24 protein-coding genes (1 of these 24 running past the window's edge) are annotated in these 57,671 nt (G+C 60.7%); 15 read left to right on the top strand and 9 right to left on the bottom strand.

The window, feature by feature from the left end; all coding sequences use genetic code 11:
- The 3 genes in view from K5D32_RS16425 to K5D32_RS16415 are tightly spaced (at most 17 nt apart) and all read left to right on the top strand, a layout consistent with a single transcriptional unit that may run on beyond the window.
- Positions 1–1,849, top strand: partial view of an alpha-2-macroglobulin gene (locus K5D32_RS16425; protein ID WP_221601072.1) — the 3' portion only. It extends 2,726 nt beyond the left edge of the window; only the last 1,849 of its 4,575 coding nucleotides appear in the window; the start codon falls outside the window, past its left edge; the stop codon is at positions 1,847–1,849.
- A 1-nt stretch (position 1,850) separates the two neighbouring features.
- Positions 1,851–3,470, top strand: coding sequence for a DUF2300 domain-containing protein (locus K5D32_RS16420; protein ID WP_221601070.1), 1,620 nt, complete (start codon positions 1,851–1,853; stop codon positions 3,468–3,470).
- 17 nt (positions 3,471–3,487) lie between these two features.
- Positions 3,488–3,883, top strand: coding sequence for a hypothetical protein (locus K5D32_RS16415; protein WP_221601069.1), 396 nt, complete (start codon positions 3,488–3,490; stop codon positions 3,881–3,883).
- A 9-nt stretch (positions 3,884–3,892) separates the two neighbouring features.
- Here the strand turns inward: K5D32_RS16415 and K5D32_RS16410 are convergent, their stop codons facing one another.
- Both K5D32_RS16410 and K5D32_RS16405 read right to left on the bottom strand, forming a co-directional pair.
- Positions 3,893–5,269: a DUF3999 domain-containing protein gene (locus tag K5D32_RS16410; RefSeq protein WP_221601067.1), complete on the bottom strand. Its 1,377-nt coding sequence runs from the start codon at positions 5,267–5,269 to the stop codon at positions 3,893–3,895.
- A 2-nt stretch (positions 5,270–5,271) separates the two neighbouring features.
- On the bottom strand, positions 5,272–8,022 hold the full coding sequence (locus tag K5D32_RS16405; RefSeq protein WP_409372873.1) for a DUF2339 domain-containing protein: 2,751 nt from the start codon (positions 8,020–8,022) through the stop codon (positions 5,272–5,274).
- 287 nt (positions 8,023–8,309) lie between these two features.
- On the opposite strand from K5D32_RS16405, the gene K5D32_RS16400 reads away from it, so the two are divergent.
- The 8 genes from K5D32_RS16400 to K5D32_RS16365 all read left to right on the top strand — a co-directional run bounded on the left by K5D32_RS16400 (position 8,310) and on the right by K5D32_RS16365 (position 16,289).
- Positions 8,310–8,699, top strand: coding sequence for a hypothetical protein (locus K5D32_RS16400; protein WP_198726299.1), 390 nt, complete (start codon positions 8,310–8,312; stop codon positions 8,697–8,699).
- Positions 8,700–8,787: 88 nt separating this feature from the next.
- The gene (locus K5D32_RS16395) at positions 8,788–9,807 is read left to right on the top strand and encodes a 3-oxoacyl-[acyl-carrier-protein] synthase III C-terminal domain-containing protein (protein WP_221601065.1); all 1,020 of its coding nucleotides are present in this window, start codon (positions 8,788–8,790) and stop codon (positions 9,805–9,807) included.
- On the top strand, positions 9,807–10,814 hold the full coding sequence (locus tag K5D32_RS16390; RefSeq protein ID WP_221576277.1) for an NAD(P)-dependent oxidoreductase: 1,008 nt from the start codon (positions 9,807–9,809) through the stop codon (positions 10,812–10,814). The genes K5D32_RS16395 and K5D32_RS16390 overlap by 1 nt, the downstream gene beginning before the upstream one ends.
- A complete protein-coding gene (locus K5D32_RS16385; RefSeq protein ID WP_221576276.1) occupies positions 10,811–11,665 on the top strand; it encodes an MBL fold metallo-hydrolase in 855 nt (284 codons plus the stop codon). The genes K5D32_RS16390 and K5D32_RS16385 overlap by 4 nt, the downstream gene beginning before the upstream one ends.
- Entirely contained in the window at positions 11,655–13,013 is a 1,359-nt protein-coding gene (locus K5D32_RS16380; RefSeq protein ID WP_221601062.1) for a F390 synthetase-related protein, read from the top strand. The genes K5D32_RS16385 and K5D32_RS16380 overlap by 11 nt, the downstream gene beginning before the upstream one ends.
- A complete protein-coding gene (locus K5D32_RS16375) occupies positions 13,001–14,155 on the top strand; it encodes an ATP-grasp domain-containing protein (RefSeq protein ID WP_221601060.1) in 1,155 nt (384 codons plus the stop codon). The genes K5D32_RS16380 and K5D32_RS16375 overlap by 13 nt, the downstream gene beginning before the upstream one ends.
- Complete coding sequence (locus K5D32_RS16370; RefSeq protein WP_221576273.1) at positions 14,152–15,291, top strand: hypothetical protein; 1,140 nt, start codon at positions 14,152–14,154, stop codon at positions 15,289–15,291. Before K5D32_RS16375 ends, K5D32_RS16370 begins: the two co-directional genes overlap by 4 nt.
- Positions 15,288–16,289, top strand: a complete 1,002-nt coding sequence (locus K5D32_RS16365) for an aromatic ring-hydroxylating dioxygenase subunit alpha (RefSeq protein ID WP_221601058.1) — start codon at positions 15,288–15,290, stop codon at positions 16,287–16,289. Before K5D32_RS16370 ends, K5D32_RS16365 begins: the two co-directional genes overlap by 4 nt.
- A 647-nt stretch (positions 16,290–16,936) precedes the next feature.
- On the opposite strand, the gene K5D32_RS16360 is transcribed toward K5D32_RS16365, so the two are convergent.
- Positions 16,937–17,152, bottom strand: a complete 216-nt coding sequence (locus K5D32_RS16360; RefSeq protein ID WP_409372872.1) for a hypothetical protein — start codon at positions 17,150–17,152, stop codon at positions 16,937–16,939.
- 344 nt (positions 17,153–17,496) lie between these two features.
- Here K5D32_RS16360 and K5D32_RS16355 point away from each other — a divergent pair, with 344 nt between their 5' ends.
- Positions 17,497–18,522 carry a hypothetical protein gene (locus K5D32_RS16355; protein ID WP_221576270.1) on the top strand — a complete coding sequence of 342 codons (1,026 nt, stop codon included), beginning with the start codon at positions 17,497–17,499 and terminating at the stop codon, positions 18,520–18,522.
- 47 nt (positions 18,523–18,569) lie between these two features.
- Here K5D32_RS16355 and K5D32_RS16350 read toward each other — a convergent pair whose 3' ends face one another.
- The 3 genes from K5D32_RS16350 to K5D32_RS16340 form a co-directional block, all read right to left on the bottom strand.
- On the bottom strand, positions 18,570–18,944 hold the full coding sequence (locus tag K5D32_RS16350; protein WP_221601056.1) for a cupin domain-containing protein: 375 nt from the start codon (positions 18,942–18,944) through the stop codon (positions 18,570–18,572).
- 73 nt (positions 18,945–19,017) lie between these two features.
- Entirely contained in the window at positions 19,018–32,622 is a 13,605-nt protein-coding gene (locus K5D32_RS16345; protein WP_221601054.1) for a non-ribosomal peptide synthetase, read from the bottom strand.
- Between the two features lies 1 nt (position 32,623).
- Positions 32,624–48,781 (bottom strand): non-ribosomal peptide synthetase, encoded by a 16,158-nt coding sequence (locus K5D32_RS16340; protein WP_221601052.1) that lies wholly within the window; start codon positions 48,779–48,781, stop codon positions 32,624–32,626.
- A gap of 317 nt (positions 48,782–49,098) precedes the next feature.
- Here K5D32_RS16340 and K5D32_RS16335 point away from each other — a divergent pair, with 317 nt between their 5' ends.
- Positions 49,099–49,716: an aspartyl/asparaginyl beta-hydroxylase domain-containing protein gene (locus K5D32_RS16335; protein ID WP_221601050.1), complete on the top strand. Its 618-nt coding sequence runs from the start codon at positions 49,099–49,101 to the stop codon at positions 49,714–49,716.
- A gap of 138 nt (positions 49,717–49,854) precedes the next feature.
- Here K5D32_RS16335 and K5D32_RS16330 read toward each other — a convergent pair whose 3' ends face one another.
- From K5D32_RS16330 to K5D32_RS16320, 3 genes are all read right to left on the bottom strand, one after another.
- Positions 49,855–51,063, bottom strand: a complete 1,209-nt coding sequence (locus K5D32_RS16330) for an alpha/beta fold hydrolase (protein ID WP_221601048.1) — start codon at positions 51,061–51,063, stop codon at positions 49,855–49,857.
- A gap of 198 nt (positions 51,064–51,261) precedes the next feature.
- Positions 51,262–52,206 (bottom strand): syringomycin E biosynthesis L-threonyl-[L-threonyl-carrier protein] 4-chlorinase SyrB2, encoded by a 945-nt coding sequence (gene syrB2, locus K5D32_RS16325; protein WP_221576264.1) that lies wholly within the window; start codon positions 52,204–52,206, stop codon positions 51,262–51,264.
- Between the two features lie 18 nt (positions 52,207–52,224).
- Positions 52,225–54,312: an amino acid adenylation domain-containing protein gene (locus K5D32_RS16320; RefSeq protein ID WP_221601046.1), complete on the bottom strand. Its 2,088-nt coding sequence runs from the start codon at positions 54,310–54,312 to the stop codon at positions 52,225–52,227.
- Positions 54,313–54,633: 321 nt separating this feature from the next.
- Between K5D32_RS16320 and K5D32_RS16315 the strand changes: the two genes are divergently transcribed.
- Both K5D32_RS16315 and K5D32_RS16310 read left to right on the top strand, forming a co-directional pair.
- Positions 54,634–55,695 (top strand): TauD/TfdA family dioxygenase, encoded by a 1,062-nt coding sequence (locus K5D32_RS16315; RefSeq protein WP_221601044.1) that lies wholly within the window; start codon positions 54,634–54,636, stop codon positions 55,693–55,695.
- Between the two features lie 160 nt (positions 55,696–55,855).
- Positions 55,856–57,550, top strand: coding sequence for a cyclic peptide export ABC transporter (locus tag K5D32_RS16310; RefSeq protein ID WP_221594839.1), 1,695 nt, complete (start codon positions 55,856–55,858; stop codon positions 57,548–57,550).
- Positions 57,551–57,671 lie beyond the last annotated feature (121 nt).

Below are 57,671 nucleotides of genomic sequence, written 5' to 3'. Positions count from 1 at the left end.
AAAGCAGTTTGTACGGTCGGAGAAACCGCTGTACCTGAAATGGAGCGGCCCGACGCGGTTCCGCTCAGGCGACCAGCCTGATCTGGGTGTGTTCGCTTTCAGTCAGGCGGATAAACCCATCAAGGCCGAGCTGGTGACGCATTACGCCGGTATCGAGCAGCGTGTGCCCGTCACCCTTAACAAGGGCATCAACTACATCGCGCTGCCGGGGTTTGCACTGGCCAGTGGCGAGTGGACAGCGCAACTGGTTCAGGAAGGAAAAGTCGCCGATGCACTGGCCGTGAACCTGACAGCAACCGGTAAAGGTTGGCAGGTGACGCAAAACCAGAGCCTGGACGCAATCAGTGGCGACAATCCGCTGACCTTGCCCGGCGATGCAACCGGTATCCGTCTGCGCCTGGATGACAGCCCGCAAGCGCTGTTCCGTTCGGCCCTCGACGATTTGCTGAGCTATCCCTATGGCGGCGTCGAGCATACGGCCAGCCGTCTGTTGCCGCTGAGCATGGCCTATCCGATCCTGTCATCGAACCCGCAAGTCAGGGATCGCCTGCGCCTGATCATGCAGAACAGTCGCTTGCGACTGGTGCAAATGGCCGGTCCTTCGGCGAGCTTTACCTGGTGGGGCTATGACGTCGAGCCGGATGCGTTCCTGACCGCCTACGCCTATTACGCCGACTGGCACGCCAGCAAGGCTCTGGAGCTGCACCTGCCGCCGGAGCACTGGCAGCGGGTGCTGGAGGTGTATGCGAAACAGGCCAAAAACACGCCTTTGCTGCAGCGTGCGCTGATCCTGTCGTTCGCCAGACAGATGCAATTGCCGGTCAACACCTTGCTCGGCGGTCTGATGGATGATCTGGCGAAAGCCGGTGAGGGCCCTCAGGCGAACCTGCTGGACAGTGGCGAAGACAGCATGGTCATGAGTGCCCCGGATTCTGCACTGGGACTGGCAGCGGCGCGTGCGCTCACCGCTTCCCTGGCCCGGCAGTCGAAGGTGACGTTGCCTGATGCTTTCAGCCGCCAACTGCCGGATACGCAGCAACGTCTGGCGGTCAGTTCCCAGCCATTTGCCGAGGCCTTGAACCTGTCGCTGCAAGGCTTCGATCAGGGCCGTGCCCATGCCTTGCTGCAACGCCTGCTGCCACAGCAATCGACTCTGGAGCGAGCACTGGCCTTGAGCTGGTTGCAACGCAGTATCGAGCAGGCTTCGCCCACCATCGCTCTGGCGCCGGGTGAAGGCTGGAAGAAACGATACGGCGACAGCGGTGAAATGTACTGGATCTGGCAGGGGGCTACTCCTGTGCCTGCCGTATTGTCGTTGTCCGGGACCCAGGAGCGTCCGCTGCGGGCCTTGCTGAGTTACCAGACCCGGAAACCGGCAATCGATCCGATGGCAGTGACCATCACCCGTCGCCTGTCGCGCCTTGTACCGGGTGACGAAGCGTTCAAGTTCAGCCTCGAGGCGGTCGATGGCAAACCCTTGTCCAGTGACAGCCTGTACCTCGACGAAATAATCGTCACTAGCAAGGCCGCCAAGCCGCTGCGCTACGGCATGATCGAAGTGCCGTTGCCACCGGGTGCGGATGTGGAGCGCACCACCTGGGGTATCAAGTTGCAGGGCAAGGCCGGGACCGAGCCGACGGCGCTGGAAAAGGCCCGCTTTGAGCCGGGACAAATGGCTTACGCCATTCCGGTGGACGCCCTGAGCGGCGAGTTGCGGGTACGGCATCTGGTGCGCTTCTCGCAAAAAGGCCAGTTCAAGCTGCCGTCGGTGCGTTTCACTCAGGTTTATGCGCCGCAGAATCAGGCTCTGGAAACGAAACCCGCTTATGGTCAGGTCAAGGTCAACTGACATGCTTCGGCGTCTGCCATGGCTGGTACTGCTTCTGCTCCCTGCGCTGGCGACAGCGCAGGAGGAGCCGCTGCAGATGGGGTTCAAGGGCGAACTGCTGTCTTTGAACCAGACCCGGCTGTTGTCGCGTGAGCCTTTGCCTGCGGATTTGCAGACACCTCTGGGCAGTCTCTGGAAACTCTTTGTCTACGCATGGCTGGTGGACACCGACGCCAGTGAACCGGCCTATGAGTGTCGCGGCCAGTCGAAAGAGGAAGTGTATTGCTGCACGGCCGGTGGCAAGGTCGAGCGCGATCAGGCCTTGGTGAAATCCTGTGGTCTGTACTTCGAGCCGCAGCGTCTGGCCATTTCCGAGGCTGACTGGCGTTCGTACTGGCAAGTGCGCAAGGCTCCGCAATGGTTGCTCGGTCTTCAGTCGTTGCAGCCCGCTACACAGGTGCCTGTCGCTGAACTACTCGAGATGCTGGCCGTGTTGCCTGCTCAGGATCAGGCGCGACGGGTATTGCTGGATGTAGTGCTGAACGCGGCTGATGGCAATGTCGTGGGCGAGCTGGGCGGCCGGTTGCGGGTGAAAACCTGGAGCTGGTTCGAGGACCGCGATAGCGGATTGCGTCAGGGCGGGTTTGCCGGCTGGACAGTGGATGGCACACCTGTGTGGGCCCAAGGGCGTGGCACCAGTCAGACGGTTTTGCGCAACTACGGCGAGGCCATCGCTTCGGTCGTGCCTGCAGGCTGGCCTGCGGAGCCTGGGCGTTGTGTCGAAGTGGACCTGTTTTCACGCTATCCGGTGGAGCGCGTTCTTGCCGCGGGCCGAGCTGTGGAGTCAGGGCCTTTGCTGGGTGATTATCGCGTCGAGTTCGCCAATGGCAATCAACTGGACATACACAGCGACGGCGAACTCTTTCTGCTGAAGGACAAGCTGGTGGCGCGCCTGGACCGTGAGGAGTACGTCGCCCGTGTGCTCCAGCGTGAAGCCTCGGCCAATCCTCCCGAAGCCGCCAAAGCACTGGCCGTCGCGATTCGCACCTACCTTTTGCAGAATGCCAGCCGTAACGGCGAGTGTCTGGCCATCGACGACAGCAGCAATCGCCAGCGCGTCGCTCCACGCCCGGCCTCTGCGGAGTCCCGCCAGATCGCGGCCTGGACCAGTGACCTGGTGCTGGCAGGCAGCAATATCACCTACCACTCCACTGAGCCCGGTTCCGACAAACTCTCCTGGCAGCAAGCTGTGGAGCAGGCCGAGGCCGGTCAGCGTTACGACGCCATTCTGTTGCACGCATACCCGCGCACCAGCCTCAGTCGCTGGGACAATCCGGTCGCATCCTGTCGGGCGCTTCCAGCCGCTCAGGACTGGCTGCAAAACCAGCGCCGTGGCTGGCGTCAACGACTCGAAAGCGAAGCGGGCTACAACGAAGTCAGCACATTTGCCGTCTGCCAGCTGGCGTTCGGCAATCCTTACGTCGACCGCGAGCGTAAACGTATCTACGTGCGTGGCGTCCTGTCACTTCAGGACCGCCTCGACCTCACCCATGAATACCTTCACCTGGCCTTTGAAGCGCACCCTGACGGTCAGGATGAAACCTATATCGAAGGTCTGGCCCGGCGTCTTTTGCTGGAATAGACCCCTGGAGTGCTGTGATGCAGAAAACGATTCCATGCCTGCTCTTGCTGTCCGTTGCCTTGGCGGGATGCGGCCCCAACGAACTGGTTTCCAGTCTGCCTTCGCCCGATGGAAAGCATCATGTCGAAGTTCGTCGATGCCCTGAGAGCGGGTCCATGACATGGGGTGAAAAACTACAGGTCTCCGTTCTTGATGCAGGCGTATCGGCAGAGTGCCAATCCGCCGTGGAAGCCTGGGCACAATTTGATATCGACACTCCCGAATCTCCGAAACCCGATCAGTTACAACTCCAATGGGCGAGTGATAGCGAACTCAGAGCCTGGTATCCGGGGTTCAAACCGGGTGATGGACCCCGGAGCTGGACTTACAAACAGAACACACCAGTCAAGGTGATCTTCCAGCAGAAAGAGTGATCCAGTCAGTCAAGGCTTGGGGGGCGAAGCGCGCAAGGTACTCAGGGCCATCCATCCCAGCAGAGCGACGCCCAGCACCAGTACGGCCCACAAGCCAATGCGTTTCCAGTCGATGCTGCTCTCGGCGACCTGTGCCAGCCTGACCGGTTCGTTCAGTGGCTCGGCGCTGCTCAGGCTGCTCATCTTCCGGGCGTTGTGGTCCGGGATCAGGGTGGCCAGCGGCAGATTGGCAGGCTTGGCGCTCGGGTTGCCGATTGCCAGTGAGAACGGGCCATTGCCGCGTGCCAGAAACACGACCTGAGGCGCATGTACGGCAAACCGCAAGGAAGGTGGCTGGCTACCCAGACCGCCGCCTCGTTCATCCACTTCAAGTTTCAACTGCCGCACGACCGTACCGGATGCCTGTATTTCATCCTGAATCACGTCCTGACCATTTTGTGTCAGGCGGTACAACAGGCTGCTGCCCAGCGTCTGCCATGTGCTCTTGCTGTCCGCTCGTCCGTACAAGGTGCCGGGCGCCAGGCTGTTGGCCTGGGCGATATCGAGTTTCAGGCGTTCGACGGGCAGGGCAGCGGGCAATTGCCAGAGGTAAATGCCGGGTTTTTCAAGGCTGCCTGCCAGCGGTTGCGACCAGGTGAGAGGCACTTGGGGGGTGTCGCTGCTGGCGCTGAGCAGTTGCGCGGAAGTCAGCGTTGGCGCGCTGTCTGGCGTATTCCATAACAGGCGCAGATAACGAGCCTTTCGACCCGGCAGATTGACCTGGCGCTGTTGCACCACATCGTTGGCAAACGACAGACGTGCTACCTGGCCTTCACCCCAGGCTTGCCAGTGTTGCAGATCATCGCTGGCCTCGATGCTGAAACGCTGGAAGCCTTCACGCTCGGTGCTCCAGTCCAGGATCAGTTGTTTCAGGGGTTGCTTGATGGCGCTGGTGTCCAGCAGCCAGCCGCGCAGCACTTCTTCGCCCGCTTCAATGGCACCTTGGGGCTGCACTTCGACCAGCGTGCCGCTGGCACTGCGTTCAACGCGGATTTTGGGTGTGCTGTCGGCAGCGTCTGCGCTGTTGTACAGCGGGAACCATTTGACCGAAACCGGCGCCGGTTCCTGTCGTGGCTGAATCGGGTCATAGGCCAGCGAATAAGCCTGAGCCTGGCCTTCACTGTTGAAGACCCGCAAGTCGCCCAGAGCACTCTGACGCGAGTTGAGCTGTACGGTCAGCGGCAGTTCGATGCGATACCAGGGCCCGTCGCCATTGAGTTTCAAGGGCGTCTGGCTGGCAAAGTCGGCCGGGTTGTCCTGAGCGCTGGCGAGGGGCGAGCCCAGCAGGGCCAGGCTGCACAGCATGATCTTGAACAGCGGTTGATGACTCAAGAAGGCAATCCTCATGATCAATGTGTTTGCGTAGTGTTTGTCGGTTTTTTCGGTGGAAGCGGGGCGAAGTAACCCACCACCAACAGCAGGACGCCCACACCGATAAAGGACACGATGCGTGCCATGCCTCCCCGGTCGCTCAACTCGACCAGGAACAGTTTGGCAACCACGACGCCGATCAACAGCGCGCCCGTGATCCAGATCTCACGCTGGCGACGAATATGGCCGCCGATCATCAAGGCCAGTGCCATCAGGGTCCAGACGATGGACAGCACCGCCTGATCCAGCATGAGGTCGATTTCGTGCCAAGCCCAATGCCAGGCCGTACGCAGCACCGTGGCGGTAATCAGGGCGAACAAGGAAGCGCCCGCGATGATCACCGCCAGCCGCTCGGCACGCGCTACGGTTATTCCGAGTTGTGGCAGCTTGTTGCGGGTCCAGTTCACGATCCCCAGCAAGGCGAACGACAAGGCCAGATCGAGCGGGTTGAGCAAGGGCACGTAAGGCAGAGGTTCTGTATAGCCACGGCTGTAATAGTTGGTCAGCCAGAACCACGCCAGCATCAACAGCGCCACGGGCAGTGCGGCCCACACGCGATAATCCCTGGCATGGGCGGTAACCGGCCATATCCAGGGTCGACTGGAGGCCATTGCGAACAGGTACAGACTTGGCAGCAATGTACTTGCCATCGTGTTCCACGCGCTGTTGGGGGCATTGGATCTGACCAGCGTGTCTATGCCGTAGAACAGCTCGACGCTCAGGATGAAGAGGGTCAGCCAGCAACCCAGAATATGAGCCATTGACTGCGCCTTGCGGGGCAGGAGATCTGCCAGGCGGCGAAGGGAAAACAGATGCACGGCCAGCAATGCGCCCCAGCCCACCCAGGCCCAATGGGCAAAAAGGTGAGACGTGTCGGTCATCGCGCCGATCAGCAGGACCCAACTGACAGGTGTCAGCCACAGGCTCAGCGCCGCCAGCCCGCTCCAGCGCCAACGCAGGGCCAGCAAGGTCCATATGCCTATGCTGGCGGCCACCGACAGCAGCAACCAGGTCGGGAACATTGTGTGCGACGAGAAACGCATGAGCGCGATGACAAAGGCCAGCCCCCACCACAGGCTGCCCCAGACCAGCAGCATGCCTGACAGCACGTTGTCCTTGAGGTAACGCAGGGTCTTGATGCGATGGACGAACAAGGCACTGAGCAGGGCGGCGAGGGCGATGATCATTGGCGTCCAGAAATCGCCTTGCAGCTTCAGGGAGTACCACTCGAACATCTGATGGATGAACGCCAGCCCTGCAGCAACCTGCAACAGCAAGCCAAAGCCGCGTGCCAGCACGCGTTGCTGACGCAGGCCCAGCCAGAATATCGCCGCACCCTCGATGGCCCAGGCGCTGGTGGTCCATTGGGCACCAAGCCCCAGCGGAATCGCCAGTGTCGCGAACACGACGCCCAGTGCCAGGCAGGTTTCCACCAGCAACAACGTGCGACCCGGTGCCCGACCGGAGAGCAGTCGAGCGATGCCCATGTACAGCAGGCCCAGCGCCAGCGCGCTGAAAGCGGTGCCGAACTCCATGTCGCGGGTCAGCGCATATTGCAGACCGAAGCCTGCGAGGGGCGTACCAAACAGCAGCGTGCCATCGACATAGTCGCCCTGACGCCTGGACCAGCGCAGCATCGATTCGCGGCTGTCATCATCGGGCGCATCATTGCGCTCCTGCAGTTTGTGCCGGGCGAACAGCAGGCCGATGGCCAGGTACATCAGGAAGAACAGGATCAGGAACGGTTCGACACTCCAGAACAGCTCCGGCTTGTACGAGCGCAAGCCCCAGGCGAAACCGATGCCGAAGGTCCCGACAAAGCCAATCAGGTTCAGCAGGCGCCAGGCCTTGAGCCAGGCAATGGCGAAAATGCCAGCATTGAGCAGGGCAAAGTAACTGAACAGCATGACATGGCTGCCCTGGCCGGTAGACGACAGGATGGGCGCTGCAAAACCCCCGATCGTGGCGGCGCAGGCCAGTGCCAGCGAATTTTGTGTGACGGCCAGCATGGTCGAGAACAGCATGACCGCCACCAGCAAGACAAAACCCAGGCTCGGGTCCAGCAGCTCATGCACCCGAATGGCACCCAGGACCGTCAGGTACAGCACGCCGACTCCGGTGCCTTGCATCATCAAGGCGAAGTTGGCGTTGCGTTGACGCAGCCACCAGCCCAGGCCGAGCAACGCCATGGCGCTGGCGGCGACGCTTGCATAGCGGGCCTCGATCGGCACCACGATGCCTTCGGTGGCATAGCGCAGCAGGAACGCCAGCCCCATGAACAGCACCACTGCGCCAACCCGCAGCACGGTATTGCCACCCAGCAGCCAGTTTTTCGCAGCCTCGAACGCAGTGTTCAGCGGGTTCGGCCGTGCAACAGGTTGAGCGCTCGGTTTGATGTCAACTTCAGGTTGCGCAGCAGCGGGTAATTCTTCCGGCAAGTCCCAGAGCAGTTCCGGCCCGCTGTCCTGGATCGCGACAATAATCGTATCGTCAGGAAGCGGCGTCGTGGCCTGTGCCGCTTCAGGCATGGCGGGTGGCGACTCCAGGCGCGCAAGGCGTTGCTGCAGGGTTTCGATCTGTTCTTTTTGTCTGACGGATTCTGTGCGCAGACTTGCAACTTGCTGCTTCAGCCAGATGCCCAGAGCCAGGAGAACGAGGGACAGGCCAAAGAGCCAGGCATAGGGCGGGTTCTCGACAAGGTATTCAAACGTTTCCAACCCGATTTCCAGAAGAGTGAGCAGCACGCGGCGACATCCTTTTAGACCAGGAACCGCTCACCTTCGAGCGTTTGGCGATAATTGAAATGATAGTACTGAACAGCCGGATATGAATTGACGTATTGCACAGTCAATCATTGTATTGAGCAACTTAAAGTGATTTCGAGCCTGCTTGAATAGTACACCTGTACTATTTTCCGACCACCAGCCAGACCGTATAACGGCTTGCGCCCTTCTTGTAGCGCCTCATCCAGAAACGGAAAAACCAGTCTGTCTTAACAACTAATGGAGTTTGGGATATGAGGTTCCTGATAATTGTTCTGTCGGCCCTGACGCTTGGCGGGTGTGCCAATACGCCCTTGGGAAACCTGTTGAATAATCAGCGCTTTCAGACAACCGATGATGTGCAGGCATCCTGGGTAGGTTCGTCCCTGGACGATCTGATCATGTCCTGGGGTACGCCGCAAAACAGCTTTCCAATGGCGGGAGGTGCAGCAAGCATGATTTCTTATGAATATGTCTGGCTTGCAGGCGCGAGTGGAGATAACCCCCGATATTCCCGATGTGTTCAACGCTTCCTTGTTGAAGGGGGCATTATTACCAAATGGGGCATATCCGGAGGCTGTCCGAAACAACCCAAGAACGCCAAGTCGATTCCAGACACGCCTGTGCCCAAGCCGACACTGTAAGCGTACAGCGCGTATATCCATCAATAACCTGTTAGCCTATTCCGCCGCTTCATCAGACGATGCTTTATCCTCGCCAAACGGAATTTGAATGCAGACTTCACCGCTTTTACCACTCCCGTCACGACCCGTGGTCATTTTGGGTTCCGGGCACGCTTTGCCTGAACGGGTGGTCAACAGTGCCGAACTCGATGTCGAGCTGGGCCTGGTGGCAGGGAGTGTGGAGCGCATCAGCGGCGTGGTCCAACGGCATGTCGCCAGCCGCACCGAAACCGCCGCCAGCCTTGGTGCCATTGCGGCGCGCCGTGCCTTGCGTGCTGCCGGTGTCGAGCTGGAACAGATCGACCTTATCGCCTGTGCCAGCGGCACCATGGATCAGGGCCTGCCGTGCAATGCTGCCTTGCTGCACCGAGAACTGGGGCTGGGCCAGTCCGGCATTCCAGCCATGGATATCAATGCCAGTTGTCTGGGCTTTCTCGCCGCCATCGATACTTTGTCATGGCCTCTGATTGCCGGGCGTTACAGGCGCGTTCTGCTGGTGTGCTCGGATATCGCTTCGTGCGGTCTGGACTGGCAGCAGGTCGAAGTCAGCGGGATTTTTGGCGATGGTGCTGCCGCTGTGGTGCTGGGCGTCAGCGATGGCGGCCCGAAGATACTTGCCTCCAGCCTCAAGACCTTTTCCGAAGGCGCGCACCTGTGTCAGATCCCTGCCGGTGGCTCGCGTTTTCACCCACGCCGTATCGATATACCGTTCGAGCCGCTGACCAGTTTTGCCATGCAGGGCAAGGACGTGTATCGCCTGGCGGCCAGACACCTGCCCACATTGATGGATGAACTGCTGACCAGTGCCGGATTGGCCCAGGAGCAGATCGACTGGGTCATCCCTCATCAGGCCAGCCAGCAAGCGCTGCACCATGCGGCCCGACGCCTGGGCTTTGAAGCGCAAAAGGTCATCGACATCTTTGCCCTGCACGGCAATCAGGTGGCCGCTTCGCTGCCCACTGCGCTGGACATCGCCATTCGCGATCAGCGTATCCTGCGCGGCCAGACGCTGATGCTGATTGGCACCGGCGCGGGCCTTTCGCTTGGCGGCATGATCCTGGAGTACTGATGAAAGTTCTGGTTACCGGCGGCACCGGGTTCATTGGCCGACATATCGTCTGGCGACTGGCTTCCCGAGCCTTCGAGGTGCAGTTCAGCGGTCGCAACCCAGCGGCAGCCGAGGAAGTCATTCGCCACAGTCCCGGTGCTGTGAGCTGGCTTCCCTTGCAGCATGGCACGCCTCAGGCTGCCAATACACTGGGCGAAGCTGCTCGAGGCTGTGACGTCATTGTCCATTGTGCGGCATTGTCTTCACCCTGGGGAACGCCGCAAGCCTTTGCCCAGGCCAATCTGGATTCCACCGATGAAGTGCTTCAGGCCTGTCGCATTAACGAGGTGAAGCGTCTGGTGCATCTATCGACGCCCAGTCTGTACTTTGCCTTTCGAGATCGTCTGGACATTCGCGAAAGCGATCCGCTGCCACCCGCGGTCAACGAATACGCCCGCAGCAAGGCACTGGCTGAAACACGTATACATGAAGCAGGGCTCACCGAAGCAGTGATCCTGCGCCCGCGTGCGGTCTTCGGTCCTTGGGACGGCACGTTGTTGCCGCGCTTGCTGCGGGTCATGCAGCGTGGACGAATCCCGTTGATGCGTGGCGGCCAGGCGCAACTGGACCTGACTTGCGTCGACAATCTGGTGCATGCCGTGGAACTGAGTCTGAGCCAGCCGCTGCCTGAGGCCGTGTGTACCTATAACGTCAGTAACGGCACGCCACTGGCTTTCGAGGATTTGCTGCAGCGTATCGCCGAGCAGTTTCGCCTGACCCTGCGCACCCGGCATTTGCCGTGGCGACTGGTGGACACCGTGGCGCGGGTGCTGGAAGCCCGCGCCCGACTGACGGGCAGCGGCGAGCCCTTATTGACCCGTTATGGCGCTGGCGTGCTGGCATTCAGTCAGACCCTGAACCTTGACGCCATCCGCAACGAACTGGGTTACCGCCCCGTCATGACTCAGGAAGAGGGCATTCGCCAGCACGCGCAGTGGTGGCTGGCCCGGCAAGGAGCACAAGGTTGAGCCGTACCGTCAGCCTCAACGTATTACGCGCCGGTTGGTGCCGACACCTGGAATGCATGGCCGATCGTGGCGGGCGCATTGCTCCGACCCGTTTCCCTGCATTATGCGGCCTGATTCGCCACCCCGATGCGGGCTGGATACTCTACGACACCGGTTACGCCGAACATTTTTTCAAGGCGACCCAGGCTTTGCCCGAGCGCCTGTATCGCAGTGCGGTGCCGGTGCAATTGCCCGTGCAGGAGCAACTGCTGGCTCAACTGCACGAGTTCGGTATTCACCCGGATGACATTCGTACCCTGATCATTTCCCACTTCCACAGCGATCACATCGCGGGACTCAGGGATTTTCCCAAGGCATCGTTCATTGCGCTGGATGCCGACCGCAGACAGATCGAAAGCCTGCGCGGCTCCCGCTGGCGCGCCACACTTGGCGGTCACTTGCCCGGATTGTTGCCGGACGATTTCGGATCGCGGGTGACTCTTGCCGACCACTGCAGGAAGGTTGTGCTGCCCCAATGGATGGCACCTTTCAGCCAGGGCCTCGACTTGCTGGGCGACGGCAGCCTGATCGGCGTGCCGCTGCCGGGACACAGTGAGGGCCAGCTTGGCCTGTTTATCCCCGATGCCGATGGGCGCCCGGTGTTTCTGGTGGCCGACGCCTGCTGGTCGGTTCCCGCCTGCCGCGCCGAGCGCCTGCCTGCCTGGCCCGCGCTGCACTTTGTCAGTCACGATGCCAGGCAATACCGCCAGACCTACAGCGACCTTGGCGCCTTGATTCGTCGAGAGCCGGCCGTGGCGGTGCTGCCGTCCCATTGCACCGAGGCCTGGGAGGCATTCACTCATGAGCAGTGAAAAGCTGATGGGGGCTCTGCGCAGTGCCCTGAGTTTTATCAATAGCCGCTATCGGCTGCGCTTCACCCGGCGTGAGCAACTGGAAGCCTGGCAGGCCCGGCAGTTGCAGCACTTTCTGCACCATGTGCTGCCCCGGGCCCAGCGTTTCAAAGGCTTGAACATCACTGAGCTGGCGGACCTGCCGCTGATGGACAAGGCGACTCTGATGGGCGACTTTGCCGGGTTCAACACCCGCGGCCTGAGTCTGGAACAGGTCTTGCCCATTGCACGTCAGGCAGAAGAATCAAGGGATTTCAGCCCGACCCTGGGCGATATGACGGTAGGGCTTTCCAGCGGCACCTCCGGCAATCAGGGCGTGTTTCTGGTCAGTGCACTGGAGCGTCAGCGCTGGGCTGGCATCCTGCTGGCGCGAACCCTGCCGCGTCGCTTCCTGCCGCGGTTGCTGTGCTTCTGGCGCGAGCCCTTGGGAATTGCCTTTTTCCTGCGCGCCAACAGCCGTCTCTACACCACCTTGTCCAGTCGCCATATCGACTTTGCCTTTCACGACCTGACCCTGGGCCTTGAGGCGTCGTTTGAGCGCCTCAATGCGCAGAACCCCGATGTGCTGGTGGCTCCGGCCACTGTATTGAGGGGGCTGGCCGAGGCCATGCTGAGCGGGCAATTGACGATACGGCCCACGCATATCCTGTCGGTGGCCGAAGTGCTCGAAAGCGATGATGCCGATGCCGTGCTCAAGGCCTTCGGTGTCGCACCTCAGCAGATCTATCAGGCCAGTGAAGGCTTCCTCGGTTACACCTGCGAGCAGGGCACCTTGCACCTGAACGAAAGCCATCTGCATATCGAACCCCAATGGCTGGATGCCGGGCACACACGCTTTCAGCCGATCATCACCGACTTCTCCCGACGTACGCAGATGATCGTGCGTTACCGGCTCAACGACATTCTGCGTGTCGCCCAGGCGCCTTGCCCTTGCGGGCGAGTCGAGCGGGCGATTGCGGCTGTCGAAGGCCGTGCCGATGACATTCTCTGGCTGCCCAGCCTTGCAGGCGACCGGTTGCAGGCGCTTTATCCCGATGTCATGCGTCGCGCCTTGCTGATGCATGGCTCGGCGCTTCAGGAATATGAAATCCATCAGCAGGGCCTGAACTGGCAAGTCAACCTGCTGGCCCGTGATGATTACGCCAGTTTGTGCCAGGCCCTGACCGACAGTTTTCACGCACTGTGCGCTGATCACGCTTTGCAGCCACCCGAGTTGAGCTTTGGCCATTGGCAGGCACCGCCGCCACAGGCCAAGCGCCGACGTCTGAAACTGCTGCAATTACCCGAGGGCCTGCCATGCGCGTACTGATTCTCGGGGCTCGTGCGCCAGCTTGTCTGGAATGGGCGCGGGCTTTTGACGAAGCCGGATGGAGCGTCATGGTCGGCGACTCACTGGGCCAGCCACTCAGCCGTTTCAGTCGCTCTACGCAGCATTTCGTGCGTTTGCCTGAGCCGAAGCAGGACCCGTCGGCCTGGATCGACGCGCTCGCGAAGGTGATCGAAACCCGGCGTATCGACCTGCTGCTGCCCACCTGCGAAGAAGTGTTTTACCTGTCCCATGGTCTTGAACGGCTGGCACCGCTGTGCCGGGTCCTGACCAGTGACTTTGCGCTGCTGCACCGCCTGCATCACAAAGGCCGGTTCGCCGCCCTGACTCAGGGTTGGGCGCTGGCGGCTCCCGAAACCCGGCTGCTGACGGATCGTCAGGCCGTGCTGGCACTGGCCGATGAAGCAGGGCAATGGGTATTCAAACCAGCGTATTCGCGTTTTGCCTCCCAGACCCTGATTCGCCCGTCGTCCAGTCAGTTGAGCAAGGTTCAACCCGACAAAGCATCACCCTGGGTCGCGCAGCGGTTTATCGACGGGCAAGAGTTCTGCAGTTTCAGCGTACTGATCGATGGTGAATTGCGCGCCCACAGTTGCTACCAGCCGCGTTACCGGGTGGGCCGTGGCTCGGGGATCTACTTCCAGCCAGCCGCGCCGCAAGCCGTGCGCCAGTTTCTGGAGCAGTTCGGCCAGGAAACCGGCTACACCGGGCAAGTGGGCTTTGACTTTATCGAGGATCGCCAGGGCCGTTTCCATGTGCTGGAGTGCAATCCGCGAGCGACCAGCGGCGTGCACCTGTTTGACGACCAGCGCAGGCCCCTGGTGAGCAGCCTGAGCAAGTCATCAGAGCGGGTGCTGGAGCCGACGGGTGATCCGCGCATGATTGCATTGGCCATGTTGTTGCTGGCAGCCCCGCAACGGTTGTTGAACAAAGCATTCTGGCGCGATTACAACGCGGCCCGGGATGTAGTCGTTCACAAGGGCGATTTCTGGCCGTTGGGCGCACAAGTGCTGAGCCTTGCAGAAATCATCTCCCGCTCCGTTTCCCGGCGCTGCGGTTTGCTGGCCGCGTCCACTGCGGACATTGAGTGGAATGGTCAAGCGCTGGGCGAGCGTCCGCGATGAAGCTGTTATTCCCGGAACAACTCCTCAGCGAGCAATCCAGCCCGGACGACAGCCATGCCCGGCACTACGTCCGCGCCTGCGCCGCTGCTGGCCTGATCGGCAATGTCAGCACCCGCATGGCGCTGCTCGACACTGGTACTCAGGAGTTTCCGGTCAGCATCAACGATGGCAGTGAACCTGACGATAACTGCTACGTGGTATCGCCCCGGACTACCTATAGCGGCTATGCCCGTGAAGAACTCAAACGCCTTGGCAGGCCCTGGCTGACCTGGCCATTGATACTGCTGACCCAAGGCGTCGACCGTCTGCTGAGGGCGGCCAGGGTTGACAGGCTGGTGCAGGTCAACAACTGGCTGCTGTCCACCAATCTTTACCCGGCCCAGTGGAGTGTCGCCGAACTGCCGGCGATCAGCGCCTTTTTGCAGCAGGCTTTCCCCGATCACGCTTTATGCTTTCGCTCCATCAACGACTTCAGCAACAGGGAATTGCGCAAGCATCTGCAGGCCCTCGGCTATCTGAGTATTCCCAGTCGTCAGGTCTATCTGTTCGATGGCCGGGCAGGGGACGAGGCTGAATTTCTCAAGCACCACAACGTGGGCATGGATACCACGCTCTTGCGACGTGCGCCCTACGAAGTCGTGCCGGGATCAGTGCTGAGCGACGCTGATTTTCAGCGTATCGAACACCTCTACAACCTGCTTTATCTGGAAAAGTACTGCATCCTGAATCCGCACTACAGCGCCCGCTGGATGCAGCGCGGTCAACGCGAAGGCTGGCTCGACATTCGCGCCTTGCGCAACCCCGAAGGACGTATCGACGGCGCGTTGGGCTGGTTTGCCAGTGACACGACCCTGAGCGCTCCCATCGTGGGTTATGACACGGCACTGCCGCAAAAGACGGGGTTGTATCGGCAGTTGACCTGCCTGTGCCTGCTGGAAGCGGCCAAACGGCATCAGGTATTGAATTTCAGTTCTGGTGCCGCCGGGTTCAAGCGCTTGCGCGGTGGTCAGCCGCAGATCGAATACAGCCTGATTCACGTTGCCCATCTATCCCGGGGCCGTCGGCTGGTGTGGACGTTGCTCGGTTTTCTGCTGCATGGCCTTGGCGTGCCTCTGATGAAGAAGCTCAAGTTATGAATCTTCTTGCCCGGTGGTGGCCGGTCGCGCTCAGCCACGAATTGAAGAGCACGCCTCTGGCGTGCCAGTTATACGACACGCCGCTGGTGCTTTTCCGGGCTGAAGACGGACGCGCCGCCGCGCTGCCGGATCGCTGTCCGCATCGTTTTGCGCCCCTGAGCGCGGGCAAGGTCCGTGGCGGGCAGATCGAATGTCCTTATCACGGTTGGCGATTTGCCGCTGACGGGCGTTGTACCCGCGTACCCGGCACCGAACATGCGCCAGGCCGCAAGCCGCTGCTCGACAGCCTGGCCTGTTGCGAAGCTCATGGTCTGGTGTGGGTCTGCCTGAGCGGGCAACCTCCTGCAATGCCGCCGGTTGCGCCTGCCGAACAAAAGCAGCAACTCGACACGTTCTGGATCACGGACAGTGTGCAGTGTTCGCTGCAGGACGCTGCGGAAAACTTCCTCGACGGGTTCCATACCCATTTCGTCCACGCCGGCTGGATTCGTCACGACCGGAAACGGCAGAAAATCAGCGCCCGTGTTCGCCCGCTGGCCGATGGCATCGAGGCGCTGTACAGCGAGGAAGGCAAGCAGTCAGGGCTGATCTCGCGACTGTTCGAGGGCGAGCGGGGTAGCAGCATGGGGCGTTTTCGGCTGCCGGGTCTGGCGGAAATCGAATATCGCGACCGCCGCGACGGCCTGAACCTGCTGGTCAGCGCCTGGCTGAGCCCGTGCGGTGATGGGCAATTACGTGTGTTTGCCCGTATTGCCACGGCACAAGGCTGGTTGCCAGCCTGGCTCAAACGTCTCGTGTTGCAAAAGGCGTTTCGGGTCATCCTGCGCCAGGACCGCCAGATTCTGGAGCAAGTCAGCGCCAACCGACGACGGTTCCATGCATGTGCTGCCACACCGCTGGATGGCCCACAGGATTTGCTCGGGCCAGGTATCCGGCGGCTGCTGGAGCATGGGCAGCCATTGGATTTTGAAGAGCGCAGGCTGGATTTCTGGCTTTAGGCTCAACGCGCCGGCTCATCCGGCATCCGTATTTGAAGGATTATCGATGGTTAGTGCGCACAGGTTTAAACCGTTCGGCACAAGCGTTGGCCTGTTTGCAGCGGGAATCACGGTTGGCGCAATCCTTGTATTTCTCTGGATAACGGCAAGATCGCCATCGTCTCTGACCGAAGGCTTGCCGACCCAGTGGAAAGCCGCTTCCGCAGAGTTCGATACTCGTGTCCGTGCCCGCTTTCCTGTCGGCACTGAGACATGGCAGCTCATTGAACAACTCAAGGCCCAAGGGTTTGAGCCTACGTGGTATGAGGTCGAGGGTGAGTATGGAGCAACGCGTAGCGAGGATCGTTTCGTGTGCAACATCGTTGCGCGCATTTATTGGCGGCCAGGACCGAATGGCACGGTTTCAAGCGTGCGGGGCCTGTATCGGGAAGAGGGATGTTAGTGAGAGTCCACACCATTATTGTTGTAGCGAATTTATTCGCGAAAAAAATCGGTGCATCCAATACATGTTTATCGTTGCAATACCGCATCGAATGAGTTCGCTTACCGTAAAGCGGAGCAAAAAAAGCGTCCCTGAGGACGCTTGAAGATTCACCTTTACCAAAGGAGCTGTAAGGCTATAAAGGCGAATTTTGAAAGTTGCGTTTTCAGCCTTCCGACTTCTTCATCCGGTCGTCGTGAGGTTTCTCGTCAGCGCTGACCAGTCGTGAGGTTTCACCGCGATTCTGTTCGATGAAACGGACCTCCTGAGCGAGGCGCATTTTCAGAGCGGCCGGGCTTGCACGTTCACTTCCGTCTTTAGCGAAAGCAGCAGTAGTGGACAGTGCAACGGCTGCAAAAACCATCGACTTTAGCAACTTCATGATCATGACCCTCTGCATGGCTTGATGACTGATACCTGAGCAGCGTGCAATCGCTCCTGAGGACATGAGGGTGATGATACGGTGCGGATGCTAACGGGAAGGTGAGCTGATTATTACAATATTGTTAGAAAAGGTACGGCTGCGGAGTACGTTAATAACGAATAAGCACAGGTTGTAATATTAATGAGCCGTCTCGCTGCGCTTATATGAAACACCCGTTGTAATGTATTTGCTTATTTATGGATTATTCGACGGAAGTATTAAACTTCCTGGCTCGCCTTCAGGTCACTGAACTAAGCGCAGACTTCTTGCGTGTTCTGCCACTGACTTCAAGGACTACCACCATGATTCGCGATGACCGTATTACTCCGGGCGCTGATCCCGCCTATGTCCATCAGGATGCTCATACCATTGCGCCAGTGCTCAAGCGTATTTCCTGGAGTGCGATACTGGCCGGTGTCGTGCTGGCCATGGTTGTTTCATTGCTCCTGAACCTGCTGGGCACGGCTATCGGCAGTGCCAGCATCGATCCGATCGAGGAGGCCAGTCCCATGTCCGGGATCGGCACCGGTGCCGGTATCTGGCTGGTCGCCAGCTCCATGATCTCGCTGTTCGTCGGCGGTTGGGCGGCAGGACGACTGGCTCAGCGTGAAGGCGCGTTCCATGGCTTGCTGGTCTGGGCCAGCGTTTCACTGATCACGGTCTATCTGGTTTCCAGCGCTGTCACGGGCGTGGTGCGCGGGGGGCTGAATCTGGCTGGCAGTGGCATGTCGGCACTGGGTAGCGGCATTGCTCAGGTCGCGCCTGCGCTGGGCGGCAAGATTCAGGAGCAATTGCGTGCGCAAGGTATCGATTTCAACCTCAACGATATCCAGGGTGAAATCGAAACGGCCATGCGCCAGACCGGCAAGCCGGAACTGAACCCGGACAATGTCCGCCAGGAGGCCGAGTCCGCTCAGCAGGACGCGCAGAATACTGCCCGACAAGGTGCGCAGAATCCTCAGCAGGCCGATGAGCAACTGGGTAGCCTGATGGATCGCATCAAGGAGAAGGGTGATCAGGTCTGGGATGCAGCCGACCGTCAGGCCATGGTCAATCTGATCAAGGCCCGTGGCAACAAGACCGATGAAGAGGCCAACCAGATCGTCGATCAGGCTCAGGCCAGCTATCGCGAGGCTTATGCCAAGTATGAGGAATTGAAGGCTCAGGCCGAACAGAAAGCCCGTGAAACTGCCGAAGTGGCTGCCAAGCGGATTTCCCAGGCTGCCTGGATTCTGCTGATCACTCTGGTGATTTCCGGTCTGGTGGCCGCAGGTGCCGGTGTATTGGGACGTCGTACCCAGCCGCCCGTCAAGGCGGTGGTTTCCTGAGCCGGAGTTTCAGGTTGAAGGCTCCCGCGCAGTGTGCGGGAGCACACTCAGATCCAGCGATCGTTCTCGGCCGTCATCTCTCCCGTATGCTCGCCGGTATTGATGACGCCACGGGGCTCGACCAGCAGAATCCTGGCTTCCCGCGTCGCACAAGGCTTGTGCTCGACACCTTTGCCGACCACATACATTTCTCCCGCTCCCAGAGTGACCTTGCCATCACGCAGGTGAATGTCCAGCTCGCCTTCAATGACGATAAAGACTTCATCCGTATCGGCATGGCTATGCCAGATAAACTCGCCTTCGACCTTTACCAGCTTGAACTGGTAGTCGTTCATCTGCGCGATGACCTTGGGTGTCCATTGCTCCGAAAACAGGGAAAATTTGTCGGCAAAGTTGATGGCCGTTGCAGATACTCCATTCACAGAAAACCCTCGCTTCAATCCAGAGAATGGCGGCCTGGCGTTTGTTGCGCCAGGCCGCCGGTGCTGCTGGAAGTTATAGACGCTTCAAGGCCAGAGTGATGGCCTCGCCCAGTGCCCTGACGTAGGGCGCCGTCACCAGCGTGTTGTGCTCGCCGCGCAGCGGAGTGATCTGCACACGGTCGCCCTGCAACTCGCTCCAGCCCAGAGCCGCATCGACACGTTCCTGATCCCTGGCGGTAAACAGCGAGACGTCTACTGCCGTGACAGGGCTGACATAGGCATCGACCGCCTGACGAATGGCATGGGCCACCTTCAGGTGAGTGCGCAATGACTGAGCGTCGATGTCTTTGCCCAGCTCCTGCGGCAGCAGATCATTGGTCAGGCACAGCGCAAGCATCTGCTCGATCCGGTTGGCAGTTGCATGGGCATCCAGTTCGCTTCTGATGGCCGGCTTGATCCTGTCGGGCAGCCATTCCAGCAGGAACTGCGTTTCGCTGATGGGCTGCGCGGCCGGCGCTGTCTTGTGGACCGAGGTGTCGATAATCCCCAAAAACTCGACGGTTTCGCCTGCGGCAATGGCCTGATGCGCCATTTCGTGGGCGATCAGACCGCCAGCGGACCAGCCTGCAATCCGGTAAGGCCCCTTGGGCTGCACGGCGCGAATGGCTGTCAGGTAGCTGGCGGCAAGGGCCTGGATCGTGTTCGGGGTCTTTTCCCCGGTTGCGAAGCCACTGGCCGCCAGCCCGTAGACCGGCACGTCCACATTCAACTCCGGTGCCAGATCCCTTGCGTATTGCACTTCGCCGCCCAGGGGGTGGACGAGGAACAATGGACGCTGGTTGCCGCTGCGACGGATCGGCACCAGATTGCTCTGTGCTGCCTGACCCGCCTTCTGGTCCAGCGTCCGGGCGAAACCGGCCACGGTGGGCTCGACAAACAGATCGCGAACCGCGATGGCCTTGCCCAGCACCTTGCGCAGCCTTGAGGTCATTTGCACGGCCATTAGCGAGATGCCGCCCAGTTTGAAGAAATCATCATGACGACTGATCTGCTCGGTCTTGAACAGCTCCTGCCAGATGCGTGCAATGGCCTGTTCCGTATCGCCTTGAGGGGCTTCATAAGGCAAGGCTTCTGTTTCCTGTACATCCAGTGCCGAGGCCGGCAGATGCGGCGCGTACTCGGCACGCTCCAGCGCTGGCAATTGCTCCAGCAGCTTGCCGACCGGCTGCCTGGCATCAGCGATCAGATGCTCCAGGTTCAGGGTGAACAGATCGAGAATGTTCTGCACCGTCGCGGTATCGAACAGGTCGCTGGCGTACTGCATGCTGCCGTACAAGGTGCCCTGGTCCTCGGTAAGCGACAGTGACAGGTCGAACTGGGTGGTGTGGTGAGCACTTTCCAGCGACTCGATCTCAAGGCCCGGCAACGTCAGCGGTGCTGGCGGTGTGTTGTTGAGGCTGAGCATCACCTGGAACAACGGGCTATGGCTCATGCTTCGGGTTGGCTGCAACGCGCTGACCACTTGCTCGAAAGGCAGGTCCTGATGGTTGAAGGCGGCCAGGGTCAGGTCCCTGATACCGACCAGCAACCGGGAAACACTCGTCTCACGCTCGGCCTTGACCCGCAAGGCCAGGGTGTTGGCGAAGAACCCGATCAGGGGTTCCAGCTCGGTACGCTGGCGGTTGGCAACCGGTGTGCCGACCACCACGTCGTCCTGACCGCTCAAGTGAGTCATCAGGGTCGACCAGCCAGCGAGCAGGGTCATGAACAGGGTAGTGCCCTGTGCCTGGCTGAAGGCACGCAACTGCTCGCTCAGCCCGTCGGGCAAGGCGAAGTCAATGATACCGCCGGCATAGCTCTGCACCGCCGGACGAGGCCGGTCGAGTGGCAGGTTCAGCAAGGCTGGCGCGCCGTGCAGATGCTTGTGCCAGAAGTCGGTCTGGGCTTGCAGGGCTGCACCCTGCAACCACTGCCGTTGCCAGACGGCGTAATCTGCATATTGCAGCGGCAAGGCTGGCAGCGGGTCTTTCTGGCCCTGGCTGAAGGCGCTGTAAAGCACGCTGATCTCGTGGGCCAGAACGCTGTTGGACCAGCCGTCCGAGATGATGTGGTGCAAGGTGATGAACAGCACATGCTCGTTATCGTCAGCCTGTACCAGACAACCCCTCAGCAGTGGGCCGTTGCTCAGGTCGAACAGGGTACTGGCATTGGTTTCGCCCAGTTGCTCGATGGCCTGTTGACGCTCTGTGGCCGACAACGAGCGCAGGTCGTGCCGCGTCAGCGAAAAGCCACGGTCCGCAGGTGCGATTTTCTGTTCCGGCTGGCCATCGACCAGTGCAAACGAAGTCCGCAGGTTTTCATGGCGGGCCACCAGACGGTCAAGGGCGGCCTGCAAGGCATCGGGGTTCAGTTGTCCACTCAGGCGCAGGGCCACGGGCAGGTGGTAGGCGGCACCGGCTGCCGGGTCCAGATGATCCAGGAACCACAACCGTTGTTGCGAGAACGACAGGGCAAGCTTTTCCTTGCGGTTGGCCAGCGGGATGGTCTGGCTCTGTTCGGATGATGCTGACTCCACTCGTGCTGCAAGACCGCGCACAGTCGGAGCGTCGAACAGCTCACGCAAGGTCAGCCGGGTGCCGAGCTTGCGGCGCAGCCTGGAGAGCAGTTGCACTGCCAGCAAGGAGTGGCCACCCAGTTCCAGGAAGCCGTCATTGCGGCCGACTCGCTCCACATGCAGCAAGTCCTGCCAGATTTTGGCAATGGCTTCTTCCACCTCGCCTCGTGGTGCCTCATAGGCACGGCTGGCCAGCGATTCCTGACCTGGAGCGGGCAGGGCACGACGGTCGAGCTTGCCGTTGGCGGTCAGTGGCATGGCGTCCAGTTGCACGAAGGCGCTGGGCACCATGTATTCCGGCAAGCGCTTGAGCAGCAAGGCGCGCAGTTCTTCGGCAGAGGTGGGTTCGCCACAGACATAAGCCACCAACCGGCTGCTGCTGGCTTCGCCCGGATTGTCCTCACGAGCAATCACCACCGCTTCACGTACCGCTGGAGAAGCCAGCAGCGCGCTTTCGATCTCGCCCAGTTCGATACGGAAGCCGCGAATCTTGACCTGGAAGTCGTTGCGCCCGGCGTATTCCAGGCTGCCATCGGCCTTCCAGCGACCCAGGTCACCGGTCTTGTACAAGCGAGCCTGCTGCTCTCTGGAGAACGGGTTGCTGAAGAAACGCTCGGCGGTCATTTGCGGATTGTTCAGATAACCGCGTGCCACACCGGCGCCGCCGATATGCAGCTCGCCGGTCACGCCCACCGGCACTGGCTGGCCACGCTTGTCGAGCACCAGCACCTGCATGTTGGACAGCGGCTTGCCGATGCTCGGGCGGTCGCCCAGTTCGCTGATCAGTCCGAGGGACGCATCCACTGTGCATTCGGTCGGGCCGTACATATTGTAGAAGTGAATGTTCCGGCTCTGGCGCAGCTTGTCCCAGGTTGCGGCATTCAGGGCTTCACCACCCAGCAGGACGCTGATCGGCTGGTAGCTGCGACGTTCCAGCAAGCCAGCGGCTAGCAACGTATCCAGTTGCGAGGGCGTGGAATCGAAGGCATGGACCTGATGTTTCTCGAGGAAATCCAGCAGTTCATGGCCACTGGCGCGGATCAACGGCGGGATGATGATCAGGCGATGACCGAAGAACAGCTGGGCGATGCCCTTGATGGACATGTCGAAATAGAAACCGGCATTGAGCGCCACATTGGCCTGTGGCGGGCAATGGGCGTGGGTAGTGCGCGCCATGACGTGGCTGAAGTTGAACACCGAACGGTGCTCGACCATCACGCCCTTTGACTGCCCGGTGGAGCCGGAGGTGTAGATCACATAAGCCAGGTTCTCGGCGCTCAGGCCGATGGCAGCAGGGTCGATGTTCCGGTCGTACTGCGGGTCGTTATCGACGGACGCAAGGTCATGCTCGTCGAGCAGGATCAGCATCGGATGGTTGGGTTCGGCAGGCAGGTGAGGGACCAGAGCCTGCTGGCAGAGCAGAGCCTGAGCGTTACTGTCCTTGAGAATAAAGGCAATACGGTCGGTCGGGTGATCGGGGTCGATGGGCACATAAGCGCCGCCAGCCTTGAGCACGGCGAGCAGGGCCACGATCATTTCGATGCCGCGTTCTGCGCAGATGGCGACTCGCTGTTCCGGCTCAATGCCGTGGGATAGCAGGCGCTGTGCAAGCTGGTTGGCCCGACGGTTGAGTTGGTTATAGGTGAGCTGCTGTTGCTCGTGGACCAGCGCGATTGCATCCGGTTGGACCTGAACCTGTTTCTCGAACAGCGTCTGCAAGGGCTGAGGCGCACCGAAATCGCTGGCGGTCCGGTTGAAACCGTTCAGTACCAGTTGGCGTTCTGGCTCGGGCAGAATGTCGAGGGTATCGGCCAGACGTTGCGGTGTATGTTCCAGCGCTTCCACCAGTACGGTCACTGCCTGGGCCAGATAATCGGCAATCCGTTGCGGGTCGATGCCGACCACTGTCTGGGAGGTCAGCGAGATCGCACCGTTTTCAGTCGCCACGGCAATTTCGATCGGGTAGTTGGTGTGGGTTTCCGACGCCTCGAACTGGATACCGTCCCACTTGTCGAATTCCGCGATATTGCTGCCATCGGCGGTGATCATCTCGCCATGACGGCAGTTGAGGATGACCGTGAACAACGGCATCGAAGCATCGACTGCACTGCAACGCTGGGCCAGGGCCAGTGAAGCCTGTTCATGGGTCAACAGTTCGCTCAATTGCTGATAGGCATCCTGGACGATGTCGCTGACGCTTCTTTGTTCCAGACGAATGCGCATCGGCAGGGTGTTGATGAACATGCCCAGTGCCTGATCGGCACCGCTGGCACCCTGAGAGCGGCCCGACAACACCGTGCCGAATACCGCATCGTCGCGCCCGCTGGTGGCCGCGACCACCAGCCCCCAGGCCGCATGGAACAGTACGGAATTGGGTACGCCACGTATTTTGGCCACGCGGTGAACGGCGGCGCTGACCTCATCGCTCAGGTAGCGGATGGCCTTGGTATTGCCGGCACCACTGCTCTGAACATCCAGCACGCCATAGGGCGCGGTGGTTTCGTCCACGTCGCCCAACAGTTTGCGGAAATAGGCTTCGTGCTCTTCCTGGGAAACCATGGCCGCCTTGGCAATGAAGTTCCGGTAAGGATGGGACGGCGGCAGGCTGTGACCTTCGCCATGCAGGATGGCGTAGATCTCCGACATAATCAGGCGCAGGGTCACGTTATCGCTGATCAGATGGTGATCCAGCAGGGCCAGCAGCCATTGCTCACGGGTTCTGTCCCAGGTCATGTAGGCCGCGATCAGCGGCGCCTGTTGCAGATCCAGACTCAGGGTCTGGGTGTCGGTGTGCTCATGGAGCATTTGCAGCGGATCGGCAGCCTGGCTGCTGTCGAGCTCATTCACCGGCAGCGTTGCCTGGCGCTGCACGATCTGCACCGGTTTCGGCAGGCCGGACCAGCGCAGGGCCGTGCGCAGGATGTCATGACGATCGATCACACTTTGCAGCGCCGCCAGAAACTCGTCCAGACGCTCGCGTTGATCGAATTTCACCACGGTGCGCATCAGGTAGGCATCGCCCTGGTTCTGCAACAGGTGGTGGAAGAGAATCCCTTCCTGCAGCGACGACAGCGGGTAGATGTCCTGGACATTGCCGGCACCGCCTGGCACGTCGGCGACAATCTGTTCGATCTCCGCCTGGGTGAGCGTGACCAGCGGCAGCATGTCTGGAGTGATCTCCGTGCAGCCGTCAGGAATGAGGTTGGGCGGGATAGAAGCGCTGACAGTCCCGGTATCGGTGGACAGCACCGCAGCCATGGCCTTGAGTGTCGGTGCCGCAAAGACGCTGCGCACATCCAGCACGATTCCGCTCTGGCGCAGGCGCTCGATCAGGCTGATCACCAGGAACGAATGTCCGCCCAGCTCGAAGAAGTGATCTTCGCGACCCACTCGTTCGATCCCCAGCAGTTCCTGCCAGGCCGAAGCCAGGGCAATTTCCAGCGCGCCTTCGGGTGCTTCGTACTCGCGGGTGGCCGTGGCAGTGCGATCCGGCGCGGGCAGGGCGTTGCGATCCAGCTTGCCGTTGGTGGTCAGTGGCCAGGCCGACAAGGGCATGAACGCGCTCGGGATCATATGCTCGGCCAGGGTGCGGGCCAGTTGCGAGCGCAGGGCCGACGAATCCAGCGTCGCCTGTTCATGGGCGATCAGGTAAGCCACCAGACGTTTATCACCGGGCGCATCTTCACGCACGATCACTACCGCCTCACGCACGCCGTCGCAGGCTTGCAGGCGGGCTTCGATCTCGCCCAGTTCGATACGGAAACCACGAATCTTGATCTGTGAGTCGTTGCGGCCTACGTAAACGACCTGGCCATCGGCCCGGTAACGCGCCACGTCACCGGTACGGTAGAGGCGTGCATGGGGGCTGGCGGAAAACGGATCGGCGATGAAACGCTCGGCATTGAGTTCAGGGCGGTTCAGGTAATGGCGAGCGACACCTGCGCCACCAATGTAGATTTCGCCTTCAACCCCGACCGGCACCGGCTGCCCGAAGGCATCCAGAATGCGCAGGCACAGGTCCTGCAGCGGTTCGCCGATCAGGCCGTTGTCGCCTGCATCGATTTCAGCCTGGCTGACGGCATGAAAGGTGGCGTGCACAGTGATTTCGGTAATCCCGTACATGTTCACCAACCGGGTACGGTTCAGCGGCGTGTTCTGGACCCAGGGGCGCAGAGTGCGAACATCCAGGGCTTCACCACCGAAAATCACTTCCTTGAGGCTGTGGGCTTCACTACTGCGTCCGGCTGCTTCGATGAACTGGCGGAAAGCGCTCGGCGTCTGGTTCAGCACCGTGACCTGCTCACGGCAGACCAGTGCATGGAAGTCGTCCGGCGAGCGTGCCAGTTCGGGGGGCACGATCACCAGTTTGCCGCCGTAGACCAGGGCACCCCAGATTTCCCAGACCGAGAAGTCGAAGGCGAATGAGTGGAACAGCGTCCAGACATCGCCGCTGCCAAAACTGAAGCTGGCTTGCGTGGCGTCGAACAGCCGCGCCACATTGCCGTGTTCCACCAGCACGCCTTTGGGCAGCCCGGTAGAACCGGAGGTGTAAATCACGTAAGCGAGGTGCTGCGAACCAAGGTTCGGCGTCGGGTTGCGATCCAGGGTGGCGTCCGTGGCCGTTCCGGGACTGGTTTGCGGGTTGAGCTCGATCAGCGCAATCTCGGGACGAGCGCCCAAGGCATCCAGGCTGGCGGGCTGGGCCAGCAGGGCCACTGGCTGGCTGTCTTCCAGCAGATAATTCAGGCGTGCCTGAGGATAGGCCGGGTCCAGCGGCACATAGGCCGCGCCGGCTTTCAGCACACCGAGAATGGCGCACAGCATGTCGACGCCACGTTCGGCGAGAATGCCGACCCGATCGTCGGGTTTGACGTTCAGCTCCAGCAATTGCCCGGCGATGCGGTTGGCCCGACGGTTGAGCTCCTGATAACTGACCTGACGTTCGGCGAATTGCAGTGCAATGGCGTGCGGCTGTTGTTCCGCCATTTGCTCGAAGCGCTGATGAATCAGGGCTGGCGTGTTGAAGCTCGCCACAGGAGGGCGCAGTGACGGATGCGCCTCTCGCTGGGCAGGCGTCAGCAGCGGCAAGGCCATGACCGGCTGTTCGCTGTCACGGACAAAGGCTTCCAGCAACACCTGGAAGGATTGCGCGAAGCGCTCTACGGTTGCGCGGTCGAACAGGTCGGTGGCGTACTGAATGGCACCGCCCAGTTCCCCGGTGTTTTCTGCCAGAGACAGCATCAGGTCGAACTGCGAGGTTTCCTGAGCCTGATTCAATGCTGTAAGCGTCAGGCCTGGCAGGTTCAGCGGGCCATCGTCCGGGGTGTTGTTCAGGGACAGAGCAACCTGACACAACGGGTTATGGCTCAGGGAGCGAGGCGGTTGCAAGGCTTCGATCACATGCTCGAAAGGCACCTCCTGACGTTCATGGACCGCCAATAGCGTGTCCCGGACCTGCGCCAGCAGTTGCCCGACGCTTGGACTGTCCTGCAATTGCACCCGTACCGGCAGCGTGTTGACGAAAAAGCCGATCAGGGATTCGACCTGCGCATTGCCACGGTTGGCTGTCGGCACGCCGATCACCACATCGCGCTCGTTGCTCAGCCGCGCCATCAGCACCGACCAGGCGCTGAGCAGGACCATGAACAGTGTGACGTCGTGTTGTTTGCAGCAGCGTTCCACCTGGGCGAGCAGTTGCGGGCTCAATGCCAGTGGTACATCGGCACCGCGATAGCTTTGCAGCGCAGGCCTTGGTCGGTCGGCAGGCAGGTTCAAGAGGGTTGGAGCGCCACCGAGGTGCTCGCGCCATTGTTCAAGCTGGCTGGCCAGTTGCGGGCCAGAAAGGGTTTCACGCTGCCAGGCGGCATAGTCGGCGTACTGGATCGCCAGTGGTTTGAGCGATGGGGTATTACCTTGTGCGAAGGTTTCGTAGAGTTCGGCGAACTCCCTGACCAGCACGCCCACGGACCAGCCATCGGAAATGATGTGATGCTGGGTGATGTGCAAGCGGTATTCGTCATCGGCCAGACGCACCAGGCTGCCGCGAATCAGCGGGCCTTGTTGCAGGTCGAAAGGCGCTGCCGCTGCGCGCTGGGCGATACGGGCCGCGCTGGATTGCGCTTCCTCGAAAGGCAGGGCGCGCAGATCGTGCTCGCTCAGGCTGAAACCGCTGTCAGGCGAGGCAATCACTTGAACCGGCTGCTCACCGATGCGCTTGAAAGTGGTGCGCAGCCCTTCGTGACGGGACACCAGATGATCCAGTGCAGCTTTCAAGGCCTGAGTGTTCAGGTCGCCGCGCAATAGCAGGGACGCCGGCATGTGGTAAGCGATGCTGGCATTGGGGTCCAGTTGATCGAGGAACCACAGGCGCTGTTGCGAAAAGGACAGGACCAGCGGGGCTTCACGGTCCACGGGCTGGATGTTCGCAACGGTGGTCTGTTCCAGCGTGCCGATGACCCTGGCCAGTTCTTCGACGGTAGGGTGGCTGAACAGCTCACGCAGCATCAGCTCGCCGCCCAGCACCTGACGAACACGGGACACCAGTTGTGCAGCCAACAGCGAATGGCCGCCCAGCTCGAAGAAACCGTCGCGACGACCTACGCGCTCAACCCCCAGCAGTTCCTGATAAATCTGCGACAGTGCCTGTTCGGTCGCGCCCTGCGGCGCTTCATAGCCGCGCTCGGACATGGAGTCCACACCCGCATCGGGCAGGGCGTCCTGATCCAGTTTGCCGTTGGCGGTCAGTGGGTAGGCATTCAGGCTGACAAAGGCGCTGGGCACCATGTAGTCCGGCAAGGTCGCACCCAGTTGCTTGCGCAGGGCCGCCACTTCAATCACTGCACCCGGCTCGGGAATCAGGTAGGCGATCAGGCGTTTGCCCTGACGGGCATCGTCGCGGGCCAGCACGCGCACTTCATGCACGCCGTCGCAGGCCAGCAGTTTGGCCTCGATCTCGCCCAGTTCGATACGGAAGCCACGAATCTTGACCTGAGCGTCCATGCGTCCCAGGTGCACGATCTCGCCATTGCTCAGCAGTTTGCCCAAGTCGCCCGAACGGTACAGGCGCTCGCCCGGACGCAGAGGATCGTCGATGAAGCGCTCGGCAGTGAGTTCCGGACGGTTCAGATAACCGCGCCCGACCCCCAGGCCGCCCACGCAGATTTCACCCGGTACGCCTACCGGCAGCAGGCGCTGCTTGCTGTCCATGACGTAAGTCACGGTGGTGGGGATCGGCCGTCCCACATTGGAAATACCGACGCTGATGTCTTCGTCCTTGATGTGCTTGAAGGTCACATGCACGCAAGTTTCGGTGATGCCGTACATATTGACCAGCGCTACCTCGGGGAAAGCGCCATGGAACGCTGCCAGACGGTTCACTTCCAGGCTTTCGCCGCCGAAGATCACGTATTTCAAGGCGCGCAGAGCGGTTTCCTTGTGTCCTAGCGCTGCTTCACTCAAGGGCAGGAAGGCTGACGGTGTCTGGTTGAGAACCGTGACCTGTTCGCGTTCGAGGAAATCGAGGAACAGCGCCGGATCACGACGCTCGGGTTCCGGCACCAGTACCAGACGCCCGCCATGCAGCAAGGCACCGAACATTTCCCATACCGAGAAATCGAAGGCGTTGGAGTGGAACAGCGTCCAGACATCGTCGCTGCCAAAGCTGAAAGGGCTGCGGCTGTTGTGCAGCAGGCGCACCACGTTGCGGTGTTCCAGCAAGGTGCCTTTGGGCTGGCCGGTGGAGCCGGAGGTGTAGATCACGTAGCACAAGTGTTCCGGCGCCGTGAGGTTGTCCAGGTTTGCGGCGGTGCTGCGCTCTTTGTCCTGCGATGCGGGATCGAAGACCTCAAGGTCCGTGTCCGCCAACGACGCGGCTGTCTCTGGCCGGGCGATGATCTTGCGCACGCCACTGTCTTTCAGGATGTAGGCCATGCGATCGGCAGGCGATGCCGGATCTATGGGCACATAGGCCGCACCGGCCTTGAGCACCGCCAGGGTGCTGACAATCATGTCCAGCGAGCGGTCCAGCAGAATGGCGATCAACTCCTGGGGTGCGACCCCGCTGGCACGCAAACGATGGGCCAGACGGTTTGCCCGCTCATTGAGGGCTTTATAGGTGAGCTGACTTTCGTCGCTGTTGACCGCAATGTGTTCCGGCGTAGCGAGAACCTGTGCCTCGAACATCTGATGCAGCGTTGCATCCGTCGGGTAAGCAGCTTCGGTATCGTTCCAGTGCAAGGCCTGGACGAGCTTTTCCTGTTCATCCAGCAGCGGGATGTCATCCACCACCTGTTCGGTATCGCCTGCAAAGGCGTCCAGCAGGCGGACGAAGTGCTGCATCAGTTGCGCAATGAAATCCTGGTCAAAGAAGTCGGCGTTATAGGTCATATGACCCTGCCACTGCGCTTCGCTGGCGACGATCAACAGGTGCAGGTCGTTCTTGCCGTAGCCCAGGCTGGTTTCCAGGGTGCGTACCCCAAGGCCCGCAACCTGATCAGGCGTCTGGCGAGCCTGCTCGAAGTTGAACAGCACATCGAACAAAGCGGTGCGGCTCATGTCCTTGTCGGGGTTGATGGCCAGCACCAGCTGGTCGAACTGCATGTAACGGTGTTTGTGGGCCTGGGCCAGTTTTGTTGCGGTCTGGTTCAGCAAGCCTTGCAGTGAGGTGTTTTCATCGCAGGCACCGCGCAGCACCAGCAGGTTGCCGACCGGACCGACGATATCCTGCAAGGCCGCGTCTTCGCGGCAGGTCGCAGTGGTGCCGACCACCAGTTCGTCGTGCCCGGCATAGCGACGCAGCAGGGCGGTGAATGCACTCAGGGCCAGGCTTTGGCTGGAAACGCCAGCGCGGCGGGCAACGGCCTCGACCGCCTTGACCTGTTTTGCAGTGAGCGCAAAGGCATGGGTGGCTGGTGTAAAGACATGAACCGCTGCGCGAGGACGGTTGAGAGGCAGCTCCATGGGTTGCAGCTTGCCGCGCAACTGGTAGGCCCAGAACGAACGCAGGGATTCACGGGTAGCCGCAGGCAACTGGCGCTGCCACTGGGCAAAATCGCGATAGGCCACTGGCAATTCGGGAAGCTGCGGCTCGCGCTCCGAGCAGGCGGCGTCATAAAGCTCCAGCACGTCGCGCTTGATGATCTGCATCGAAGCCCGGTCGGCCAGCAAGTGATGAACCGTAATGGCCAGCACCGCTTTTTGAGTGCCGTCCTGTACCAGCGTCGCCCGCACCAGACCGCCGCCGTCCATATGCAGCGGCTGCGCCGAATCCTCCAGTGCAACGGCGGTGCATTGACCGGTTGCGGCTTGCAGGCAGTTCAGGGGCAACGCGGCATTCGTTTCAAAACGCTGCCAGGCTCTGGCGCCATCGCTGAGGACCCGGCAGCGGAGGATTTCATGGCGGGCCATCAGGCCATGGAGGGCCGTTTGCAGGGCGGCGTTATTGATCTCGCCGTCAAGCTCCAGCAACAGCGGGATATTGTGGTAGATCGGGTTGGCGGCATACAGGTAGCCGGTTTCAAAGGTGTCGACGAACCAGATACGTTCCTGATGATATGACAGTGGCGTTTCCAGAGCGTCGTGGCGGGCAGGCTGCACCTGTGGCAGTTCAAGATCGGGGTCCAGGTCCATTGCGCCGACCCGGGTCTGCGGGGCATCGGTGAAGTGGCGCAGTACCCGCTCGAAGCGCCGTGAAAGCCGTTCGATGGTCGATGCGTCGAACAGCGCCGTGGAATAGGACAGGCTGCACACCAGTTGCTCGCCGCCCTCATCGATGTGCAGCGACAGATCGTGCTGGGTGTCTTCCTGGCGCGAGGACAGGAACTCCAGGGTCAGGCCCGGCAGGCTCAGCTGTTCCGAGTCGTTGCCGGCATTGGTGTAGAGCATGGTCTGGAAGATCGGGCTGTGGCTGGCACTGCGCGGTGGCTTGAGCGCTTCCACCACCAGATCGAATGGCGTGTCCTGATAGCTCGACGACTCCAGCATCAGGTTGCGCACCTGGGCCATGACTTCATCCAGGCTCGGGTCAGCCTGCAAACGGACGCGCAACGCCAGGGTGTTGGCAAAGAAGCCGATCAGCCCTTGTACATCCTGTCGGTCACGGTTGGCGGCGACGGTACCGATCACTACATCTTGCTGGCCGCTGAGACGGGTCAACAGCACGGCCCAGGCGGCCATCAGGGTCATGAAGGGCGTGGCGGCACGCAATTGGGCAAAGGCACCGACTGCACGTGACAGGTCCTTGGGCAGACTGAACTTCAGGGTACTGCCTTCATGGCTCTGTACCGGCGGACGTGGCCGGTCGGTGGGCACCGTCAGCAGAGCGGGAGCGCCGCTCAGGTGATTGCGCCAGAACTCCAGATGTTGCGCCTGGAGGTCGCCATTCATGCGTTGACGTTGCCAGGCCGCGTAGTCGGCATACTGGATTGACAAGGGCGGCAGAGGGTTGGGCTGGTTGCCGACAAAGGCCTCATAAAGCGCCGAGAACTCCCGGACCAGCACTTCGATGGACCAGCCATCGGAAATGATGTGGTGCTGGGTGATCAGCAGCAAGTGTTCTTCATCGGTCACTTGCAGCAGGCGACCGCGAATCAGCGGTCCCTTGAGCAGGTCGAAAGGCTCCGCAGCCTCGGCCTCGCTGATGCGCGTGGCGCTCAGGCGTGCCTGTTCCGCGAGCTGATCACGCAAATCCTGCTCTACCAGCTCAAAACCGCTATCGGCAGCAGCGATGACCTGCACCGGCTGCTCGCCTTTCTGCTCAAAGGTCGTGCGCAGGCTTTCGTGGCGCGCCACCAGATGGTCGAGGGCAGACTTGAGCGCCGATCTGTCCAGGGTGCCGGTCAGGCGCAAGGCCGCCGGCATGTGATAGGCCGCGCTGGCGGTGTGATCGAGTTGATCGAGGAACCACAGGCGCTGCTGGGCGAACGACAGGGGCAGCGCGGTGCTGCGGTCTGCCGCTTCGATTGCATCCTGGGGTGCCTTTTCGGTACGGCTGGCACCGCGTTGCTGGAGCAGGCGCAGCAGGGCGGCGCGTTTCAACGGGTCGAGGCTTTCGTTACGGTCGTTCAATTCAGGCATCCTTGGAGACAATAGCGAGCAGGTCGCTTTCAGAGAGCAAAGCCAGTTCCTGTTCGAGCGCGAGCAGGTCGTCGGCGTCGTACAGCGCCAGTTGCAAGGTGTTGATGTGGTCGGCCAGGGCCATCAGCGAGTTCTGTTCAAACAGTGAGCGCAAAGGAATCTCGACGCCGGTTTCCTCACGAATCCGCAGGCTCAGTTGCACCGCTGTCAGGGAGTGGCCACCCAGCTCGAAGAACGAGTCATTGCGACCGATGCGCTCAAAGCCCAGCAGGTCGGCCCAGATGTTCGCCAGCAATTGCTCGGTTTCGCCGCTGGGGGCTTCATAGGCGCGTTGGGCAAAGGCTTGCTGATCCGGTGCTGGAAGCCGTGCGCGATCGAGCTTGCCGTTGGGGGTCAATGGCATTGCATCGATGATCACGAAGGCGCTGGGCAGCATGTATTCGGGCAGTTGTGGCGCAAGCTCTTCGCGCAGGGCCGTGGCACTGAGGAACTGGCCGGTCTGGGCGACTACATAGGCAACCAGTCGCTTCTCGCCGGGTATCTCTTCGCGGGCAATGACTGCGGCTTCCTTGATTCCGGCACAACCACTGAGCCGGGATTCGATTTCTTCCAGTTCGATCCTGAAGCCCCTGACCTTGACCTGAAAGTCGTTACGGCCCATGAATTGCAGGCTGCCGTCTACCAGGTAGCGGGCCAGATCGCCGGTCTTGTACATCCGCGCATCGGCTTCGTCGCTGAACGGGTCCACAAGGAAGCGTTCGGCATTGGTGGCTTCCAGGTTCAGGTAACCGCGAGCGACCCCATGACCACCGATGTAAATCTCTCCCGTGACACCGAAAGGCACCGGACGCAGGTGTGCGTCCAGCAGATAGAGGCGGGTATTGGCCATAGGCTTGCCGATGCTTGCCGGCGATTGCAGATCCGGATCGCCTGCTGCATCGCCTATATAAGCTGCGGTGCAGGACACGGTCGCTTCGGTGGGGCCGTAGGTGTTCACCAGTCGGGTGTGAACCGGCCGGATCGGCGCCCATTGCTCCAGCTTCTGTGTCGACAGTGCGTCGCCGGTTACGTTGATCAGCCGCACGTTACCCAGGCAGGCCAATGCGCGTTCCGGCTGTGGGTGCCAGTTGCCGACCAGGCTGTGCCAGTGGGCCGAGGTCATGTGCAACACCGTCGGCGCGGATCCGCCGCTCAGGCCGTCAGTGCCGAAAATGTCCGGGGTCGGCATCAGCGTGGCACCTGCCAGCAAGGCCGGGAAAATCTCCTCGACTGACAGGTCGAAGTTCGGCGAGTTCTGCTGCAACACAAGGTCGCCTGATGTCAGCTCGAACAGGCTGGCTGCATCCAGGCTGTAATTGACCAGGCTGCGATGCTCGATCATTACGCCTTTGGGCAGGCCGGTCGAACCCGAGGTATAGATCACGTAGGCCAGGTTTCTGGAACTCAACGCCAGATCCGGGTTGTGCTCCTGTGCCGGGTTGCTCTGTGCAATGGATTCGGCGTCGATCAGCAGTGTCGGGATCGACAGTTCAGGCAGTGAGTCAAGCCGTTCTGCCTTGCTGAGCAGGACCTTGGGTACGCTGTCGGTGACGATATGTGCCAGTCGCTCGACCGGGTAGTTGGGGTCCAGCGGCACATAGGCACCACCCGCCTTGAGAGTGCCGAGCATGCCGATAATCAGTTCAGGGCCACGCTCCAGCAGCAAGGCAACCCGATCCTCCGGCTGAAGACCTTGCGCCAGTAACTGATGGGCAACGCGGTTGGCCTGACGGTTGAGTGCCTGATAGCTCAGGCTCAGCGCGCCGGCCTGCACGGCAATGGCCTCGGGCTGGCGCTGCACCTGGGTTTCAAAGAGCTGGTGGATAAGAGCATCTTGCAGGTAAGGAACCTGGGTCCGGTTGAGTTCGACCAGCACGCGCTGGCGTTCTTCATCCGGCAGCAGGTCCAGATCACTCAGCTCGGTACCTGGGCTGCTCTCCATTGCCTGAACCAGAAGGTTCAAGGCTTTGAGGGTCATGTCGGCGATACGCTGGACACCGATGACCGGCACGCTTTGCAGGGTAAGCTTCATGTGCTGCGGATAGTCGTCCACCGACAGCGACAGCGGGTAGTCGCCGTTGTCCACGTCGGTCAGTACCCGAATGCCCGGCCAGTCCGCCAGTCCGTCAGCCTGTGCGTGTTGGCGGTAGTTGAGCAGGCCGGTAAACAGCGGGGCGCCGGTTTCGATGCCGCTGCAACGCTGGGCGGTGGTCAGTGCGGCCTGTTCATGAGCCAGCAGCTCACTCAGGTCCTGATGCGTAGCGCTGATCAACTCCTGGACGTTGCGTCCTGCCAGTTGCACACGCACCGGCAGGGTATTGATGAACATGCCCACGGCACTTTGCGCCCCGGCACCGCCTTGCAGCCTGCCTGACAGCACGGTGCCGAACACCACGTCGTCGCGGGCTGTACAACGTGCCAGCACCATCGCCCAGGCTGCATGCAGGATCGTGGCAGGCAGCACGCCACGGTTTCTGGCCTGGGTGCGCAGTTGTCGGGTGAAGTCTTCGTCCAGGGTCAGGATGTGATTCTGAAGATCACCCTCTACCTCCAGCACGTCGAATGGCGCGGTCGGGCTGTCCACGTCTGCCAGACGCCGACGGAAATAACCCTCGTGCAGTTCCACCGGGCTGGCCAGGGTCTGGGCGACAAACTCACGGTAATGCTGTGGTTCCGGCAACTGACTGGCGTTGCCTTCCATGATCGTGCGTATTTCGTCGAGGACGATACCCAGGCTGACATGGTCGTTGATGATGTGATGGTCCAGCAGGGTCAGCAGCCAGCACTCCGCGTCCTGAGTGACATGAGCATGGATCAGTGGTGCCTTGCCCAGGTCGATACGGAGCCGACTCGGGTCAGTGGCGTGGTCCAGTTGCCCGCGAATGTCGTCGCCCGTGAAGTCCAGGTTGCTGACGGTCAGTTGCGCTGTGCGTTGTACCACTTGCAACGGCTGCGGCAGGCCGTTCCAGTACACCGAAGTGCGCAGGCTGTCATGGCGGTCGATGACCTGTTGCAGGGCATCGAGGAATGCATCGAGGGTGGCTCGCTCGCTGAACTCAAGAACCGATCGCACCAGATAAGTATCGCCTTCCTGCCCCAGCAGGTGGTGGAACAGAATACCTTGCTGCAAAGGCACTAGCGGGTAGACGTCCTGAATATTGGCCGCGCCGCCGGGTATCTGACTGACGATCCGGTCGATGTGCGACTGGCTGAGTTCCACCAGCGGCAGCAGATCCGGAGTCAGCTCCGTGCAACCGTCCTTTATCGGGTTGGCCGGGGTCTCGAATTGCAACACGTTGCCGTGCTGCAGGGTTGCGGCCAGTTCATGCAGGCTTGGCGCGGTGAATACGCTGCGCACGTCAGCATTCAGGCCCAATTGACGCAGACGATCGATCAGCGTGACGGCCATCAGCGAGTGACCGCCCAGCTCGAAGAAACGGTCATGGCGACCGACTTTCTCCAGGCCCAGCAGTTCCTGCCAGAGCGTGGCGAGCACGGTTTCGGTTTCGCCTTGTGGTGCTTCGTCCCGACGGCTGGTGAACGCTTGCTGATCGGGTGCTGGCAATGCGCGGCGGTCAAGTTTGCCGTTGGGCGTCAGCGGCAGGGCATCCAGTTGTACGAAGGCGCTGGGCACCATGAATTCCGGTAGCCGTTCAAGCAGTTGCGCACGCAATGACTCAACGGCCAGGGATTCGCCGCACAGGTAAGCGACCAGTTGCAGGCCCTTGGTCTGCCCAGGGCTGTCATCTCTGGCCAGGACCACCGCCTGACGCACGCCCGTACAGGCGGCGAGGGCGTTTTCGATTTCCCCCAGTTCGATGCGCAGGCCACGGATCTTGACCTGATCGTCATTACGCCCCAGGAACTGCAAGGTGCCGTCCGGCAGCCAGCGACCCAGGTCGCCGGTGCGGTACATACGCTGGCGATCTTCACTGAACGGGCAGACCGGGAAGCGTTCGGCGCTCAGTTGCGGCTGGTTGAGGTAGCCACGGGCGACCCCGGCACCCGCGATATACAGCTCACCGACAACGCCGGTGGGCAGTGGCTCGCCATGGCGGTCGAGGACATAGACCCGGGTATTGTCCAGTGGCCGTCCGATGCAGCGGTTCGGGGTGTCCTGTGGCTGGACTTCAGCCGCAGTCGTCACGATGGTCGCCTCGGTCGGCCCGTAGGTGTTGAGCAGTCTCGGGGTATGACCGGCGCGTGCAAACCACTGCTGCGTGGCCTCGGTGCTCAATTCTTCGCCGCCGATGACCACTACCCGCACATGCTCGGGAATCGGCGCTTTCCGGTCCTGAGCCAGCTGTTGCCAGAAGCGTGTGGGCAGGCTCACCACATTCAGCCTGTTTTCTGCACACAAGGCCCAGAAGTTGCTGGCGTAGGTGAGCCAGGCATCGCTGCGCAAGACCAGCGTGGCGCCGCTGACCAGTGCGCCGAAAATCTCTTCGGTGGAGGCGTCGAAGTTGACCGAGGCGAATTGCAGCGAGCGCTCACCCGCGACCAGGCCGGTCAGCTTGCAGATCGCCGCCACTTCGTTGCGCAGGCCCGCATGTTCAAGCATCACGCCTTTTGGTTTACCGGTGGAGCCGGAGGTGTAGATCACATAAGCCAGGTTCGATGCGCTGAGGCCCAGTGCCGAAGCATCCGGGTTGCTGTCATCGAGGGTGCTCCAGGGCTGGAACTCGTCATCCAGGGCAATCACTTGCAGGTCGGCGGGTAACTCGCCCAGACGCTGCAGGGCACCGTGCTCACAGAGCAAGGCCCGCGGCACGCTGTCGCTCAGCATGTACGCCAGGCGCTCGGCAGGGTAAGCCGGGTCCAGCGGCACATAGGCCGCACCTGCCTTGAGAATCGCCAGCAAGGCGACGATCAGGCGTGGGCTGCGCTCGACGGCCAGTGCCACCCGGTCATCGGGCTGAATGCCGGTGGCCAGCAGGTAGTGGGCCAGGCGGTTGGCCTCGGCGTTCAGTTCGGCGTAGCTAAGGTGCTGGTCTTCAAAGATCAGGGCCAGTTCGTCAGGCTGATTGCGCACCTGCTGCTCGAACAGTTCATGGATGCAGGGATTGCCTGGCAATGGTCGCTCGGTTGCGTTCCAGCCATGCAGCACTTGTTCGCGTTCTTCCTCGTTGAGCAGCGGCAGGCGGCTGACCGCTTGCAGATCGTTACCCAGCAGGCCTTCCAGCAAGGTCTGGAAGTGGGACATGAAACGGGCGATGGTGCTGTCGTCAAACAGGTCGCTGGCGTATTCCACGCTGCCGGTCAGGTCGGTGCCGTCATCGGTCAGGGACAGCGACAGGTCGAACTGGGTGCTGCGGTGCTCGTAATCCTCGGCGCTCAGCGTCAGCCCCGGCAGTTGCAGAACCGGTTCGGCGTCGCCGTTCTTCAAAGCCAGCATGCTCTGGAAGACCGGACTGTGGCCCAGGCTGCGTTCCGGGTTCAGGGTTTCCACCACATGCTCGAAAGGCAGCTCCTGATGACTGAAGGCCCCAAGGGTGCTGGCTTTCACTTGCTCAAGCAGTTGCGTGACGCTTGGCTCGTCCTCCAGTCGTACACGGATCGCCAGGGTATTGACGAAGAAGCCGATCAGCGACTCGGTTTCCTGCCGTTGCCGGTTGGCGACCGGGGTGCCGATCACAATGTCGCTCTGTCCGCTCAGGCGTGACAACAAGGCTGCCCATCCCGCCATCAGGGTCATGAACAGGGTGTTGCCATGACGACGGCTCAGGGCGCGGAGCCCGGATGTCAGCTCGGTGGGCAGCACGACGTTGTATTGCCCGCCTGCATGGCTCTGGACCAGCGGACGAGGGCGGTCGGTGGGCAGTTCCAGCAGGGTCGGTGCGCCCTGCAGATGCTGCTGCCAGTAATCTTTCTGCGCCTGAAGACGTGAACCCGACAGCCACTCCCGCTGCCAGACGGCATGGTCGGCGTACTGGATGGCCAGGGCAGGCAGCGGATCGGCCTCGTCCTTGGCGAAAGCATTGTAGAGCGCGCTGAACTCATCGATCAGCACGCCCATGGAGACACCGTCGGAAATGATGTGGTGCAGGGTCACCCAGAGCCGATGCTCGCTATCGCTCAGGCGTACCAGATGAGCCCTGAACAACGGGCCTTTGGCCAGATCGAAAGGCTTGCTCACTTCCTGTGCGGCCATGTGTTGCAGGACTTCGTTGTCCAGCGTCTGGCTGACCGTGGTTTCGCTAATGGTGATGCTGTCTGGTGCTGCAATACGCTGAAGTACTTGCGAGCCATGGCGCTCGAAGGTTGTGCGCAGACTTTCGTGGCGTTCGACGATTCTGTCCAGCGCCTGTTGCAGAGCATTGCGGTTCAGCTCACCGTTCAGGCGCAGCAGTGCCGGGATGTGATATGCAGCACCGGCGCTGTGGTCAAGCTGGTCGAGGAACCAGAGTCTCTGCTGGGCCAGGGATACGGGCAGCGGCTGTTGCCTGTCGGCTAAAGGGATTGCCTGCGAGCGGGAGTGATCGGCCTTGGCGACATAGTCCGCCAGTTCCTGCAACGAGGACTGGGCGAACAGCGTGCGCAGATCGATTTCAACACCCAGTTCGGTGTGCAGGCGAGCCTGCAACTGAACGCTGAGCAAGGAGTGGCCGCCCAGTTCCAGGAAGCCGTCATTGCGGCCGACCTGGTCGACGTGCAGCAACTCCTGCCAGATTCTGGCAATGGCCTGTTCCACCTCGCCCAGTGGCGCTTCATAGGCACGGCTGGCCAGGGAATCCTGACCCGGAGCGGGCAAGGCACGGCGGTCGAGCTTGCCGTTGGCGGTCAGCGGCATGGCGTCCAGTTGCACGAAGGCGCTGGGGACCATGTATTCCGGCAGGCGCTTGATCAACCGTGCCCGCAGTTCTTCGGCAGAAGTCGGTTCGCCACAGACATAAGCCACCAACCGGCTGCTGCTGGCTTCGCCCGGATTGTCTTCACGAGCAATCACCACGGCCTCACGTACCGAGGCAGAGGCCAGCAGCGCGCTTTCGATCTCGCCCAGTTCGATACGGAAGCCGCGGATCTTGACCTGGAAGTCGTTGCGGCCTGCATATTCCAGGCTGCCGTCGGCTTTCCAGCGACCCAGGTCGCCGGTCTTGTACAGACGGGCGTGTGGATCACTGGAGAACGGGTTGGAGACAAAACGCTGTGCAGTCAGCTGCGGGTTGTTCAGGTAACCGCGTGCCACACCGGCACCGCCGATATGCAGCTCGCCGGTCACGCCCATCGGCACTGGCTGGCCACGCTTGTCGAGCACCAGCACCTGCATGTTGGACAGCGGCTTGCCGATGCTCGGGCGGTCGCCCAGTTCGCTGATCAGTCCGAGGGACGCATCCACTGTGCATTCGGTCGGGCCGTACATATTGTAGAAGTGAATGTTCCGGCTCTGGCGCAGCTTGTCCCAGGTTGCGGCATTCAGGGCTTCACCACCCAGCAGGACGCTGATCGGCTGGTAGCTGCGACGTTCCAGCAGGCCAGCCGCCAACAGGGTATCCAGTTGCGACGGTGTAGAGTCGAAAGCGTGGACTTGATGTTTCTCAAGGAAATCCAGCAGTTCATGGCCGCTGGCACGGATCAGCGATGGAATGATGATCAGGCGATGACCGAAGAACAGCTGGGCGATGCCCTTGATGGACATGTCGAAGTAGAACCCGGCATTGAGCGCCACATTGGCTTGTGGCGGACAATGGGCGTGGGTAGTGCGCGCCATGACGTGGCTGAAGTTGAACACCGAGCGGTGCTCGACCATCACGCCCTTTGACTGCCCGGTGGAGCCGGAGGTGTAGATCACATAAGCCAGGTTTTCGACTGTCAGGCCCAAGGATTCCGGGTCGAAGTTCTCGTCGTATTGCGGGTCGTTCTCGATGATGGCCGGGTCATGCTCATCGAGCAGAATCAGCGCCGGGCAATAGCGTGTCGCAGGCAGGTGAGGTGTCAGGGCTTTCTGGGACAGCAACAGGCGAGCGGCACTGTCCTTGAGAATAAAGGCAATGCGATCGGCCGGGTGGTTGGGGTCGATGGGCACATAGGCGCCGCCGGCCTTGAGCACGGCCAGCAGGGCCACGATCATTTCGATGCCACGGTCCGCACAGATGGCGACCCGTTGTTCAGGCTGAATACCGTGTACAAGCAGACGCTGGGCCAACTGGTTGGCGCGGCGGTTGAGCTGGGCATAGGTGAGTTGCTGTTGCTCGTAAACCAGAGCAATGGCATCCGGTTGCGCCAGCACCTGATCCTCGAACAGCGTCTGCAAGGGCCTAGGCGTACCGAAGTCACTGGCGGTCTGGTTGAAACCGGTCAGCACCTGCTGGCGCTCGGCTTCTGACAGGATGTCGAGGGTTTCTGCCAGGCGCAGCGGCGTCTGTGCCAGGGCTTCAACCAGTGTCGTGACGGCTTGAATGAAATAGCTGGCGACCCGGTGCGGATCGACGCCAGCGGCCGTCTGGGTGGTCAGGGAGAACTCTTGGCCCTCATCGGCCACGGCAACTTCAATCGGGTAGTTGGTGCGGGCTTCGTTACTGAGGAAGCGCACGCCATTCCATTGCAGTACGGCTTCGTCATTGGCCAGGGACCCGCCATCGGTCTGATGGCGATAGTTAAGCAGGGTGGTGAACAGCGGCAGAGAAGCCGGTACGCCGCTGCAACGTTGAGCCAGCGCCAGGGAAGCCTGTTCGTGACCCAGCAACTGGCCAAGATCACGGGCCACTTCCCTGACCAGTTCTTGAGCGCCTTGCCCGGCAAGGCTGATGCGCACCGGCAGGGTATTGATGAATACCCCCAGCGCCCGTTCGGAGCCGGACGAACCTTGCAGACGACCTGAAACCACTGTGCCGAATACAACGTCGCTCTGATCGGTGCAGCGGGCCAGAACCTGTGCCCAGGCAGCGTGGAACAGCACGGCCGGGGTCATGCCCTGACGGCGGGACTGCTCGCGAATGGCCTGTGCGAGTTCCGGCTCCAGATACTGGCTGATTTCGCTGACGTCGGCTCCGTCGCCTTGTACATCGAGCAGGTCGAAAGGCGCGGTTGGCGTATCGATGATTGCCAGGCGCTCGCTGAAATAGGCTTCGTGAATCTCTGGCGTGCTGGCCAGGGTCTGGGCAACGAAATCCCGGTACGGCAGCGGCACCGGGAGTTGATCCCTGCGATCCTGCATGATCGTCTGGATTTCTTCGAGAATGATGGCAAGGCTGACGTGGTCACTGATCAAGTGATGATCGAGCAATGCCAGCAGCCAGCGCCGGGATTGCGGGTCCTGGACGATCCGGGCACTGAGCAGCGGAGCCTTGGTCAGGTCCATGCGCAGATGGCGCGGGTCGCTGGCCTGTTGCAGTTGTTCAAGGGCTGTCGAGTTGCCTTTGAGTGCCAGCGTCTCGACCGGCAAGGTGGCCTGACGCTGCACGATCTGCACCGCTTGGGGCAGACCGCTCCATTGCACGGCACTGCGCAGGATGTCATGGCGGTCGATGACCTGCTGCAAGGCGTCGAGAAAGGCATCCAGATGGGTACGATCATCGAACTCGATCATCGAGCGTACCAGATAGGCGTCGCCTTCATGCCCCAGCATGTGGTGATAGAGAATGCCCTGTTGCAGAGGCACCAGCGGGTAGATGTCCTGAACATTCGCTGCGCCGCCCGGCACGCGCTGGATCAGGGTATCGAGTTGCGGCTGGCTCAATTGCACCAGTGGCAGCATGTCCGGCGTCAGCGCCGTGCAGCCATCGGGAATCAGGTTTGCCGGGGCGACGAACAGCGAGTCGCTGCCGCTGTCGATGGCCTTGGCCATGTCCCGCAACAGCGGCGCACTGAAGACCGCTCGTACATCGGCCACCAGCCCTTGCTCACGCAGGCGCTCGATCAGGCTGACGGCTTTGAGTGAGTGTCCGCCCAGGGCGAAGAAGTGATCGTTGCGCCCGACCGTTTCAACGCCGAGTATTTCTTGCCAGACCTGTGCCAGCAGGGTTTCGGTAACGCCTTGCGGCGCTTCGTGGACGCGATTGGCACAGGCTTCGGCGGTGGGCTCGGGCAGCGCCTGACGGTCCAGCTTGCGGTTGGCGGTCAGCGGGAAGGCCGGCAGGCTCACAAATGCAGCGGGCATCATGTATTCAGCCAGCAGCGGCGTCAGTTGCGCGTGCAGTTGTGATGCATCGATGCTCTGGCCTTCATGGGGAACCACATAAGCCAGCAGGCGTTTTTCACCTTCGCTATCGGCGCGGGCAATGACGGCCGATTCCTTGATCCCCGGCAGGCTGCCCAGGCGAGCCTCGATTTCCCCCAGTTCGATACGGAAGCCCCGCACCTTGACCTGGAAGTCATTGCGGCCCAGGTACTCGATGCGTCCATCCGGCAGATAGCGGGCCAGGTCGCCGGTCTTGTACATCCGTGCATTTGGCTGGTCGCTGAACGGGTCAGCCAGGAAGCGCTCCCGTGTAACGTCGTCCAGGTTCAGGTAGCCTCGGGCGACGCCATCACCGCCAATGAACATTTCCCCCGAAGCACCGAAAGGTACAGGCTGCTGTTGCCCGTCCAGCAGGTAGATCCGGGTGTTGGCCATGGGTGTGCCGATGGTGGCATTGCCGCTGGCTTCGCTGCCGTCGGCAGAACCCTGCACATAGGCGGCGGTGCAGGACACCGTCGCTTCGGTGGGGCCGTAGGTATTGACCAGCTTCACATGGGCCGGGCGAATGGTTTCCCACTGTTGCAGCTTTTGTGCGGACAACGCATCGCCGGTCACGTTGATCAGGCGCACGTGTTTCAGTTGTCTTTCGGCCAGTTCGGCATTCAGGTGCCATTCGCCCACCATGGTATGCCAGTGGGCGGCGGTCATATGCACCATGGTCGCGACTGGCTCGTCGTCATCCTGCCGGGTGCCGAACAGGTTGCGGCTCGGTTTCAGGGTCGCACCGGCCAAAAGCGCCGGGAAGATTTCTTCGATGGAAAGATCGAAGTTCAGGGTGTTCTGTTGCAGCACGGTGTCCCGGGTGCTCAGTTCGAACAGACGGGCTGCATCGAGGCTGTAGTTGACCAGCGCACGGTGTTCGATCATCACGCCTTTCGGGTTGCCGGTGGAGCCGGAGGTGTAGATCACATAAGCCAGATGCTCAGGCCGCAGATCGGCAATGACCGGATTGTCATCGCGACCCACGATAGGTTCGTCCAGCAGCACCAGCGGAATCGTCAGTTGCGGCACGCGCCCCAGTACGTCGTGCTGGCTGACCAGCACCGAAGGCGTGCTGTCTTGCAGCATGTAGGCAATGCGTTGCTCAGGATAATCCGGGTCCAGCGGCACATAGGCGGCACCCGCCTTGAGGATACCCAGCAGACCCACCACCATCCGGGCGCTGCGTTCTACACAGATCGCCACCCGGTCGTCGGGACGAACACCCAGGCCGATAAGGTGATGGGCCAGGCGGTTGGCCTGCCGGTTGAGTTCGCTGTAGCTCAGGCGCTGGCCCTCGAAAGCCACCGCCAGCTCATCGCCGCGCACGCTGGCCTGATCCTCGAACAGACGATGGATAGTCTGGTCGTGGGGGTAGGGCGTGCGGGCGGGGTTCAGATCCTGCAGCACCCGCTGACGCTCATTGGCGTCGAGCAGTTCGATATGTTCCACCACCAAACGGTCGTCGGCGGCCATGGCCCGCAGAATACGCTCGAAGTAACCCAGATAACGTTGCGCCGTGGCTTCATCGAACAAGGCGGTGGCGTATTCGAGGTTGCCGCTCAGGCGACCATTGGTTTCGCCCAGGTCCAGAGACAGGTCGAATTTGGCGATATCGTTCAGCAGGCCCAGGTCTTCCAGCAGCAGCTCGCCCAGTGCGGCCTGGCCGACGCCAGCATCCTGCCAACTGAGCATGGCCTGAAATATCGGCGTGTGGGACAGGCTACGGAATGGATTGACGATTTCCACGACCTGCTCGAAAGGCAGGTCCTGATGACGCTGGGCGGCGAGGGTCTGGGCTTTCACCCGGGCCAGCAGCGCGCTGACGTCGGGTTGATCGGATGTGTCGATGCGAATCGCCAGGGTGTTGACGAAGAAGCCGATCAAGGGCTCGACTTCGGCACGGGTCCGGTTGGCCATGGGCGAACCGATCACCACGTCGTCCTGACCTGAAAGACGGCTGAGCAGGGCTGCCCAGGCGCTCATCACGGTCATGTACAGGGTTGCGCCGTGGCGTTGGCTCAATGCCTTGAGAGCCTGGGTCAGGTCTTCATCAAAGGTCACTGGCAGGCTGGCACCGCTGTAGCTCTGTTCGGCCGGGCGCGGCCGGTCGGTAGGTAAGGTCAGCAGAGCAGGTGCGTCGGCCAGGGTTTCCTTCCAGTAGCGGCTTTGCTTCTCCAGTACTTCTCCGGTCAGCCAGCGGCGCTGCCAGGCGGCGTAGTCGGCGTATTGCAGCGTAAGCGGCGGCAAGGGATCGGCATGGCCTTGACGCAAGGCGTCATAGAGCGCGGCCACTTCACGGGTCAGCACACCGATCGACCAGCCATCGGAGATGATGTGGTGCAGCGTCACCAGCAACACATGTTCGGTTTCACCCAGGCGAATCAGCGTGCCACGCACCAGCGGGCCGCGCTCCAGATCGAAAGGTGCCAGAGCTTCTTCATGAGCCAGGGTTTGCATCTGCTGTTCAGCATCTGTCTCAGCCGACAGGTCGATGCGTTTCAGGGTAAAGCCGATGTTCTCGGCATCGATGACTTGCACGGCCTGCTGGCTGGCATGGGGCACGAAACGGGTGCGCAATGCCTCATGGCGGGCGACAACACGGTCCAGAGCACTTTGCAACACCGAAGTGTCGAGCACGCCACGCAGACGCAAGCCTGCCGGCATGTGATAAGCCTCGCTGGCACCTTCCATCTGTGCCAGGAACCACAGGCGCTGCTGGGCGAAGGACATGGGCAGGTCGGCGTCACGGTCAGCCAGCGTGATGTCCGGCAGGCTGCTTTTACCGGCGCTTGCCGCAATCTGTGCAAGGTCCGCAAGGGTCGGGTGGGCAAACAGCTCCGCCAGGTCCAGTTCGATGGACAGTTGCTGGCGCATCTGGGAGATCAGTTGAATGGCCAACAAAGAATGGCCGCCCAGCTCGAAAAAGTGGTCTTCGCGTCCTACCTGTTCAACCTTCAACAGGTTTTGCCACAGTCCGGCCAGGGCGCTTTCCAGTTGGCCCTGAGGCGCTTCATAGCGGCGGCTGATCACGTCGCTCGCGGTCGGTGCAGGCAGCAGGCCACGATCCAGCTTGCCATTACCGGTCAGCGGCAGGGTTGCCAGGCCGACATAAGCGGCAGGCACCATGTAGGCGGGAAGCTGGGCCTGGAGGTGATCGCGCAGCTCACGGATGTCCAGTGGCGAGTCGCTGGTCGAGGTGAAGTAGGCCACCAGACGTTTCTCGCCTGAGGCCTCGTCACGGGCCAGTACCACGGCTTCCTTGATGGCCTCGTGCAAGGCCAGCTTGGCTTCGATCTCGCCCAGTTCGATCCGCTGGCCACGGATCTTGACCTGGAAGTCGTTGCGCCCGATGTATTCCACCGCGCCGTTATCCAGCCAGCGGCCCAGGTCGCCGGTCTTGTACAGGCGAGCGTCCGGGTCGCTGGAGAATGGATCACGCACAAAGCGTTCGGCGCTCAGTTCGGGAAGGTTCAGGTAGCCACGAGCAACGCCTACGCCCCCAATATTGATTTCACCCGCCACACCCACAGGCGTCGGTTGGCCATGGGGATCAAGGATATAGATCTGGATATTGGCAATAGGCCGGCCAATGGGCACGCTGTCGCCTTCGTCGTTCGGGAGGCACTGCCAGGACGTGACGTCGATGGCCGCTTCCGTCGGGCCATACAGGTTATGCAGCTCGACCGGCGCCAGTTGTTCCTCGAAACGCTTCTGCAAGCTGCGGGGCAAGGCTTCGCCACTGCACAGCACGCGGCTCAGTGCGCTGAAGCCCTGATGGTCGCCGTGCTCCAGAAACACTTCCAGCATCGAGGGGACGAAGTGCAGCAGAGTGATGTTCTGTTCGCGCATCACCTGGGCCAGATAGCCAGGGTCCTTGTGGCCGCTGGGGCGGGCCATGTACAAATGAGCACCAGTGAGCAAAGGCAGAAAAAATTCCCAGACCGACACGTCAAAACCGAAAGGCGTTTTCTGCAGTACACGATCGGTTTCATTGACCTGGTATTCGTCGCGGGCCCAGAGCAGGCGGTTGACCACGCCGCGATGTTCGTTCATCACGCCTTTGGGTTTGCCGGTGGAACCGGAGGTGTACAGCACATAGGCCAGGTGTGTGGCTTCAAGCCCCAGTAATGCCGGGTTCGGGTTGGTATCCGGGAACGCGGAGCGGTCGACATTTTCGTCCACCAGCAGCACGGAAATATCTGCACGGGCGACGTCATCCAGCAAGGCCTCGCAGGTCAGCATCGCCACGGGAGAGCTGTCGTCAAGCATGTAGTCACGACGATTGTCCGGCAGGTCCGGATCTATCGGCACGTAAGCACCACCGGCCTTGAGGATTGCCAGAAGCGCCACCACCAGTTCGTTGCTGCGGCGCAGGGCCACGGCGACTCGGGAGTCCGGTGTTACGCCTTGCTTGATCAGTTGATGGGCCAACTGGTTGGCGCGTCGGTTAAGCGTTTCGTAGCTCAATGACTGGCCGTTATGGTCGCTGACCGCAGCGGCATCAGGCGTGCGTTGGACTTGCTGCTCGAACAGCCCGTGGATCAGTTCATCGCGAGGGTAGTCATATTGCGTCGCGTTGAAGGTGTGCAAGACGCGATCCTGCTCGGTCTGCGGCATGATCGGGAATTGTGCGACAGGCAGCGCGTGGTGCTCGATCAGGGCTTCAAACATCGACACCATGCGGCCCTGAATGACCTGAACTTCTTCCTGAGTGAAGAAGGCGGTATTGAAGTTGAAGTCCAGGTAAACGTCATCCGAGGCATGGTAGTCGCGGACGAAGATTGCCAGTGGCAGACGTTCGTAACCATTGTCCTGTGTGAAAATCTCGGTTTCCTGACCGCCCAGCGTTGCGTCGCCATTGAGGCTTTCAAACGAGATTGATATGTCAAACAGTTGCCGACGACCTTCCTGGGCCAGCTTCAGGGTGCGGTTGAGCTCGGCAATCGGGAAGCGCTGGTGTCGATAGCAACGGCGCAACTGGGCCGCCGTGACCTGCATCAGATCCACAAGCGAAGCCTGGGTGTCGACTTCCAGGCGGATCGGGCTGACCGACGAAAACATCCCTACAGTCGCCTTTTGCCGGGCATTGGTGCGGTTGTGTACCGGCATGCCGATCACGATGGAATCAACGCCCGTGGTGCGGCAGAAATAGGTGCTGATGATCGTCATGAACACGTGAGCCAGGGACAAGCCCTGGCCGGTGGCGAACTCGGCAAGATCGTTGAACAGCTTGCGCGGCATCATCGTCTGCACCTGGGCGCTGGGTGCAATGCCGCTGCCCGGTACTGCGAAACGCTGTTGCAGCAGCGGCGGTGGCAACTCGGCGAAAACTTCCTGCCAGAACGCCCGGTCCCGCTCGAAACGGCTCGATTCCAGGTAGCCACGATCCTCTTCGAGGAAGGACAGATAGGAAGGACCCTGGGCCGGATCGTCTTCGCCAATCAGCAACCCGTTATAGGCCTGTTCAACGGCGCGGCCCATGAGCATGACGCTGATGCCATCGGTCATCAGGTGGTGATAACGGGTCAGCCAGTAATACAACTGAGGCCCGCAACGGACCAGACGAACGCTCCAGAGTACGCCGGTCAGCGACGGGAAAGGGCGGCGAAACTCTTCCCTCAGGTACGCCCTGGCGACTTTCCCAGGATCCTGCTCGCCGGAAAAATCCACCACCTCCAGCGCTACATCGACCTGAGGCAGAACCCGCTGGCAGGCCACTCCGTCCTGCACGCCGAAACTCAGGCGCAGGGAATCGTGACGTTCCACCACCAGCTGGATGGCCTTCTCGAACAGCGGTACGTCGATTTCGCCACGGATCTCCATTGCCATGCCGATGTTGTAGTAAGGCAATTCGGGATGGGCCATCTGATCGAGCCAGATACCTTGCTGTACGGAAGCGAGCCCGTACGACGGGGTTTCTTGTTCAAGCATCTGGGGAGTGGACGAGGCCATGTCGGATCACCTGTATCGCGCAGTCAGTGAAGGCTCGTCTACGGGCGGTGGGCAGCCAGGCTGTAATGCGGACATTACCCATCGGCGTGACGAATCATGAGGTTCGATCAAAAATTAGAGGAACGCTTGCTCACTGTATGTCGCCGGAAGTGGGGACAAACGCCAGGCGCTTCACGGGGGAACTATGTACCCGATTACGGTGGCAGACAGTCCGTGGTGGTGGCAGGCCAAATGGCTTTATCGCCCTGCATTCGCGTGGCGAAAGGCAAATGACCTCACCTGAAGGTCTTCCAATAATTGCTGATGAAGGAGGCGCCATGCGCCCGTCGTTTTATGAAGCCTGCCGCTTCCCGCAACTTGAAAACCTGGCCAGAAACTGGGAAGTGATTCGTGACGAGTTTCAGGCTCTGAATGCCCCGACCCTGGAAATAAATCGCGTCAACAAGTCCATCACCGAGCTGTTCGAGGAACTGACCGAGCACGTCAATAACGGCGGCGAATACGGCTGGCTCTGGGGCTGGGGCGACAACGACCAGTTGATGACCAACTGGACGCAATACGCGCTGGTGGCCTACGACCAGCCCATTCCCTATGCACGGGAAAAGATGCCTCGTACTCTGGAGCTGCTGAGCAACACACCGGGCATCAAACTGTGCGCGTTGCTGCGCCTGGAGCCCAATGTCTTCCTGGGCACGCATTCCCACGGAGGCACCTGGGAAGAGGGCTTGCTGCACATGCAACTGACCATCGATGCGCCTGTCGAGCAGAATTACAACTACCTGAACGTCAATGGCCAGTTCAGCCAGAGCGTCAACGGCAACCTGGTGGTGTTTGACGGCTCACTCGATCATTTCGCGGTCAATGCATCGAATGGTGTGCGGACGGTGATGTATATGGAGTTCTATCGCGAGCAGCATATGGTAAGCCCGGCCTGATTGATGCGTAGGAGCGAATCGGGCGGCGCTCCGCTTATTCGCGAGAGGCCCGTACATCCGAAGAAGCTCTATCGCTTTCAGCGGACGTCTCGCGAGTAAATTCGCTCCTACACAGATCGTGTGGAATGCGGTTCTGATTTAAATCAGTGCAGGCTCTTCCAGCTCTTTCATGAAATGAAACGCGGTAGCGCACGAGCGCGGGGCATGCTCGAAAAACGCCAGGTGGCTGCCATTCTCTTCCACATGCAGACGTGCCCCTTCGATGCTCTGGGCAATGTATCGTGAGCCGCCAATATGCGTGGTCTGGTCGCTGTCGCCAGCCACCACCAGTACCGGTACGACGATCTGGTCGAGCAGCCCGTTCAGGTCCGTCTTGTTCAGTGCATCGTTAAGTTTCGAGTAGCGATAGAACAGCTCCGCGTTGGTGTACGGAAACAAGGCCACGTGGGCAATGGGCTCCGGGGTGGTGACCAGCGTGGCCTGATCGACGAACAGCATCTGCAGGTCGCCTGCTTCATTGCGGTCTGCTGCGGCGGCCTCCATCAACCACTCGAAATTGCGCTGGTGGGCCGTGCGCAGGTTGTCATCGGCCAGGTTGTAGTCGCCATGCCAAAGGCTCAACGAACGCACCCGCTCACTGTTGGCCGCAGCCGCGCACAGGGCGATGGCCGCGCCGCCACAGATTCCCATCAGGTGCGTGCTGTCATGGCCAAAGTGATCCATGACGGCAAACAGATCCGCCACCTGGGCGTCGGCATCCACTTGCAGGCGATCGAAGTCGATGCAGGCACCAAATAGCCCGCGAGTTTCCCAGGTCATGACGAAATAACGCTCGCCCAGCGCCTGAAACCATTCGCGGCACAGCTCGAAAGGCAGGCCGCAGGGCAGGGCAAGGACAATCGGGGCCAGTTGCCGGTTGGCACTGGCGTAAGTGTTCAGCAGGACGCCGTCGCGGGTGATCAGGCTGGATCGGGCGATGCCGGGCAACGGCGGGCTGAAATCGAAGTCCTGGATCAGCGCCTGTTGCGCCTGATCCGGCTCCGAAGCGCCGAACAACTCGTAATTGAAATCCAGCGCAGCGCTGACTTTCCTGCTGATGAACAATTCGAAGGAGGACAGTTCTGCAATCGCATCGTGGTGATATTCAAGATGTCGAATGCCCAGGCGCTCGAAAGCCTGGCTGACTGCCTTTTGTGTGGCTGCTACGCCGGGGCCGGCGATGATCGAGCGATCATCTTCGGCCCCGAGGAAGCCGATACGAATCGGCTCGGGGAGGTTGGTCGCCAGATGCCGGAGCATCCTGACTGCCTCGCACAGGCGCGTCGCCGCGTCGATGAAGTTGGACATGGTTAGTGCTCCTTACCAGACATGTAGGGTTAATGCCGGTCAGTCAAAAAACAGGTGGCTGGATCACAAACCGTGGGAGGGGCCTTGGCCGCGACAGCCAGCTTTCAGGCACTGAAAATGTGTTGCCTTCAAGTAGGTCGTCGCGGCCAAGGCCCCTCCAACAAGTGACAGGCATGCTTTGACTGATCGGCATTTGACTCAGTCTTCCCTGAACTTCTTGCCGCGAGTGGTTTCGGTTACCAGGCGGTTGTAGTCAGGGGTGGTATCGCCGATGACCTGCACCGCACCGTATTTTTCCAGGCTGATCTTGCCGCCGTATTCCTCGATGTGATCGGAATCCGGGTAGACATGCACGAAGGACGGCACATAACGGGAAGCGAAGCCCATGCGCATTTCCTGGCTTTCGCCGCTGTGCGGATAAGAGGCGTGCATCAGGGTCGACCAGAAGATGATGAACTGACCGGCTTTCATCTGGATCGGCACGGCGCTGGCTTCGTCAGGCTTCCAGTTCTCGTCGATCTGCAACTGGCGATAGTCGTAGCCGAAGAAACCACGTCGTACGCCATCCTTGACCACCGAGTTGGAGGTTTCCGGCGAGTAGCTCATGCGCTTGGTTTCGTCGTAGTTCATGCTGTTCTGGGTGCCAGGAATGAACTGCAGGCAACCGTTGGCAATACTGACGTCGGTGAAGGCCGTCCATACGGTGATGGTGCCGCCGAACTCTTCGTTTTCCGGCCAGATGATCTGCGGCTTGCCCGAGGCGTTGGCGAAGGTGTCTGCCTGATGCCAGTCGGTGCCTTCATCGCCGGGGTATTTCGGGAAGAACTCGGTGCGCCAGCACAGTACGTCCGGGCCCAGAATGCTTTGTATGCGGTCGCAGATTTCCGGACGGCCGATATGCTCGGCAAGGAAGTCGTCATCGAGGTGGCGGTCGTAGTTGGCGATGTTGGTGCCGCCGGAGATCGCGTCCAGATCCTGATAGGCCGCATGGCTGCGATCCAGCAGACGCAGGCGCAGGCGTTTCCAGGTTTCCTTCATTTCGTCCTGGTCATAGGCCGTGAAAGGACCGATGAAGCCGTTTTTTTCGAATGCGGCGCGTTCTTCCTTGGAAAGGTGGAATCGCTTGATTGCTGTTTCAGACATGTGCGTGTTCCTTTTCGGTCAATTAGCGTTGGCAAGGGAGGTGCGAATGCTGTCGGCAAGAACCTTGGCAGTGGCTCCGTTCGCGAGAGCGCCAGGGTTGAGGTCGACCTTGTAGTGAGCCTTGAGCAGGCTGAGGGAGCGGATCAGGGCCAGCGAGGTGCCGCCGTGATCGAAGAAGTCGTCGTTGAGGCCAATACCCTTGAGGCCGATGTCATCGGACCAGACCTTGAGTACATGCAGCTCCTGTTCCGACAGGTTGCCCTGCTCGGTTTTGGCAAGGGAGTTGCGAATGCTGGCGGCAAGAACCCTGGCAGTGGCTCCGTCCGCAAGAACGCCAGGGTTGAGGTCGACCTTGTAGTGAGCCTTGAGCAGGCTGAGGGAACGGATCAGGGCCAGCGAGGTACCGCCGTGATCGAAGAAATCGTCGTTCAGGCCTATGTCCTTGAGGCCGATATCGTCGGACCAGACCTTGAGTACATACAGCTCCTGTTCCGACAGGTTGCCCTGATCGGTTGTGGCGCTGGTGTGCTCAAGCGTTGAGGGCAGTTGCTGTTTGTCGATCTTGCCGTGGGCGGTGACCGGCAGTGCCGCAAGGCCAATGTAAGTCGAAGGACGCATGTAGTCCGGCAACTGTTGCGCGGCCAGTGCCGCCAGTTCACTGCGCAGTTCCTGGGTCACGGTCTGCGAGCCATCGCTGGGAACGACGTAGGCTACCAGGCGAATATCACCCTGACCGTAGTCATACGCGGTGACGTGGCTGGCGGAGATGCTCTTGCTCGATTGCAGAGATGCTTCGACTTCGCCAGCCTCGATACGGAAACCGCGAACCTTGAGCTGCTGGTCACTACGTCCGGCGTAGAGGTATTCGCCATGCTCGTCGAGCTTGAGCAGGTCGCCGGTGCGATAGGCTCGGATGCCGCTGCCTGGCAAGGTTACAAAGCGCTCGGCCGTCAGGCCCGGACGATTCAGATAGCCTAGGGTCAGCCCGGCGCCTTCGATATACAGCTCGCCGATTTCGCCTGTGTTCACCGCTTGCTGTTTTTCATCCAGCAGGTGCAGGGTCCAGCCATCCAGCGGTTTGCCGACAGACACTGTGGCCGATGCTTCGAGGTCCTGAGCGCGTACCCGTTTGTGGGTCGTATGTACGGTGGCTTCGGTGATGCCATACATGTTGATCAGGGCTGGCAGCGCGTCACCATGACGTTCGACCCACGGACGCAGCACGGTCGCCGGCAATGCTTCGCCACCGAATACCACGTAGCGGAGCGACAGACGTTTGCTGGCCTGACTGTCTGCTTCGTCAAGACCGCGGAAGGCCGACGGCGTCTGGCTCAGGACGGTGACCTGATTGCTGATCAGCCACTGCCTGAAGGTTTCAGGTGAGCGGGAGATTTCGTAGGGCACGACGGCAACCTGGCCACCGTGGGCGAGAGCCCCCCAGATTTCCCAGACCGAGAAATCGAAGCCGATGGAATGGAACATCGACCAGATATCGTTGTGAGTGAAATGGTAAATGCGTTGGGTGCTTTCCAGCAGGCTGCTCACGTTGGCATGGGTTACCAGCACGCCTTTGGGTTCTCCCGTGGAGCCCGAGGTGTAGATCACGTAGGCCGGAGCCTGAGACGCATCGGCGCTGCTGGCCTTGAACTCGCCAGGATTCTTTTCTGCCAGCAGCTCGTTCAGGAGCAGCACTTGCAGTGAAGGCGTCTTGGGAATGCTGCACAGATTACTGGTGCTGACGATCAGTTGCAGACCGCTGTCCTGAACGATGTGCTCGATGCGTTTTGCAGGGTAGGCCGGATCGACCGGGACATAGGCACCGCCGGCCTTGAGAATGGCAAGCAGGGTAATGACCAGATCGACATTACGTTCCAGGCACAGGCCGACCAGACTGCCGTCCTTGACGCCGCGTTTGCGCAAGCTGGCTGCCAGCGCCGAAGATGCTGCGTCGAGCTCTGCGTAACTGACGGCTCGGGTTTCATCGGATAACGCTGTTCTTTCGGGAAACTCTCTGGCCCTGGCACTGAACAATTCGTGCAGCAAGGCGCCGGGTCGCAGTGGGGCTGACAGCTTGTCTGCCCCTTCGCCTGTCGGGTTGATCGGCATGAATAACACTCCTGTTTGATAACAAGTTGCAGTGCGCTGGGCGCATTCGAAACCAGGTTCTGCAGCCCGTACCGAAGAGTTGTGAGGTACTTGCGAACCGCTCGTATTTGCGCAGCGGAGGCATTTCAGCACCCATCCCGCAAAGGTGTCTGTCGAGGGAAATGGGGACAGTCGGTGACACAGCGAAAGGGCCGCAATGTCCCTGATTGCGGTGACAGACAGGCATGTCCTGCGATGCTTACATGCTGGCGCAAAGCGTGCCGGCAAGGGAGGTTTCTCGAACGGGCACGACCCTCGATATTCATCGCCCGGGAGTTATGCATGAACCTTGAAACCATCGATTTGCCTGCTGGTATGCAGCCGGAAACTACGGAGTCATTGCGCTGGCCCGACAGCCACGGTGACAAAAAGGTGCGCCTGTCGCTGCTGGATCCCGCCAGCAGCCTGCCAGTGGTGATAGAGCCTGCCGGAGCCGGGCTGGAGCCGTTGGCCTGGGCCGCAGAAAACCGTGAAAGCATCGAAGCACTGTTGTGTCGACACGGAGCGATTCTGTTCCGGGGTTTCGGCCTGGATAGCGTGCCCCTGTTCGAGAGTTTTGCCGAAGCATTGTCTCCGGGCTTGCATGGCGGGTACGGCGATCTGCCGAAGAAGGAGGGCGGTCGCAATGTGTATCGCTCCACGCCTTATCCCGAGCGGGAAATGATCCTCTATCACAACGAAAGCTCACATCTGGAAAGCTGGCCACGCAAGCAGTGGTTCTACTGTGAGCTGCCCTCGAAAGTGGGTGGCGCCACACCGCTGGTGGACATCCGCCAGATGCTGCTGCAACTGCCTGGCGAAGTGGTCGAGAAGTTCGAGCGCAAGGCGTTGCGTTACATCCGTACCTTTACCTCGGGTGTAGAACCCAGCTGGCAAAGCTTCTTCGGCACCGACAAGCCCGAAGTGGCAGAGGCCCGATGTCGCGAACAAGGGACGGCGTTCGAGTGGCTGGATGCCGACACCCTGCAGATCCACACCCATTGCCCGGCGGTCATTCATCACCCGGTCACCGGGCAGGCGGCCTTTTTCAATCAGGTCCAGTTGCATCACCCGTTCTGCCTGGGTGAGGAAATGCGTGAAGACCTGTTCGATATGTTTGGTGAGGACCGCCTGCCGCGTATGGTCAGCTACGGCGATGGCACTCCGATCGAAGATGACGTCATGGCGCTGGTCGGCGAGGCCTATGAGGCTTGTGCTGTGCGGTTCCAGTGGCAGAAGGGTGATCTGATCATGCTGGACAACATGCTCGCGGCACATGCCCGTGACCCCTATGAAGAGCCGCGGCTCATCGCTGTGGCCATGGGTGAGATGACCACGCGGGATGCCGTCTGGCCGAGCAAATGATTGGCGCTTGTACTCGGAGTCCGGGACAGCCGCGAGCTGACTCGTCCGTACACTGGCTGTCCTGATCTTTCACTGTTTTTCCCGAACGTGCTGGCGCCCATGCGTCAGCGATTGGTAATCGGTACTGCCATCTGGCCCGTCCATCCAAGGATATTGAGCAATGAGCAACGAGCAAGAGAAAAAGCCCAGTCCGGGTTCGATCATGCGCCTGTTATGGCGCAGCCATCCCTGGCTGACCCTCTTTACCCTGGTGACCGGTGTCATCAGCGGGGTCGCTTCGATTGCAGTGGTCAACGTGATCAACCAGGCCATCCACATGGAAGGCTCGCGGACCCATGTGTTGTACTGGTTTATCGGTCTGAGCGCCGTCGCGTTCATCTTTCGCAATGCTGCGGCGTTCTTTCCGGCTTATGCAAGCATGCACATCATGACCCGGCTGCGCATCGCGCTGTGCCGCAAGATTCTGCGCACGCCTCTTGAAGAAGTGGACAAACGCGGCCCGGCCAATGTGCTGACCATGCTCACCAATGACATTCCCCAGCTCAATACCACTCTGGTCGTGATGCCTACGGTGCTGGTGGAAACCACGGTGTTTCTCTTTGGTATCGCTTACCTGGCCTACCTGTCCTGGGTGGTGTTTGCGGTGACGTTGTCACTGATGTTCATGGGCGTGGTGCTTTATCTGTATTTCTTCAGCAGTGGCGTGAAGGTGTCGAGCCGGGTGCGTGACGAATTCACCTCGTTCAACGAATACACCCATGCGCTGGTGTTTGGTCTCAAGGAACTCAAGCTCAACCGTATTCGCCGCAACTGGTTCAGCCGCTCGGCCATCGATGCTTCCTCGACCCGAGTGGCGCGTTTCAACTTCATAGAGCGCGTCTGGTTCACGGCCGGTGACAACGTGGGGCAACTCACCCTGTCAATACTGCTGGGCTGTTTGCTGTTCGCCGCGCCGAAAGTAGCAGCCCTGGACCCCTCCGTGCTCACAGCCAGTATTCTGGCCGTGCTCTACATCATGGGGCCGCTTTCTCTGCTGGTGACCGCTATGCCGATTCTGGCCCAGGGGCGTGTGGCAAGCAGCCGGCTGGCGGACTTCGGCTTCAGTATCAATGACAAGCACCCGCAGGTTGTGGAAGCGGAAGCGCCCAAATTGCTGCACTTCCCGCAGAAAGCCTGGAATACCATCTCGCTCAAGGGCATAAAGATGGATTACCAGAATGCCGATGCAGGTTCGGGCTTTGCCCTGGGGCCTGTTGACCTGGACATTCACGCAGGAGAGCTCATCTATATCGTAGGCGGCAACGGGTGTGGCAAAAGCACCCTGGCCAAAGTGCTGTGCGGTCTTTATATCCCGCGCCAGGGCCAGGTACAGCTCGATGGTGTAGACGTTACCGACAAGAATCGCAGCGATTATCGAGACATGTTCTCGGCGGTATTCTCTGACTTCCATCTGTTCAACCGCCTGATCGGTCCTGACGAGAAGGAAGCGAGTAGTGCGCTGGCGCAAAAGTACCTGACAACTCTGGGGCTGGCGGACAAGATCAAGATCGAAGGGCACGGTTACTCGACGCTGAAGGCGCTTTCCTATGGCCAGCAGAAGCGCCTGGCGCTGGTCTGTGCCTACCTGGAAGACCGCCCGCTCTACGTCCTCGATGAATGGGCTGCGGATCAGGACCCACCCTTCAAGCGATTCTTCTACGAGGAACTGCTGCCTGACCTGAAACGCCGTGGCAAGACGATCCTGATCATCACTCACGACGATCAGTACTTCCAGCTGGCTGACCGCATCATCAAGCTGTCCGACGGCCAGATCGCTTCTGATGTTCACTGTGGTATTCGCGATAAGCAGGCCTGAGGCTTGCGCCTCTTTGGCCCGGCCTTTTGGCCGGGCTTTTTTTCGGGAGGTGTCCCGTCCTGAATAAGGTTTACACCTTCTAACTTCTTTTCAGGAAGGTGCAATGGACACGGGCGCGAAG

Origin of the sequence: Pseudomonas cichorii (assembly GCF_019719005.1) — a bacterium.
Taxonomy (GTDB): domain Bacteria; phylum Pseudomonadota; class Gammaproteobacteria; order Pseudomonadales; family Pseudomonadaceae; genus Aquipseudomonas; species Aquipseudomonas cichorii_E.
The sequence above is the reverse complement of the archived record's forward strand: the minus strand, read 5'-3'. Positions and strand labels throughout refer to the sequence as shown.

Excerpts from the sequence above, each read along its gene's own strand:
- K5D32_RS16420 (WP_221601070.1), top strand. The coding sequence starts at position 1,851 with ATGCTTCGGCGTCTGCCATGGCTGGTACTGCTTCTGCTCCCTGCGCTG.
- K5D32_RS16415 (WP_221601069.1), top strand. The coding sequence starts at position 3,488 with ATGCAGAAAACGATTCCATGCCTGCTCTTGCTGTCCGTTGCCTTGGCG.
- K5D32_RS16410 (WP_221601067.1), bottom strand. The coding sequence starts at position 5,269 with ATGAGGATTGCCTTCTTGAGTCATCAACCGCTGTTCAAGATCATGCTG.
- K5D32_RS16400 (WP_198726299.1), top strand. The coding sequence starts at position 8,310 with ATGAGGTTCCTGATAATTGTTCTGTCGGCCCTGACGCTTGGCGGGTGT.
- K5D32_RS16395 (WP_221601065.1), top strand. The coding sequence starts at position 8,788 with ATGCAGACTTCACCGCTTTTACCACTCCCGTCACGACCCGTGGTCATT.
- K5D32_RS16390 (WP_221576277.1), top strand. The coding sequence starts at position 9,807 with ATGAAAGTTCTGGTTACCGGCGGCACCGGGTTCATTGGCCGACATATC.
- K5D32_RS16380 (WP_221601062.1), top strand. The coding sequence starts at position 11,655 with ATGAGCAGTGAAAAGCTGATGGGGGCTCTGCGCAGTGCCCTGAGTTTT.
- K5D32_RS16375 (WP_221601060.1), top strand. The coding sequence starts at position 13,001 with ATGCGCGTACTGATTCTCGGGGCTCGTGCGCCAGCTTGTCTGGAATGG.
- K5D32_RS16370 (WP_221576273.1), top strand. The coding sequence starts at position 14,152 with ATGAAGCTGTTATTCCCGGAACAACTCCTCAGCGAGCAATCCAGCCCG.
- K5D32_RS16365 (WP_221601058.1), top strand. The coding sequence starts at position 15,288 with ATGAATCTTCTTGCCCGGTGGTGGCCGGTCGCGCTCAGCCACGAATTG.
- K5D32_RS16360 (WP_409372872.1), bottom strand. The coding sequence starts at position 17,152 with ATGAAGTTGCTAAAGTCGATGGTTTTTGCAGCCGTTGCACTGTCCACT.
- K5D32_RS16355 (WP_221576270.1), top strand. The coding sequence starts at position 17,497 with ATGATTCGCGATGACCGTATTACTCCGGGCGCTGATCCCGCCTATGTC.
- K5D32_RS16340 (WP_221601052.1), bottom strand. The coding sequence starts at position 48,781 with ATGGCCTCGTCCACTCCCCAGATGCTTGAACAAGAAACCCCGTCGTAC.
- K5D32_RS16335 (WP_221601050.1), top strand. The coding sequence starts at position 49,099 with ATGCGCCCGTCGTTTTATGAAGCCTGCCGCTTCCCGCAACTTGAAAAC.
- K5D32_RS16330 (WP_221601048.1), bottom strand. The coding sequence starts at position 51,063 with ATGTCCAACTTCATCGACGCGGCGACGCGCCTGTGCGAGGCAGTCAGG.
- syrB2 (WP_221576264.1), bottom strand. The coding sequence starts at position 52,206 with ATGTCTGAAACAGCAATCAAGCGATTCCACCTTTCCAAGGAAGAACGC.
- K5D32_RS16320 (WP_221601046.1), bottom strand. The coding sequence starts at position 54,312 with ATGCCGATCAACCCGACAGGCGAAGGGGCAGACAAGCTGTCAGCCCCA.
- K5D32_RS16315 (WP_221601044.1), top strand. The coding sequence starts at position 54,634 with ATGAACCTTGAAACCATCGATTTGCCTGCTGGTATGCAGCCGGAAACT.
- K5D32_RS16310 (WP_221594839.1), top strand. The coding sequence starts at position 55,856 with ATGAGCAACGAGCAAGAGAAAAAGCCCAGTCCGGGTTCGATCATGCGC.